This is a genomic window from Mesorhizobium sp. CA7 (assembly GCF_020165015.1).
Lineage (GTDB): Bacteria > Pseudomonadota > Alphaproteobacteria > Rhizobiales > Rhizobiaceae > Mesorhizobium.
On the sequence record NZ_JAIUHH010000020.1, the window covers coordinates 56,842 to 101,422 of the forward strand.

Genomic DNA, 44,581 nt, shown 5'->3' on the forward strand with positions numbered 1-44,581 from the left:
CGCGTCTGGCGGCGCGCGGCCGGGTCGCCCCTTTCACCGCTTCATGCTCCATCGGCGTCAACCGCCGACCTTCGATTCTGGATCGAGCAAGCGGTGCAGATGAACAACGAAATAGCGCATATGAGCATTGTCGACACTTGCCTGCGCCTTCGCCTTCCAGGCGGCGTGCGCCGATTGATAGTCGGGATAGATGCCGACAATGTCGAGCGCGTCCAGGTCGCGAAACTCGGTTCCACCCAGCTTTTTCAGCTCGCCACCGAACACCAGGTGCAAAAGCTGCTTCTTTCCGTCTTCCACGGCCATGCCGATCCTTCGCAGATTCATGAGTTTTGTGAAACGTTTAGCCCAAAGCAGCCGATTTTGGAACTGCGGGCCGACTCACCCTTGGTCAATCCCCGCGATCACCCTGGCGAGCACGCCGAGCAACTCGCCGCTGCCTGCGGCGAGCGCACCATGGTTGATCACCTCGCCGGCATAGCGCGGCGGCTTGCCGGTGCGGTCGAGCAATGCTCCGCCCGCCTCGGCAAGGATGAGGTCTGCGGCGGCGATGTCCCAGTCATGCGCGCTCGGCTTGACGAAGGTCGCATCGAGCTTTCCGGCGGCGATCATCGCCAGCCGATAGGCAAGCGAAGGGATGTAGGCCGTCCGCCGCAGCCTGTCCTGCCATGCCGGCGGCATCAAGTCGACCAGCGGCTTGGGTCCGCCGATATCGACGCTTTCGCCCAGCGGGCGCACATAGATACGCTTGTCGTTGAGATAGGCGCCCTCGCCCGGCAGCGCCCAATAGGTCTCGCGTTTGGCCGGGCATTCGAGCACGCCGGCGAGCGAGCGGCCGTTCTCGACCACTGCGACGCTGACACACCAGGAATGCAGGCCGTCGAGAAAGCCGCGCGTGCCGTCGATCGGGTCGACCACGAAGGTGCGGCGGGCCGACAGCCTGGCATGGTCATCGGCGGTCTCCTCCGACAGCCAGCCATAATCCGGACGCAGCCGGAGCAAGGTCTCGCGCAGGTAGGTATCGGCGGCGTGATCGGCCTCGCTCACCGGCGAGGTGCCGCCCTTCATCCACACCTGCGGGTTCTTGCCGAAATAGCCCATGGCGATGGCGCCGGCCTCGCGGGCGGCGTCGCGCAGCAAAGCGAGGTCGTCGCGGGCCTCGCTCGAGGTCAATTGGTCAAGCGCCGGCAAGGGTCATCCCTTCGATCAGGAGCGTCGGCGCCGCGGTGCCGAAATTGCGGTCGAGATCGTTCGCCGGAACCATGTTGAGGAACATGGCCTTCAGGTTCGAGGCGATCGTGACCTCGGCGACCGGATAGGCCAATGCGCCGTTCTCGATCCAGTAGCCGGAAGCGCCGCGGCTGTATTCGCCGGTCACCATGTCGACGCCCTGGCCGAATACCTCGGTGACATAGAAGCCGCTCTTCAACGACGCGATCAGATCTTCCGGCGAGCGCTCGCCGGGCTCGATGGCAAGGTTGGTCGAGGACGGCGAAACCGACGAGCCGCTGCGCGAGCCGCGCCCGTTGGTGACAAGGCCGAGCTCGCGCGCGGCCGAGGTGGACAGGAACCAGTGATTCAAGATGCCCTTCTCGACCATCAGCAGCTTCTCGCCCTCGATGCCCTCGCCATCGAAGGGGCGCGAGGCCTGGCCGCGTCGCCGCAAAGGCTCGTCGGTGACGGTGATCGCGGCCGATGCCACCTGCTTGCCCATCATGTCGCGCAGGAAGCTGGTCTTGCGGGCGACCGCGGCGCCGTTGATGGCGCCGGCGAGATGGCCGGCAATGCCGCGCGCGACGCGCGGATCGAACACCACGTCCACCGGGCCGGTCTTCGCCTTGCGGGCGCCGAGGCGGCGAACGGTACGTTCGCCCGCCTTGCGGCCGATCTCTTCCGGCGTGTCGAGGTCGGCGAAATGCTGGCGTGACGAAAATTCGTAGTCGCGTTCCATCGCCGTTCCCTCACCCGCAATGACGCTGGTCGAGCGCGAGAAACGCGAGGCGACATACTGGCCGACAAAGCCATGCGATGTGGCGAGAACCATACCACCCAGGCCGGCGCCGGCGCTGCTGCCCGAGGAATTGGTGACGCCCCTGACGGCCAACGCGGCCGCTTCGGCGGCAAGTGCAGCTTCCTTCAGCTCGTCTGCCGATACCTCTGTCGGGTCAAAGAGGTCGAGATCGCGCAAATTGCGGGCAAGCAGCGCGGGGTCGGCGAGGCCCTGGAATGGGTCTTCGGGCGAAACCCTGGCCATCGCCACGGCACGCTCGGCGAGCGCCTTCGGGTCGGATGCGGCTGCGGTGGCCGAGACGCTCGCCACACGCTGGCCGACGAAGACGCGTAGCGACACGTCCTCGCTCTCCGATGATTCGGTGCCTTCGACCTTGCCCAACCGAACCGACACGCCGGCCGAACGGCCGCGCACCGCCACCGCGTCGGCCGCATCGGCGCCGGCGCGCCTGGCGGCCTCGACGAGCGCCGCGACGCGATCGGTCAATTTCGCTGCGTCGAGCTTATCGGTCATGCGGTTGTTCCTGTCTGTTCACGCAGTCTGTCAGGTCGGGATCACGCCCGCACCCATCCATTGATGCTCACGCACCGTCTGCGGATGCTCACGCACTATCTGCTGGATGCTCATGCACCATCTATTGTTCCATTGCCGCTTGTGCAATGGGCTCAGGACAATCAGGATACCGCGGCCAAACCGTCCAAAGCGACCGGAAGGGGTTCCGATCGCTGGAACAGTGTCTCGTTCTGACGAAATGGGCTTGGCCGCGCGCGCTTCAGCGCCGGGCTAATGGGGGAAGGATGGATTATTTTGTCGACGGAGAGTTTACCCATGACTGGACCTCCCATCACCTGAAGCTTTGGGAGGAGCTTCTCGGCGACAAGGCCGGCATGGCGACGGCTGTGCTCGAAATCGGCTCGTTCGAGGGGCGTTCCGCGCTGTTTTTCCTGCAATTCCTGCCAAAATCCCGCATTACCTGCGTGGATAGCTTCCAGGGCAGCGAAGAGCATCTCGAGCCTGGCTCGAAGCATGAATCTGATATGGCCGAGGTCGAACGACGCTTCGACCGCAACCTCAAGCCCTTCGCCGGCCGGGTCGAGAAACGCAAAGGCCATTCGTTGACGATCCTGCCAGGCCTTGCCGGCGAAGGACGGCTGTATGACGTGGTCTATGTCGATGGCGACCATTCCGCCACCTCCGTTTACAGCGATGCCCGACTGGCCTGGGGCCTGCTCGACAATGACGGTGTCATGATCCTGGACGATTACCGGTGGAGGCCGGATCTGCCGATGGCCAGGCGTCCGCAGGCAGGGATAGAAGCTTTCCTGAGCCAGGTCGCCGGGCAATACGAGCTGTTGCACCGGGGCCAGCAGATCGTCATTCGCAAGAGCGAGATCGTCGCGGCCAAGTCATTCACGATCGCCAGCCGCGACATTGACGGGCTCGCCGGCGGCGCGCTGTCGCCGCCGCTGGTCAGCTTCGTCGTCATCAACTGGAATTACGGCGGCTATGTCGGCGCGACGATCGATTCCATACGCAGACAGGACTATCCGCATTTCGAGTGCATCGTCATCAACAACGGCTCGACCGACGACAGCGCGCAGGTGATTGCCCGGCATGTCGAAGGCGATCCGCGTTTCCGGGTGGAGACGCTGGCGCAGAACCACGGCCAGCTCGGCGCCGCGCTGTGGGCTCTGGACAAGGTGAACGGTGGATTCGTCACCTTCGTGGACGCGGACGACGTGCTGTTCGACAACTACGCTTCGACGCACATCCAGGTGCATATGGCATTGCAACGCAGCGTCGGCTTCACTTCGGCCAACGTCGCAGAGATGGACTCGACAGGCACAGCCCTGACGGCCTCGTACCAGCAACTCCGGCTGAACAGACCGGGCGCGCAGCGAGGCCTGCGAGGTGAGCGGACCGTGCTGCGACTGCCGACCGTCTCCCCGTCGCAATACCGGCTCCTCGACGCCAGCACGGCGACCTTACCGCGTGCGCACGTCGGCTGGTTCTGGGCGCCGGGCAGCGCCAACATGTTCCGCACCTCGGTCCTGCATCTGCTGCGGTTGGACGATGGCAGCAAACCCTGGATGACGTCGGCCGACGGCTATTTCAATACAATATGCCATGCGGTTGCCGGCAGCGCGCTGATCGACATGCCCTTGTCCGGCTATCGCCTGCATTCAAGCAATTATTTCGCCACCGGCGAAAGCGTGGAGGGCATTCGCACCGGAACCAGAGAATACGCGGCCAAATTGCAGAAATTCACATATGAAAGCGTCAAGTATCTGATCGAAGGAAGCGAAAGGTTCGACTGGCTTTTAGGAGGCGAGTTCTGGCCGGTCGTGGACCGGGTCACGCGAGAAAACCCCGACAGGTTGCGCGATTATTTCAGCGACGAGATCGCGGTCGAGATATTCAAGCGCAACGCGCCGCAATTGAGGTCTGTTTTCGGTGCCAGGAGGTTCGGCAGAGAGGTGCTGGCCCGGTTTTCCGGAGCCCAGGCAAGATCCATCCTCAGAGCCGGTTTCGGAGGCCGAATTCCAATGCGCGTCCTCTCGAAGTCGCTGTTGCGCGATGTCCGCATCTCGCTGAGGATCGGACGGAAGCGATAATGACCGCGCCGAAGATCAGCTTCGTCATCATCAACCACAATTACGGCCAGTATGTCGGCCAGGCGATATCGAGCGTTCTGTCGCAGGATTACGCCGAGCTCGAATGCGTTGTCCTCGACAACGCCTCGACCGACGACAGCCGCGATGTCATCGCGCGATTCGAGAATACCGACCCCAGGCTGGCGTTCGAATATCTGGATGACAACCTGCACCAAATGGGCGCGTTCCTTCACGTTCTGGATCGCCTGGCGGGCGAATTGGTCTGTATCGTTGACGCCGACGATTTCCTGTTCGCGAACTTCGCGGCCTTTCACGCCCAGCTTCATTGCGATTGCCCGATGATCGGCGCCACGTCGGGCGGCGTTCTTGAAACCGATCATGCCGGGCGGCCGCTGTCTTCTGGTTTCGCATGGTTGCTGCACCGCAGAGTGGGCAGCCCCCTTGATCTCCCCCGTTCACACTCAGACCACATGATTCTGGGACGACGGGAGCGCGAGCTGCTGGGACAACAGTCCACGGTGATAGAGCCTCACGAACCCGGCTGGCACTGGTCGCCTGGGACGGCGAACGTGTACAAGCGGCATTATCTCGTCCGATGCAAGCCATCCCTGGCTGTGGTCGGCAATGCCGCGACCGACAATTATTTCATGCCGTTCGTGCATGCCTTGGCTGGTTCGGCCTGCATAGACCTTCCGCTTTCGGCCTACCGAATTCACGGAGGCAACGTGCATGGCGCGCAGCCCTCCTTGCCGAACTTGAGGACATTCAGCAAAGCCGCCCATCAGCGTTCGCGCGTGCGGCGAAGTGCTATGGTGCGCGAACTGGCCTCACGTGCCCGGGATTTTGTGTCGACACACGGACATGCTTTCTGGACCCTGATGGATGCTCCCAGCGTGCCGGACGGGATTCCGTTGAAGGCATATTTCAACGACCCTGCAATTCAGGACATTTTGGCCGATCACTTCGACGAGATCCTGGCGGCATGCGGGGAAGCCGAGACGCGCGAGGCGTTGCGCGCTCGCATGGGGCGCAAAGGCTACAAGCAATTCCTGGCCTTGCAGGGTCAGAGAAAATCCCGACCTGACTCGAGGGCCGACGGCGGCTAAGATCACACAACTGGCGCCCAGATCACGTCGTCGACCCTTGCGGCCCCTGTTGCCAGCATCACCAGCCGGTCGAAGCCGAGCGCCGATCCGCTGGCTTGCGGCATGATGGCCAAAGCGGCGAGGAAATCCTCGTCCAGCGGATAGCGCTCGCCATAGACGCGCTCTTTCTCATCCATCTCGGCGGTGAAGCGGCGGCGCTGCTCGGCTGCGTCGGTGAGCTCGCCGAAGGCGTTGGCAAGCTCGACGCCGCAGCAATAGAGCTCGAAGCGGTCGGCGACGCGCGGATCTTCAGCGCTCGGCCGGGCGAGCGCCGCTTCCGAAATCGGATAGCCGTATAAGATGGTGGCCCGCCCCTGCCCCAGCACCGGCTCGACTTTTTCGACCATCAACCGGCTGAACAGGTCGGCCCAGTTGTCGTCGGGCGCAGTGCGCAGGCCGGCGCGGACCAGTGCCTCGTGAAGGGCGTCGCGGTCGGTGCTGCCGTCGGCCGATACGGTCGCGAGCAGGTCGATGCCGGCGTGGCGCAGGAAAGCCTCCGCCACGCTCAGCCGCTCCGGCTCGGCGAACGGATCGGCCTCGCGGCCGCGAAAACGGAAAATCTTGGCACCGGCCTTTTCCGCGGCGAGCGCCAGGAATTCGGCGCAGTCGGCCATCAGACGCTCAACTGTATCGCCGACGCGGTACCATTCGAGCATGGTGAACTCGGGGTGATGCAGCGGCCCGCGCTCGCGGTTGCGCCAGACCGGGCCGAGGCTGAAGATGCGTTCCTCGCCGGCGGCGAGCAGCTTCTTGCAGGCGAATTCAGGCGAGGTGTGGAGATAGAGCTGCCGGCGCGATGCGTCGGGCCCGATCGCCTCGGTGGCGAAGGCGGCGAGATGCGCCTCGTTGCCCGGCGAAACCTGCAGGACCGAGGTCGTCACCTCGACGAAATCGCGCTGCGCGAACCAGCCGCGCAGGGCGGCGGCGATGGCATTGCGCGCCATCAGCCGGGGCCGGCGGTCGGCGTGGATATGCGGCGTCCACCAGGGCGAAGCGGCGGTCATGGGCAGGAAAATCGCCCGACAGGCTGGCGGTTCGGCGCAAGATGCGCTAGGGCGCACGCGATGGCCGCCGTCGCCGCTTCGCGGAAATCGACGCTTGCAGGCCGAAAAACTCGAACGGGATCGAATATCGTGGTCAAGGTCATCGCCAGTTCCTTACGCAAAGGCAACGTCGTCGATAAGGACGGCAAGCTTTATGTCATCCTCTTTGCCGAAAACATCCACCCTGGCAAGGGCACGCCGGTGACCCAGCTCGACATGCGCCGCATCGGCGACGGGGTGAAGGTCTCGGAGCGCTACCGTACGACCGAAATGGTCGAGCGCGCCTATGTCGAAGAGCGCGAGCACACCTTCCTCTATTCCGACGGCGAAGGTTTTCACTTCATGAACCCGGAAAGCTACGATCAGGTCGTGGCCTCGGAAGCCGTGGTCGGCGACATGGCGCCCTATCTGCAGGAAGGCATGGCCGTGCAGCTCGCGCAGTTCAACGGCGTGCCGATCTCGCTGGTGCTGCCGCAGCGCGCCACCTTCGAGGTGGTCGACACCGAGCCGGTCACCAAGGGCCAGACGGCGTCTTCGTCCTATAAGCCGGCGATACTCTCCAACGGCGTGCGCACGGCCGTGCCGCCACATATCTCGGCCGGCACGCGCGTGGTGGTGATGACCGCCGACGGTTCTTACGTCGAGCGCGCCAAGGACTGAGATTTTAGGGCGATTGAAGTGGCTCGCCTGAGCACAGGCGGGCCTGCAATCATGCGCAGTGGGCTTTTTTGACCCGTATCCGCCAGTTCGCCTGCGGACGATCGCTTTGCGCCTCACTTCAGCGGCGCGAACCACCAATGCCGACACCTGAAAGCTGAAATAGCTCATGGGCATCTGCTGATTGCCCAAATACCCAGCGCACGCTGCGGTTTTATCAAAGGCAGTTACCCCCGAACGTTTAGCGAAAGGCGAGGCACGCTTGTATCGCCGCATCATTCCTTTGATGGATTTCAGAGGCCAAAAAGCAAGATAGCGTGCGGCGCGCGGAACGGGCGCGGTCGCCGTCATGCAAATAAGCAACAAACAGGCTCCTGCTTTGCAGGCAGTGATGAAAGAGGCCAAACGCGCCATAACGCCGCTTATCTGGTTCAGCGGCGGCATCAATATACTGATGCTCACCGGCTCGTTCTACATGCTTCAAGTCTACCACCGGGTTCTGTCCAGCCACAGCGTGGAAACTTTAGCAGCGTTGTCGTTGATCGCCTGCGCGGCGATCCTGACAATGGCAGGGCTCGAAATGGTACGCGCCCGCCTGCTGTCAACCGTAGGCGCCTGGATGAACTCGAGGCTGGCCCCAGTCCTGTTGACCGCGTCAGTAGAGCAGTCGGCCGCCGCGCCGGGTCAAGGCAGCACGCGGTCTCTGCGCGATCTCGACCAAGTGCGGAATTTCTTCACCAGTCCGAGCATCTACCCAATTCTCGACGCACCGTGGGCGCCAATCTTCTTCATCGCCATCTTCTTCATGCATCCGTGGCTCGGCTGGTTGGCGCTGGCCGGCGGGTGCGTGTTGTTTGCGCTGGCATTGCTCAACGAACTCACCACCCGCAAACCGCTGACAGAGGCCGGCAATGCGCAGGCACGGGCTTTCACCCAAGCCGAGTCGGCAGTCCGCAACGCCGAGGTCGTCCAGGCCATGGGCATGCTGCGGCCGTTGCTCGACATTTGGCAAGAGCAGCAGGATGAAGCGAGCGCCGGACAAGTCGCCGCCGGTAACCGCGCCAGCGCCATCGCGTCTGTCGCACGTTTCTGGCGGATGGCCTTGCAAATGGCGGTGCTCGGCCTCGGCTCTTACCTGGTGCTGCAAAACGAGGCCTCTCCCGGCATCATGATCTCATCCTCAATCTTGATGGGTCGCGCGCTGGCCCCCGTGGAGCAAGCGATCAGCACCTGGAAGGCGACGCTCGGGGCACGCGCCGCTTACAACCGTCTTACCGCGTTTGTCGGCCAACGCCCTGAGGCCAAAGCAGTGTGGTCTTTGCCACGCCCACAAGGAAAGGTCGAGGCAGAGAGTATTGTCCTCGCCCGGCAGGGTGGCGGCGAGCCTGTCTTGAAAGGCGTGAGTTTCCAACTCAAGCCCGGTGAAGTGATGGCGCTCATCGGCCCGAGCGCATCCGGCAAGACAAGCCTGGCCCGCGTTCTCGCCGGCGCTTGGCGCCCATCGGCCGGTCGCGCTTTGCTCGACGGCATGGACGTCGCCGAGTGGCCCGCCGAAGACCGTGGTCGGCACGTCGGGTATTTGCCGCAGGACATCGAGTTGTTCGCCGGCACGATCACCGAGAACATCGCCCGCTTCGCGAAGCTCAGTCCCGCGGTCTTCAACAGCGTGATCAAGGCCGCGCAACTGGCGGGCGTTCACGAATTGATCAAGGGCTTGCCGAAAGGCTACGAAACTCAAGTAGGGGATTCAGGCGCATCGCTGTCAGGCGGACAGCGCCAACGAATCGGGCTGGCGCGGGCACTCTACGGCGATCCGACACTCATCATCCTGGACGAGCCGAATTCCAACCTCGATCGCGAGGGCGAAGACGCCCTGATGGCCGTGATCGGCGCGGTCAAGGCGACGGGCACTACGATGATCCTAATCGCGCACCGCCCAAGCATCATGGAGAAAGTCGACAAGGTGCTGGTGCTCAATCAGGGCAGACAAGAATTATTCGGGACGCGTGACACGGTCTTCAACGAACTCGCCGCCCGCGCCAGGAGAGTGGCCCAGCTGCCCAACACCAATCACGTCACGGCGGTCACGTCATGACCCGCGCAAACCCAGCAGACGACGATATGAACATAGTCGCTCTCCCCCAGCCACTGCCACCCCCGCCGACGTTGAAACCGCTCCGTCTCAGAGCCGTCACGAACGCCGGTTTCTCAATCATGTTCCTGTTCTTCGGCGTGGCCGGCGGCTGGGCGGCCCTGGCACCGCTCGACAGCGCGGCGGTGACGACCGGAGTGGTCAAGGTCGACGGCGACCGCAAACTCATCCAGCACCTCGAGGGCGGCATTATCGCCGAACTGGACGCCGTCAACGGCGATGTCGTCAAGAAAGGCAAAGTCCTCGTCCGCCTCGACCACACGCAAGCCAAGGCTCAACTGGACTCGATTCAAAACAAGATCGCCACACGAGAGGCGCTCGTCGCCCGTCTCCGGGCCGAACGCGACGGCAAGGACAGGATCGCGTTCGACCAGGCATTGCTCGACAACCCGGACCCTGCCGTCAAGGACGCGGTGGCCACCCAACGTGACGTCTTCAACGCGAAGCACCGCAACCTAAAGGACGAGAAGGCAATCCTCGACGAACGCCGCCAGCAGACCGCCGAGCAAATTACCGGACTGCAACAGCTTATCGCGACCGAGGACAAGCGGATCGCGGCATTCGCGAATGAGAACAAAGACCTCGAGACTTTGCTCAGCAAGGGGCTCACCACCCGCGAACGCAACCTGACGCTCACCCAGCAACAACGCCAGACCGAGGGAGAACGCGCCACGAATGTCGCATCGATCGCCCGCGCCCGCAGCTCTATCGCCGAGATCGACATGCAAATCCTCAACCTTACAACTCAACAACTGAACGAATCAGTTGACGAATTGAGCAAGGTCGAAGCGGAGCTGTTCGACTTCCGGCAGCAAGCGCGCGCGGCCGAGGATGTCCTCAAGCGCACCGACATCACCGCGCCCGTCGACGGAATCGTAATGGACGTGAAAGTCCACACGGCGGGCGGAGTGGTGAAACCCGGCGACACGCTGATGACGGTCGTGCCGCTCGGCGAGAAGCTGGTCATCGAGACCATGGTCAAGCCCGAGGACGTCGAGACGATCGCCCCTGGCCAGACGGCCTATGTCAGCTTCCCGGCCTTCGCCAAATACAACCTGCCGCAGCTCAGCGGAGTTGTGGAAACGGTGTCGGCCGATCGATTGGTGGATGAGCGCACGAACGCTGCTTACTTCTCCGCGACGGTGATCATCAACAAGAGCGAACTGGCCAAGCTTGACGGTCGCCGGCTTCTGCCGGGCATGACGAGCGAGGCCATGATCAAGACCGGTACCCGCACGGTCCTGGCTTATCTCGCCGAACCGCTCACGCAAAACATCCGTCGCTCTTTGCGCGAGAAATGATGTAAACTGCGTAATCTCTGTGAATAACGTGCGTATCATTCTCACTATGCCACACTATAGAGTTTATCGCACACAATTGTGTGCGCGATAGGGAGGTAAATACCATGACTAAGAAGCCAGACTTAGTATCAATTGGCCCGGATTTCTCGTCGTCGAGCGCCAGTGTCGACTTGAATCTGCACGCCCAAACAGTCCAACTCGAAGAGAACATCCCGCCGAGCGCGACAGTCACCAACGAGGCCGCTTATTTCGCCGGCGGGACCGCATACACCACCGACTTCACCAACCCCACCGGGGATTATCTCCGTGTTTACACCGGCTCGGAATTCTCAGACCGAATGATCGGCGACGATCTCCTCAACCATCTTCTCGGCGGCGGCGGCAACGATTTCATGTACGGCGGCGGCGGTAACGATTGGATTGAAGGCGGTGACGGTAGCGATTCTATTGCCGGTGACGCCGGCGACGATTCCCTCTACGGCAACGCCGGCGACGACACCATCAAAGGTGGTGACGGTAACGACTTTATCAGAGCCGGTGACGGTAACGATATCATCAACGGCGGGGCCGGTGATGACGCCATCTATACCAGTGACGACAGCCAAGCCCACTACTCCCCCGGTGTCGACATAGTCAATGGCGGTGGCGGCAACGATTTTATCAGGGCCGGCCGTGACGGCGGCATATTCAATGGCGACGCTGGCAACGACACCATCACCGGCAGCGAGGGCCAGGACACTATCAACGGCGGGGCCGGCAACGACACCCTCTACGGCGACAACGGCGCTATGAATCACAACAGCACCGACACCATCCACGGCGGTGCCGGTGATGATTATATCGAAGGTGACGTCATGTTTCTCCCGTCCGGCAGAGCTAACTTCCTGTACGGTGACGGGGGCAACGACACCATCGTCGGGTTTATCGGTGACGACACCATCAACGGTGGGGCCGGCAACGACACCATCGAAGGGGGTAGGGCAAATTTCTCGATCAATTCCGGCAGCGACACCCTGACGGGCGGCGGGGGTAACGACACCTTCGTCTTCCACAGCCACACCTTCGTCGCCGGCCAACATGACGTCATCACCGACTTCAAACACGGTGACGATAAGTTCGACCTGAGGGACACTCACGACACCGCGTTCCTGCAAGGCCCCAACTTTAACTCGGCACAGTCGGCTATCGATTATCTCCACGCGCACAATCTCTCTGTCGAGAGTACAGTAGTAAAGGTCATCGACGGTTCTGCCGTCGACCTCGTCAGTTTTAGCGACGACGCCGGCACTCTCGACCTCAACGTGTCGGTAAGCGCGTCGGCGGCGGCGCATATCACACAGGCGGACTTCCTCTTCGGCGCTCTGGTGTAACCTACAGTGAGGGGCGGCGCACAAGTCGCCCCCCAACACCTGATAGTGAGACACACGTATGCGGACAGAGGTAGGGAGTGCGCGGTTTAGAGGGTGCCCGAAGCGGTATCAGAGCCGACCTGGCCGCCTCCATACACCTCGGCCTCGGGCGGCGATAATACAGACCGCTTCCAAATCTCCGACGGGCTCGGCGGCATGGACAAAGTCTGCTGCCGGGTATGTCGAGCGAGGCCATGATCAAGACCGGCACCCGCACCGTGCTGGCATATCTTGCCGAACCGCTCACGCAAAACACCCGCCGCTCATTGCGCGAGAAATGAAATCTTCGACAGCTCCATACGCATCCTTTTCACAACAAAGGAGAACCCAGACCAAAGACACATATTTCATATCCGCAGTGTAGCGCCACAACGCGCACAATTTTGTGCGCAACAGGGAGATGAATACCATGACTAAAAAGCCAGTCTTAGTATCAGTCGGCCCGGATTTCTCGCAGTCGACGGCGAGTGTCGATCTGAACCTGCACACCCACACAGTCCAACTCGAAGAGAACATCCCGCCGAGCGCGACAGTCACCAACGAGGCCGCTTATTTCGCCGGCGGGACCGCATACACTACCGACTTCACATACACCGGCACCTGGTTCGGTTCGGCTTTCTCCGACCGAATGATCGGTGACGATCTCACCAACCTATTTTCCGGTGGCCCCGGCAACGATTTCCTCCACGGCGGCGCCAGTGCCGACGCTCTCAACGGCGATGACGGCAACGACTTTATCACCGGCGGGGCCGGGGATGATCTTCTCGACGGCGGTGCCGGCAACGATACGATCAATGGCGGCGCTGACAACGACACACTCCGAGGCGGGATCGACAGCGACGTGATTTACGGCGGCACCGGGGACGACACTATCTACGGCGGCAGCGGGATTCGCCCGAGCGACGGTCAGGATCACACTCCCGGCGACACGAACGACACACTCTACGGCGGTGCCGGCAACGACACGATCTTTGGCAACGCCGGGGACGATTATATCGAGGGCGGTGCCGGCAACGATACCCTCTACGGCGACGACACCGCCACCTCCCCCACCAGCGGTAACGACACCATCCACGGCGGTGCCGGCGATGACGTGGTCGAAGATAGTCGCGGTACCAACACCCTATACGGCGATGCCGGGAATGACTTGATATTGGGTGGAGACCAGAACGACACCATCTATGGCGGCAAAGGCGCCGACATCATCCTCGGCGGCGCAGGCGCGGACTGGATGTCGGCGAACAATGGCATCACCACCGGGGACGGCGCCCGGGACACCTTTGTCTTCTTCTCGGGCGAATCATCGGCGACCGTTCAGGACACCATCCAGGGATTCAAGCATGGCGAGGATAAAATTGATCTGCATGAGTCGCGGCACGTCGCTTTGATCCTTAACGACGCTCCCGGTACTAGCGGAACTTTCGCCTCGTCTCAGGCAGCTCTCGACTATCTTCACGCACACAACATATCCGCCGAAGGAGCAGTGGTGAAAGTCGACACCGGAAGCAGCGGGCTCATTGTCGGTTTCAGCGACGACGCCGGTACAATCGACCTAAACGTGGCGGTGGGCGAGACGGCGGCAGCTCACATCACCGAATCAGACTTCCTCTTCGCGTAGAAAAGTTGCGCCTGTAAAACTTGCAGTGGAGTACGAGCGCCAATTCTCGGTTACTGAGGTCAGCCCATTTGGAACGCGGCGCTCTGGGGAGGCGGCTGCATAATGCCGATAACAGAGACCCTCCCGACGCCGATCGAGAAGGCTGGCTGGCTGGCTGCGCGACTATCCCGCCCTTGAACCGAACCCAAAGGCGGGCATCGGCAGCGCCCGGCGCCATGAGCAGAGTTGCGCCATAGCAAATTGATGACGCACTTTCCCGGAAAGTTCGCCGTTAGATTTGCGCGGCGCCGGAACTGTTCCGAAATTTCCGAAACGTCTACTATGCCTGCATGCACGGGACTCGCATCGCTTTTGGTCCGTTCGTACTCGACCCCGACATGGGGACGCTCCTTAGAGAGGAGATCCCGGTCGCTGTTGGGCATCGTGGACTGACGCTGCTTGCTGCGCTTGCGGCACGGCCTGGCGAGATCCTGACCAAGGCCGAACTGCTGGATGCTGCCTGGCCGGGAACCGCCGTCGAGGAAGGCAACCTTACCGTTCAAATCGCGACACTAAGAAAGGCTCTCGGTCCGGCTGATAATGGCGGTGAGTGGATCGCCACGGTGCCTCGCGTCGGCTACCGCTTCACCGGGACTGTCAAGCCGGTGGCGAGCGCATCCTGCAAACCGATACCGCCGTCCGGCAAGCCTTCGATCGCGGTGCTGCCTTTTGCCAATCTGGGCGGCGATCAGGACCAGCAGTATCTCAGCGACGGCATAACCGAGGACATAATCACGGAGCTGGCCAGGTTTCGCTCCCTCCTCGTCATCGCGCGCAATTCGTCTTTTCAATTTCGCCATCCGGCAATGGACATTGCCGAAGTACATCGCAAACTCGGAGTTCGCTATCTCGTCGAAGGCAGCATAAGAAAACTCGGTGATCGCATTCGGATCACCACACAGCTGATCGACGCCGCCACCGGCACCCATCTATGGGCCCAACGCTACGATCGGGCCCTTAACGACATCTTCGCGTTGCAAGACGAGGTTGCAGCGCTTATCGCCTCGATGGTCGAAGGGCAAGCGGAGGCGGAATCGGCGACCCGTACCAGACGCAAGCCACCCGCCGATTGGGATGCATACGACTACTACCTGCAGGGGCGCGCGCACTTTTACCGATATGAACTGGAAAAGTCCGAGCCCCTCTTCGTTCGGTCCGTGGATCTCGATTCGTCGTTCGCTCAAGCCCACGCCTTCCTCGCGCAGGCCCTCGTCGGCAGATTTTGGTACGACAATGATCCGCGGACGCTACAGAAGGCCTGGGACTCGGCACGGACGGCGCTCTCTCTCGACAGAAGCGATGGCGTCTGTCACCAGAGCATGGGGCTGGTGCTTACACACATGCGCCAGCATAGCGATGCAGGAGTGCATTTTGAGCTCGCGCGCTCGTTGAACCCGCTAGACGTGAATATAGCGGGGGATTACGCAAGCTGGCTCAACTACGGCGGACGGGCCGAGACGGCACTCAACGTGCTCGAAACCGCGCTCCTGCGCGAGCCGTTACCTCCGGTGTGGTTCTGGGAGGTGAAGGGCAGCTCTCTGTTCCTGCTTGGAAGGTACTCGGAAGCTGTCGCTTCGTATCGGAAGGCCGGTGACCAATTCTTCATCCATGCCTTCCTCGCAGCGTCATACGCACATTTGGGCGAGATGGAGAAGGCGCGCGCTGAGGTTGAGGAAGCACTGACAAGGAAACACGAGCTGACCATCCGGCTGATTTCAGGTCTCCCGTTCACCGATCAAGTCGCCCTTGAGCTTTTCACGTCAGGCTTCAGAAAGGCCGGTTTTCCCGTGTGAACGTATCTACGATCCCAGCCTATCTCGATTTTTGGTAAATACGCGGACGATCCTGATGCACCGCAGGACAGCAGGTCCGCCTGCAACCAAGCGAGCCACGGTCAGCACGGTTGCCCGCCGTCTGGATGTTAGGCTCTCACCCGAAGCGATAAGGAGATCCTGCCCGCGATGACAGATACAAAGTGGGTGACCTTGGCTCCAAAGCCCGGCTTGGCTAGACTTCGAAAGATGCTGGACGCCATTCACCACGTCGCGCTTATCTGCACCGACTACGATCGATCGCGACGGTTCTATGTCGAGCTTCTCGGCCTGGACCTGATCCGCGAGGTCTATCGGGAGGAGCGGCAGTCCTGGAAGGCCGACCTGCGGATCGGATCCGCCCAGCTGGAATTGTTTTCCTTCCCTGCCCCAGCGCCGCGGCCTTCTTATCCAGAGGCGACAGGACTGCGGCACTTGGCGTTTGCTGTGGGGAACCTTGACCTCGTAGTTGCGCGCCTGGAAGCCGCCGGCGTTGCCGTAGAGCCAATCCGGATCGACCCATATACGGATCGGCGCTTCACCTTCTTTAGCGACCCGGATGGATTGCCGTTGGAACTCTACGAAGCGCAATAAAGTGCGTTTATACGACAGTCTGGGTATCGCACGACGGAACCATTCGGCACTTCGGGGGGCGGAGCTAGGTTTCGAGTCAGCCGATCCAGGCAAGACCCGACAACCGAGCCGGACCTGATGATGCTGTGGAACGTCCTGGACTGGGCGCCGGAAGGTCGCGGGACCGACTGGTACCCGAAGATCACCTACTAAGCGGTCGAGATGGTTGGCCAGGAGTCTGGCGTTGCGGAAAAGGGTGGAGACCTGCCAATCCGCTCACGGCTCCGCTTAAGGCATTCGCGATGTTGTCATCAAGCGTCTGCAACTGGCGCTCAGTGGCATTCGGCGCGCGAGCATTCGGCGCTGTCCAATTGGCCAGGATCAGGCAACCACTGCCACCGGCAGGCCGGCCGCCTTCCATTCCGGCATGCCGTCCTCCAGCCGGCGCGCCGCATGCCCGAGCGCGCGCAGCGCCGCGACAGCCTCGAAGGACATCACGCACCACGGGCCGCGGCAATAGGCGACGATTTCGCGGCCGATAGCGGCGTCGGCTGACCAGGCCCTGACTTTTCCCAGCGGGACATTGATGGCGCCGGGCACATGGCCGAGCGCGAACTCGTCCGCCGGGCGCACATCGATCAGCATCACCAGTCCGTCGCGCATCAGCCTCTGAAGCTCGTCGCGCGTGACCGGTCGCATGTCGTCGCGCGCGTCGAAATAGCCGCGCACGATGCGGTCGACCTCGGCGAGCTGCCGCTCGGCAACGCCGCGCACCGCGGCGAAGGCGGAAAGCACGCTGTCATCGGCGAGCGAATAGCGCACGAATTTGCCATCGCGCTCGGCCGAGACGATGCCGGCGCGGCGAAGCGCCTGCAGATGCTGAGAGATGTTGGCGACGGGCAGGCCGAGCTTCGCCGCGAGCGCCTCGACGCTGCGCGCGCCTTGCGCCAGATGCTCGATCATTTCCAGGCGCAGCGGATGCCCGAGCGCCTTGGCGACGATCGCGAACTGCTCGTACAGCGCCTGTTTCGGATTGCGGATTGACATCGACCTTTCTGCCGTCATTCAATGGAATAATTGAATGACGGTTTCGACCATTGCTGTCAAGCAGAGCGGCTCCCCGGGGCGCAGCCGCTCGTTCGGAGGAAAAGCGATGATTCTCAGGCAGTTCCTGCACAACGATCCGGTTGCCGCCTCCTATCTGTTCGGCTGCGGCGGCAAGGCTTCCGCGGCCGTGGTCGACCCGGTCGGCGACATCGCGCCCTATGTCGATGCGGCGCGCGCGACCGGCATGCGCATCCTCTATGTCGTCGACACGCATATCCATGCCGACCACATCTCGGCCGGACGCTCGCTGGCCGAGGCGACGGGCGCGGAATACGTGCTGTTCGAGGGGGCCGAAGCAGGCTTCCCGTTCCGGCGTGTCAAGGATGGCGAGGTGCTCGAGCTCGGCAATGTCACGGCGACGGTCTTGCATACACCGGGCCATACGCCGGAGCATCTGAGCCTGTTGGTCACCGACCGGACGCGGTCGGCCGAACCTTGGTTCGTGCTCACCGGGCACACGCTGATGGTCGGCGATCTCGGCCGCACGGAGCTTGCTTCAAGCGCCGAGGACGGGGCGCGTGCGCTTTATGCCAGCGTGCGGCGGCTGAAGGAGCTGCCGGACCATATCGAGGTGCTGCCCGGCGCCTATTCGGGCTCGGTCTGCGGCCGCTCGCTGAGCGGTAAGCCGACATCGACCATCGGCTTCGAGCGACGCTTCAACAAGGCGTTCCGCATCGAGGATGAGGGTGAGTTCGTCGCAGCCATGACCGCCGACATCCCTCCCCCGCCGCCGCAGGCCGCCCGGACCCGGGCCGTCAACGCCGGAGCGAAATCTTGAACATAGCGGCGTCTGCCGTCGCGCTCGGCCTCAAGGCCAACTGGAAGCAGTTTTCGCTCCTGGTGCTGATCAATGCCTTTGTCGGCGGCATGGTCGGCATCGAGCGGACCGTGGTGCCGCTGATCGGCGCGGAGGAGTTCGGCGTGGCGTCGACCACGCTGGTCGTCTCCTTCATCGTCAGCTTCGGCGTGGTCAAGGCCTGCGCCAACCTTGTCTCGGGCCAGCTTGCCGACAGATGGGGCCGCAAGCGGGTGCTGATCCTCGGCTGGCTGTTCGGCCTGCCGGTGCCCTTCATCATCATCTGGGCACCGAGCTGGGGATGGATCGTCGCCGCCAACGCGCTCCTCGGCATCAACCAGGGCTTCGCCTGGTCGATGACGGTGATCATGAAGGTCGACCTGGTCGGACCGAAGTCGCGCGGGCTCGCCGTCGGCCTCAACGAATTCGCCGGCTACCTCGCCGTCGGCGCCACTGCTTTCCTGACCGGCTATCTGGCGAGCCGCTACGGCTTTCGTCCCGTGCCGATCTATCTCGGCGTCGGCTACGCGATCCTGGGTGCGGCGCTGTCGATCCTGCTCGTGCGCGACACGCGCGAGCATCTGCGGCTGGAGCTGGCCAACCATCCAAGACAAGCTTCCCCGCTCAGCTTCCGCGAGATCTTCATGCTGACCTCGTTCGGGGATCGCAATTTGTTCGCAGCCTCGCAGGCCGGCCTGGTGAACAACCTCAATGACGGCATGAGTTGGGGGCTGTTTCCGCTCTTCTTCGTTGCCAATGGGCTCGGCATCGAGCGCATCGGCATTCTCAAGGCGGTCTATCCGGCGGTGTGGGGCATCCTCCAGGTCGCGACCGGGCCGTTGAGCGACCGCTGGGGCCGCAAGGGGCTGATCGTCGCCGGCATGTGGGTGCAGGCGGCGGGGCTTCTCACCACCGCCATGACGCGCGAATTCGGCTGGTGGCTGCTGGCCAGCCTTTTGCTCGGCCTCGGCACGGCAATGGTCTATCCGTGCCTGATCGCGGCGGTGTCGGACGCATCGCACCCTTCCTGGCGGGCGCGCTCGCTCAGCGTCTATCGCTTCTGGCGCGACCTCGGCTATGCGATCGGGGCGTTCTCCGCCGGCCTGATCGCCGACTTCTTCGGCTTCGTTGCGGCGATCGCGGCCATTGCCGCATTGACCTTCCTGTCGGGCGCGATCGTCGCGGTGACGATGCGTGAGCCGCGTTCCGCCACCGTGGTTCCGACATCGGGCGATCGTTGAGACCGCCTCGGAAACGAAGGCCGTGTTTACGTTAATGGAAGCTTGATGCTGCGCGGGACGTGCCTGTCCGCTACAATCTGGACAGGTACATTTCCTCGAGACCGTTCATGAGCAATCCGAACCGCATGCCGTGGGTCGACACGGCAAAAGGCCTTTCCATCATCCTGGTGGTGATGATGTATTCGGCCTACAACACCGGCGAATATACCGGCGGCGTCGGTTTCCTGCATTATGTCATCGGCTTTGCGACGCCGTTCCGCATGCCGGAATTCTTCCTGATCTCGGGCCTGTTCCTGTCGCAGGTGATCGACCGGCCATGGCGGCGCTATGTCGACCGCCGCGTCGTCCATTACCTCTATTTCTACGTGCTTTGGGCGGTCATCTCGATAGGGCTGAAGATCGGCATCTTCAGCCGCGATCCTGCCGGCATGCTGCACGACCTCGCAATGGCTGTCGTCCAGCCCTATGGCGTCTTGTGGTTCATCTACATGCTTGCGGTCTTCGGGATCGCCATCCGCGTGCTGCGCGAGCTTCGCGTGCCGCACTGGATCGTCATCTTGGCTGCGGCCGCGCTGCAGATGTGGGCGCCGAAGCCGGACAGCTACGCGCTTGAGCAGTTCGCGGCCTATTTCGTGTTCTTCTACGTCGGCTTCGTGCTCGCGCCGCTGATATTCCGGCTGGTGGAGTGGACGCAGGCACGGCCGGCGATCGCCGTTCTCGGCCTGCTCGCCTGGGCGATCGTCAACGGCCTGCTCGTCTATTCGCCGGGCTATGCGATGCAGCCGGTCGGCATGCAGATGGGACTGGCGGCATGGCCGCCGCTGCATCTGTCGCTTGCCGTCGCCGGCGCCGTGGCGCTCTGCGTTGCCGGCGGTTTCCTGTCGAAATTCGCTTCCATGGAATGGCTGCGCTGGCTCGGCGAGCATTCGCTGGTCGTCTATGTCGCCTTCACCATCCCGATGTCGATCTTCCGGGGCGTCATGCTGGCGAGCGGTCTCCTCACCGATACCGGCATGCTGAGCCTGGCGGTGCTGCTGGTCTCGGTCATAAGCCCGGTGGTGCTCTACTTCATCGTCCAGCGCGTCGGCTTCGGCACCTTCCTGTTCGAGCGGCCGGCCTGGGCGCATTTCGACAGGCCGACAGCCGCCAAGGCCTCCAGCAAGCCCATGACCCGGCCGGCACGCGAGGCGGCCTGACCGGGCCGCCCGTTCCGGCCATCCGTTATTTGCTAGCGTCGTATCCCGGCCGGCGCACGGCCCTGATCTTGCCGCTGCTGCCGCCGCCGCAGAAGAAGCAGCCGTCGCCATCGGATTCCAGTCCCGACACACCGGAGGGCATCGCGACCTCCTGCAGCACGTCACCCGTCTCGGGATCGATGCGCAGCAGATCGCCCTCCTCACCTTCCCAAGTGGCATGCCAGAGTTCGCCGTCGATCCAGGTGACGCCGGTGACGACGCGTTTCGACTCGATGCTACGGATCACCTCGCCCGTTTCAGGATTGATCTGGTGGATCTTATGGGCCCTGTATTCGCCGACCCAGAGCGAACCTTCGGCCCAGGCCATGCCTGAATCGCCGCCATTGCCCGGTGCGGGAATGGTGGCGACGACCTCGCCGGTCTCGGGGTCGACCTTGTGAATGCGGTCCTCGGCGATCTGGTAGAGGTGCTCGCCGTCGAAAGCGGTTCCGGCATGCGAGGCGACGTCGATCGATTGCACGATGGTGCCACTCTCCGGGTCGAGGGCCTTCAATTTGTCGCCGGTGGCAAACCAGACATTCTTGCCATCGTAGGTGACGCCATTGACGCGCTCGGCGTCCGGAAAGGGTCCATATTCGCGCAGGATCTCGGCAGCGGCTCTTTTCATCTTCCAATCCTCATCGGTCTCTTGTGTCAGCTTCGACTTTAGCCGCTCTGCTGCAAACCCGGGAGCAACAACACAGTCGGGAATTTATGAACCGCCTCAAAGCTCGACGCAGATCTTGCCGAAATGCTTCCGGCTTTCATACGCCCGGAAAGCCGAGGCAATCTCGCGCAGCGGAAAGCTACGGCCGATAACAGGCCTCAGGCCGTTGGCCGTTATCGCCCGGATCATATCTTCCTGGTCAGCTCTGCTGCCGATGGAAATTCCATTGATGCGGATCTGATTGGAAAACAGCGCCGGGATCGACACTTCTGCGGCAAAGCCGGTCAACACGCCGATCAGCGCGATATGGCCGCCCATCCTGCAGGCCGTTATCGACTGCGCCAGCGTGCCGGGGCCGCCGACCTCGACCACGTGATCGACACCGCGTCCATCGGTCAGGTCCCTGGCCTTCCGGCCCCAGTCCGGCACGGCCTTGTAATTGATAAGATGATCGGCGCCGAGCCGCCTGAGCTTTTCGAGCTTGTCATCGGAGGAAGATGTCGCGATGACACGGGCACCCGCCATCTTGGCGAACTGCAGCGCGAACAACGACACGCTGCCCGCGCCGAGGACCAGCACCGTATCGCCGGGCCTCACCTGACCGCACACCACCAGGCCCCTCCAGGCGGTTACCCCGGCGCAACTGAGTGTAGCCGCCTCCACATGGGTGTAACCCGCCGGCGCTTTCGTGAAAGCATGCCACGGCATCGAGGCATATTCCCTTGCATAGCCATCGACATCATCGCCCAGTTCACCCTGCTTGGTGGCGGGCGTAGCCTCGCCACCCAGCCAATTGGGCCAATAGCAGCTGACAACGGCATCGCCGGTCTCGAATGCGTCGACGCCCTCCCCGACGGCAATCACCTCGCCAGCACCATCGGACAGCGGAATGCGGCCGTCGGCGCAGGGCTTCTTGCCCGTTGCAACCATGCTGTCGTGGAAGTTCAGCGAGCATGCCCGGATTCGGACCAGCAACTCGCCCGGTCCGGGCTCGGGCCGGTCCTCCTCGACCAGCGTGAGTTGTTCCAGGCCGCCGGGCGCTCTTAATCTGATCAGTTTCATGACGTCTCTCCCTCGATGCCGAGTACCGGCAAACTAGTCGCTCGGCAGCGGACCGGGGAGTAACAAGACAGTCGGGAATCCGGTGACCGGCGGCATCATCCAGCGGCGCGCCCGGCCGCGGCCCACCGCCTGCACCTTGTGCTCGGCCGACAACTGCTCCAGCGCCCGCTGCACGGTGCGCGCGCTGGCGCCAAGCGCGATCGCCAGCGCCGAGCTCGACCAGGCCTCGCCGTCGGTCAGGAAGGCAAGCACCGCGCCATGCTCATCCTCGACAGGCGGCGCCAGCACGACGATCTCGGCGGCGTTCCGCGGCGTCAACGCAAAGCCGCCGGCGGTCGCATTGATCTCGGCCATCCCGGCGAGCTCGGCGCGCAGCCGTCCCATCTCGACCCTCAGCCGTGCGCGATGCGATTCATCGACATGCCTCGCGCGGAAGGCGCGCCTCAGCAATGTCTCGCGCGAGGCATCCGCCGGCCAGGTTTCGGCGAGCGTGCGCGCCAGCGCAAACAGCACCTGCCGGGTCGCCAGCGAGACCACGGCGCCGCCTTCGCGCACGACGTTGCGGCAAGCATCGATGACCAGCGCGCCGGACCCCAGCAGCGCCTCGACCTCGTCGAGCAGCAACTCTTTCTCCGCGCCGCGCGCGATCAGCCGGCCCACCGGCGTGTTCAGCACCAGGGACGCTGCTTCGACTTCGGCCTTCAATGCCGGGATGTTGGCTTGATAGGCGGCAAGCGATGCCCGGCCGAATGCCGAGCGCGCCGCCTTTGTCCTCAGGCGCCGGACGGCGATGCCGGCCGCGGCCAGTTCATGCGCGACGCGCGCCACCGGCGGCAGCGGCGTCGGATCGAAGTCCGCAAGCAGGCGCTCGGCCTCGTCGAGGCGGCCGACCAGGATGAGGCGGCGCGCCTCGAGGCTGCCGGCATAGGCGGCGTTCAGCCGGTCGCCATGCGCGGCGAGCGTCGCGCGGGCGGACCGCAGCGCCTTCTCCGGCCAGCCGAGGTCGCGCGAGACCAGCGCGATCTCGGCCTCGGCGACGACGCAGCGGGCGCGCGCCACCGCTTCCCTCGGACTGAAGGCGCGGGCGGCGTCCTTCAGCAGCGCCTTGGCCTTGGCGAAATCGCCGAGCTGCGCCATCGCGATGCCGCGCAGGGCCAGCGCCGGCGCGTCGTCGCGCAGCGCGACGCGCTTCAAGGCGCCGAGCGGATCGCCCGCGGCGAGCGCGCGGCCGGCGGCATTGATCAGCGAATCCATGCCACCGTCTCAGCGCCCGCCGCAGCAAATCGCGTCACACTTGTAACTCTCACCATCGCAGCGTGCCGTCCTATGTCTGTCCTCGTCACCCCAACCAAACCCAAGAACGGGACAAGAGCAATGACCCAACATATGAAGACACCGCCGGTCGTTTCGCAGGAAGCGTGGGAAGGCGCCTATGAAGATATGCTGGTGAAGGAAAAGGCGCTCACCCGCGCCCGCGACGCTTTGGCCGCCGAACGCCGCCGCATGCCGTGGATGGAAGTCAAGAAGGACTATGTGTTCGAAGGCCCGAACGGCAAGATGAGCCTGCTCGACCTCTTCGAAGGCCGCCGCCAGCTCGTCGTCTACCGCGCCTTCTTCGAGCCCGGCGTCTATGGCTGGCCAGAACATGCGTGCCGCGGCTGCTCGCTCGGGGCCGACATGGTCGGCAACCTTGCGCATCTCAACGCCCGCGACACCACGCTTGCCTATGCCTCGCGCGCGCCACAGGCCGACATCCAGCGGCTGAAGCAGCGGATGGACTGGAAGATGCCCTGGTACACCATCACCGACAGCTGGGATAAGGATTTCGGCGTCGACGAATGGCATGGCCACAACGTCTTCATCCATGACGGCAAGCGCATCTTCCGCACTTATTTCGTCAACAACCGCGGCGACGAAGCCTTTGGCACCGTCTGGAGCTATCTCGACGTCACCCCGCTCGGCCGCCAGGAGGTGTGGGAGGATTCGCCCGAGGGCTATCCGCAGACCCAGACCTACAAATGGTGGAACTGGCACGACAATTACGAGGAAGGCGCCGCCCCCGACCAGAGATGGGTCGAGGTCTCGGATGCCGGCGAAGCGGCGTTCCGCAACAAGAACGCCTGAGCGTGAAGCGGTTCCGGCGGCGCAAACCGCGCGCCGCCGGAGCCAATCGCCTCGCGCTTGTTCCAACGGGCTCGAACCCTGCCCCGCATCAGAAGGTGGATATCATGAGCATCGACAATCCTGCCCCTCGCCCAAACGGCCTGATCGGCTTCGGCCTCGCTGACTGGCTTTGCCTCGCCGCGACTCCTACCTTCGCCACGATGGCGCTGCTCACGGCGGCCTATGGCGGCCAGGACATGATGTGCATGTCGGGCGCCTCGGCGCTCGGCGGCATGGTGCCGATGTATCTGTTGATGGCAGCGTTCCACCTGGCGCCGTGGCTGCGGCTGGCGGCGCGGCGGGGGTGAGACGCGCGGAATGCGCTGGCCAGAAGCTGCAATTCCGTTGGCAATCTCCATTTGGCCAGCAACGTCGTTGCCGGCCAAGTGGATGGCAGGACGGAGGCACCGTTCAGCGGCCTGCCAATTGAAAGAAAGGTGCCGACAGTCACCCCACCTAGCTTGGCTGGAATTCGTTGGTAATCACACGCTCGTTGGGATCGATCGGACCCAAGTTTCTCACGACCCGGAATTGACCGCCCTGCGCCTGCGCGATGTACATATTCATGCGAACGTGATGCTGACCGGAAACCATCTCGGCCGCACCTCCTGGGCCTTCGGCGATACGAGCATGGTCGAGTGCCCGTATGACCGCGTCGCGCTCGACACTGCCCGCCTCGTTGACGGCAGCTTCCCACATCTTGATCGCCCGATAGTGCCCAGTGCACCCGCTGCCCGCAGTCAAGGTAGCGCTGCCGGGGAACCGTTCGCTATAGCGGCGCAACAGCGCGCGACCGAACGGTTCGTCGAGCTCCTGGTAATAGTCGAGGCAGCTGTAGAGGCCCTCGATCTGCTCGGACGGCACCAGGTTGAAGAAGTTCTCATCGAAGTAGGTGCAGACGATCCGGCCGCCGCGTTTGCCGAAGCCGGCCTTGTGCAGTTCTTCGAGGAACGGTGTCAGTCCCGGCGGGACGATGGTGTTGAAAACCACGTCGGTGCCGCTGGCCATGATCTGCTGCACGGTCCGCCGGAAATCGACGGTGTCCAGCGGAAAATACTCCTCGCCGACGATCTCGCCGCCATTGGCGAGCACCGCCCGGCTCGCGGTCTTGTTCAGCAAATGCGGCCAGATGTAATCGGCCGATGGAAAATAGAACCGCTTCGCCCCGGTGTTGTTCATGAGCCACGGTATCAGCGGCTCGACCTGCTGAGCGGGAACGGGTCCGGTGCAGAAAATCAGCGGATCGTTTTCCTGCCCCTCATACTGCTCGGTATAGATGTAAAGCGTCCTGCCCCGGGTGACCGCCTCGCTCTTGATGGCCAGGCGGGTCGAGCTGTAGATGCCGCCGACGACCACATCGACCTTGTCGACGTCGACTAGTTTCGCGGCCTTTGCCTTGGCGACGCTTTCGACGGTCTCGCCGTCCTCGACGACCAGCTCGACCGGCCGGCCGAGAAGGCCGCCTTTGGTATTGATGTCGTCGACAAGCATGGTGGTGAGGTTGGCGTTGGCGATGCCCATGAAGGACAATGGGCCGGTGAGCTCGGCGATAAGGCCGATCTTGATGGGTTTCGGATCCATCTGATTCTCCGTTTCTGGGGGATTCGTCGGGCGCGCCGCCGCCAAAGGCGGGCGGCGCGCAGGGTGGACCCTCAGGCCTCGTAGTGGCCCAGCAGCAGCGCCGCCTGCGGTTTGCCGACATGGCCGGCTTCCTGCAGGATCGCGGGAACCTCCGGATCCGACACGAAATTCTTCCAACCCTCGGCGTCCCAGTCGAAGATCGCCCAGACGCGGTCAGGTTCGCTCGGGTCGCGGAAGACGGTTGCGCCGTTCGAGCCATGCAGCCGGCGCTTGTCGGCGCCCTTGGTCGAGAAGATACGGATGAAGTGGTCGACGTCCGCCACCTTGGTCGTTGCGAGAAGCATCTGATTTCCTCCTGTCGGTCGCGGCCACCATTGGTCCATCGACAGGATCACGATGCGCGCGCCGGAGCGGGCGCACATGGGGTGGATTCCCTATGCCGGCATTTCACCCGGTCGGACAAGGCCGTGCTCGACCGCATAGAGCGCCGCACCGGCGCGGGTGGTCACGCCGATCTTGGAGTAAACGCTCTGGATGTGGTGGTCGGCGGTCTTGGGCGAGATATCGAGCTTGCGAGCCGTCTCCTTCGCCGTAAGGCCGGCGGCGATCAGGCGCAGCACCTCGATTTCGCGCCGCGTCATGCCGGCCAGCGCCTGCGGCAAAGCCCGGCGCGACTGCTGTCCGGCGAAGGACAACACGGCCTCGGCAGCCTCGGGGCAGATACAGCCGTCACGAACAGCCGCACGCAACTGCGTTGCCGCCGCCTCGCTGGACAGCGCCTTGCGGTGCGGACGTTCCTCCCGCGACGTCTGAAAGGCCTCGGCGGCGGCCAGGATCCTGGCCGCCGGAGACAGATCGGAGCCGCTGACCTTGCGGTGATATCCCGAACCATCCAGGCGCTCGTGATGGCGCAGCACGAGCGCGCCCATCGCATCGCCGTCGTGGCCGAAGGAAGCCAGCGCCCGCTCACCGTAATAAGCGTGCAGCTGCGCCGCGTCGCGCTCTCGCACCGACAGAGGGCCGTTGCGCATCCAGGTCGCCACCGGCACGACGAGCTCGCCGATATCATGGATGCAGCCCGACCAGCGCAGCACGCGCACGTCAGTCCCGGGCAGCCCGATCCGTTTCCCCGCACCCGCGGCCAGCTCCGACACCATCCGCGAATGGCCTTGCGTGAACGGCATGCGCATGTCGATCATGTCGGCAATAGCGAGGAACGCCTCATCGCAAGCCTCCTCGTCCAGCGTTACCGGCGGATCGGGCTCCAGCGCCAAAATCGTCTCGCGGTCGACCGTCGCGCCGATGCCCTCCATCAGCGCGGCAGCGTTGGCTGAGACGAGTCGGGCCAGAGCCGCTTCGTATGGACCATCGCCGCGATTGGCAACGGTTTCGGCCATTGCGTCGATACCGACGGCATCGCTGAGCGCAATCACATCCTGCGCCAATGTGATCAGGCGCACGGCCGGCAGAACATCCTCGCCGCTCAACCCGCGCGGCAGACCCTTGCCGTCCCAGCGTTCGTAGATTTGTCCGAGATTGCGCCGGATCTCCTCGGACAGGCCGAGCCGCTCGCCGATCCGCTGCGCGACCTCGCAATGCGCGGTCAGCACCGGGCGGGCCACTGCCAGCGCCTGGGACATCGCGGCCTCGACCGCCTTGGCCTGTGCGTCAGGCTCAAGATCGTAGTAGAACCGTTTGAAGGCCTGCACGAAGACCCTGCCCAATTCCGCGCGGTTGCCCATGTCGAGACCGACGAGATCCCGGCGGAGCGCGATCTCGTCGCCGAAGGCGGCCGAGAGCAGGTCGGTGTCGGCATTGCAGCCGACATAGCGCAGCATCGACTGGTGATAGGCGTTACGCCGAACCTCGTCCGAAAGGCCCGCAAGCGTGGCGATCCGCATTGCAAGCACGCAGGATTTCAGCGCGAAATCGCGCGAATGGCCGGTGGCAAGGTCCGAAGCATAGGCAAGGACCATCATGAAGTCTGCCCGGCGTATCGAGACGTCTGTCATCTCCCGCATCCCCGGTGTGCCTCATGCTACCCCCACGAGCCAGCAATACCTAGGGGAAAGTCCCAAGCCTGCTGTCATTTGCGGCGAAGGCCGCATTGTCCCTGCCCACCAGGTCTTGACGAAAATAGGCGCGCCTGAGACACGGGAGCAGACATTTGCTCCATGGGAGACGGGCAGGCGGTGGGCAGGCTGTGAAGCGCGTTTTTCGATTGCTTGCCGCGGGGATCCTGGCGTCCGGCGTGACTGGATGCACCAGCATTTCCTACTACGCGCAGTCGTTGGAGGGCCATGTCGAGATCATGGCCGCGCGCAAGAATGTTGGAAGACTGATCCGCGATCCGTCGACGCCACAGGCGTTGCGCGCCAAATTGACCTCCGCCAGCGCCATACGCCGCTTTGCCACGGAAGAGCTGGCGCTGCCCGATAACAACAGCTACCGTAGTTACGTTGACGTCGGTCGCAACAATGTGACCTTGGCCGTGTTTGCTGCGCCGCAATTCTCGCTTGCGCCGATAACTTGGTGCTTTCCAGTCTTCGGCTGCGTTCCCTACAAGGGATATTTTTCGCGCAAAGACGCGCTCGAAAGTGCCGCTGAACTGCAGCGGCAGGGGCTGGACGTCTATGTGTCGGGCGTCACCGCATATTCAACGCTGGGCTGGTTCAGCGATCCGCTGCTCAGCACCATGCTGCGTCAGGACGACACCTACCTCGCAAGCCTTATTTTCCATGAGCTGGCGCATCAGAAAGTCTATGTGAACGGCGACTCCGCATTCAACGAGGCTTTCGCGGTTTCCGTCGAAACCACCGGTACGAGGAAATGGCTCCGCGCCACCGGCAATCGCGCCGGATTGCGCAGCTACGAAATCGATCGCAAGCGCAAGGCCGATTTTCTCGGACTGATATCGAAAACCCGGGATGAGCTGAGGCAGGTCTATGGAAGTCCCCGCAGCCCGCAGCAGATGGCGGCCGCCAAAGCAGCCGCCATCGACAGGCTGCGGATGCGCTACCGGCAAATGCGCGACAGGCGATGGGCTGGATACCGGGGATATGATGCCTGGTTCGATAGCCCTATCAACAACGCAAAGCTCGCCGCGACCGCTGTCTACGGCGAACAGGTCCCGGCGTTTCTTCGCTTGTTCGACTTGTGCTCCGGCGACTACCCGAGGTTCTACGCTTCTGTTCGACGGATCGGAAAGTTGCCCGCACCTTCCCGAGCCGAAGCGCTTAGAACCGTGGCTGCGTGCAATTGACCTTATAAGGAATTCGGCACCCGGAGGCCGCGCGGACAATGTTGGACAATTATGAGGTGGACAGGTTCGGCGTGATCCACCAGATCGACTTCACACCGATCAAATACGACAAGAAATACATCTCCTATTATGAAGACCTGAGCGACCGGACCATCAAGCTCGGTTATCAGCGGCTTGGCTGGGTGCTTGGCATCACCGGCGAGATTCCTCGTTCCGTGCTGGAAATCGGATATGGCACGGGCACGTTCATCGAAGCCGCGAAGATAACCGGCGTCGCCGATTGTGCCGGCTGCGATATCGCTGAATTCCCACTGCCCAAGGGTGTCCGCTTCGTCGATTGGGATGAGGCGCTCGCCGGCGCCTGGGACCTCGTCGCCATGTTCGACGTGCTGGAGCACATCCCCGATCTCGGCTTCCTTTCCCGGCTTCAGGCCCGCCACCTGGCTGTCGCCGTCCCCTATTGCCGCTGGCGCGAGCTCGGCGCCGACGGCGACGCGTGGTTCGCCAAATGGCGCATGCGTCTGCCCAACGAGCACCTGCATCACTTCGACCGCAACTCGCTGGTGGCGCTCCTCGCGGCCAACGGTTTCGAATGCGTGACGCTGAACTGCTTCGAGGCCGGGATCAGGCTGCGGCCAGGAGAAGCGGGTCCGAACATTCTGTCGGGCTTCTTCAGGAAGCTTTAGGCCGGCGGCCTTGCCGACCGGCTCTAGCGCGCCGCGACACTATGCCGACCCGTGACCGCTGAGCGGCAATAGCGGACTACTCTTCCGAGGCGAGCTCGCCCAGATGGCGACGGATCCAGCTCATCTCCTCAGAAGCCGTGCGTCCAAAATGCCGCTTGAAGTCGCGGCTGAACTGAGCTGCGCTCGCGTAGCCGACCGAAGCCGCGACTTGCGCGATCGTTGTCTTGCGTGCGATCATCAATCTTGCCTCGTGCAGCCGCATGGCTTTCACATACTGCATCGGGCTGCTTCCGGTCATTTCCTTGAAATGAACGTGGTAAGAAGGCACGCTCATGCCTGCTTGTCCCGCGAGCTCGGCGACCGAGATTTCAGCGCTGTAGTTTTCCCGCAGCCATGCGAGGCTGCGCACGATCCTTCCCGACCTGCCTCTTTGCTGCAAGGCAGCGATCATCGCCCCGCCTTGCGGGCCGATCAGGACGCGGTAATGCAGCTCGCGCAGAAGGCTCGATCCAAGAATGGCGGTCTCGGCAGGATTGCGAAGCGCCGTCAGCAGGCGCAGCAGGACATCCTCGATGTCGGACCCCATCCTGCTCGATACGAGACTTCGCGGCCGGTCGCTTCCCACAGCCGAATGCATCTCCAGCTGCGCGGCAATCTCGGCCGCAATCCGCAAGTCGAACTCGACATAGACCGCAAGCAGAGGACGATCGGGGCTGGCCGTCGATTCCATCCGAAACGGAACAGGGACCGACACCGCCAGATAATGGTCTTCATCGTACAGGTAGACCTCTCGTTCGAGGATGCCTCGCTTGCTTCCCTGCAGGACAAACACCGCGCCCGGTTCATAAAGTACCGGAACGTCGTGAAGCACCGCCTCGGTACGGAGCACGCGCACACCCTCGAGCGCGGTCGCATTATATCCAACGCGCTCGGCGATAGCTCCGGCCAACTCGACCAGCTTTCGTCTTAGCCCGACGTCCGCTCTGATAGGATTTGGCAATCTATTCATAGAAACCGCAATCGTGGACGCTGTCGCACCATACTATTTGTCAAGCTGCACTCCATCAATGAAGGACCGCAGGCCATGGCAACAAAGACATTCTTCATCACCGGCGCCAATTCGGGCTTCGGCCTCGCCATCGCTTCCGCCGCTGTCCAGATGGGCCATACGGTCATTGGCACCATCCGCTCCGAGACGTCACGCGCGGCGCTTGCCGGATCCCTCCCGGCGATCCGCACCGTCATCTGCGATGTCACGGAGTTCGACCGCGTGCCGGACGTCGTCGCGCAGGCGGAGGAAGAGCACGGGCCTGTCGACGTCCTGATCAACAATGCCGGCTACGGCCATGAGGGCGTGCTTGAAGAGTCGTCACTGGAAGAGATGCGGCGTCAGTTCGATGTGAACGTCTTCGGCGCCGTGGCGGTCGCCAAGGCGTTTCTTCCCAGGTTCCGCGAGCGACGCCGCGGCTTCATCGTCAACGTCACGTCGATGGGCGGCATGATCACAATGCCGGGCATCGCTTACTATTGTGGCAGCAAGTTCGCGCTCCAGGGCATATCGGAAGTGATGCGTTCCGAAATGGCCCCATTCGGCGTTCGCGTTGCCGCCGTCTGCCCAGGCTCCTTCCGGACGGACTGGGCCGGACGTTCCATGGTCCGGACCGGGAGGTCCATCAGCGATTACGATGCGCTGTTCGATCCGATCCGGGAGGCCCGACAGGCGAAAAGCGGCAAGCAAATTGGCGATCCGGACAAGCTTGCGACGGCCGTATTGGCCCTGGTCGAAACCGAAGCCCCGCCGCCGCAGCTTCTGCTTGGCAGCGACGCCCTCAAGCTCGTGTCCGAGCGAATCCAGCGGCTGCAGCAAGAGATCGATGCCTGGAAAGCCGTAACTATCTCGACCGACAGCTGACCGCATAGCGACAAAGGCAAACGCGGTCAGGGGCATTCGGCAAGCCTGACCTTGCCGAGTGTTCGGCGGGGGGCCATCGACGGGGCGAGTTTCGGACCAGCCTCACCGTCCGCATTGCCTTCCGCGCCGGCTCGCACAATAGTCGGGCCGATGTTCGAGGCGATTGCGAGTCACTGGTCGACGCTTATCCTGATCCTGTCGCTGGCGATGGCGGCGGTGGGCATCGTCCACGCCATCATGACGAAGGAAGACGTGCGCGCGGCCACCGGCTGGGTGGGCGTGATGCTTCTGTCGCCTTTCCTCGGCGCGATCATCTACGCCATTGCCGGCATCAACCGCATCCGCCGCGCGACGATCAGCGCCATGCGGCCGGTCTCGCCCGAAGCCGCTGCCGCCAGGCATGACCGGGACGTCGCGCTGGAAGCCTTGATCAACGCCGAATTCGGCCAGCGTTTCACCGGGCTGAAGACGCTTGGCGACAGGGTGGCGCGGCGCCCGCTCACCTCGGGAAACACCATCGCGGTGCTCAAGACCGGCGACGAAGCCTACACGGCGATGTGCCGGGCGATCGATGCGGCGCAACGAAGCGTGCTTCTGGAAACCTATATTTTCGACAACGACGCGGTCGGGGCGCTTTTCGTTCAGTCGCTCGGCAACGCCGTCAAGCGCGGCGTCACCGTGCGCGTGCTGATCGACGCCGTCGGCGTGCGCTACTCGGTGCCCAGCATCCTGAAGCAGCTCAGGGAGGCCGACGTCACCGTCGACCTCTTCAACGGCAACATCGTCATGGGCTTGAGACTTCCTTATGCGAACCTCCGGACCCATAGGAAGATATTGATCGTCGACGGCACGGTGGCGTTCACGGGAGGCATGAACATCCGCAAGGGATTCTCAGCCGAATTCGCCGGTTCCGACAGTTCGCGCGACACCCATTTCGAGGTCACCGGGCCGGTGGTGGCCGATCTGTTCTCGGTTGCCGCCGAGGACTGGCGCTTCGCCGGCAACGAGGCGTTGAAAGACGGACCCTGGCAGGTCGAGCGCGCCGTGCCGCCGCCAGGGCAGCCGATGCTGGTGCGCGCGGTGGCGACCGGGCCGGACGCCTCCAACGAAACCAACCTGAAACTGCTGATGGGCGCGTTTTCGGTTGCCCGCAAGTCGATCCGCATCATGTCGCCCTATTTCCTGCCGGATCGGGAGTTCATCAGCGCGCTGACCACGGCCGGCCGGCGCGGCGTCGAAATCGACATCGTCGTGCCGGCGGTGAACAATCTCTTCCTTGTCGACCATGCGATGATGGCGCAGTTCGACCAGGTTTTGAAGCACTATTGCCGCGTCTGGCGCCATGAAGGCTCGTTCGACCATTCGAAGCTGATGGCAATCGACGGCGCGTGGGCCTATGTGGGCTCTTCCAATCTGGACGCCCGCTCGCTGAGGCTGAATTTCGAGATCGACTTGGAAGTGCTGGATAAAAACTTCGCCGCCGAGATCGACGCCCGCATCGCGGCCGCCATCTCCACCGCCCAGCCGGTGACGCTGCAGACGCTGAAGGCAAGGCCGTTCGCAATCCGCGTCTTCGACCGTTTGCTGTGGCTGGGATCGCCCTATCTTTAGAGCAGGAAATCGAGCATCGGGATCATGGAGATAGACGACATCAAAGGACGCAGCCTGCCTGAGACCGTGCTGCTCTCGATCCGCAGCAGAAGCGCGCGCAAGGCGAAGGCGACGCCGCGCAAGCGCGTCAACGACACGGAAATCGTCGTTGCCTCCTACAACGTCCACAAATGCATCGGCACCGACCGCAGATTCGACCCCGAACGGACGGCGCGCGTCATCCGCGAAATGAGCCCCGACGTGATCGCGCTGCAGGAGGCCGACAACCGCTTCGGCGACAGGGCCGGGCTGCTCGACCTGGCCCGCCTGGAGCTGGAAACGGGGCTGGTGCCAGTGCCGGTCAGCGGCAACGGCAAGGGGCATGGCTGGCGCGGCAATGTGCTGTTGTTCAAGCGCGGCACCGTGCGCGACGTCCACCAGCTCAAGCTGCCCGGACTGGAGCCGCGCGGCGCGCTGGTCGCCGAGATCGATCTCGACGAGAAACGGTCGCTGCGCGTCATTGCCGCCCATCTCGGCCTGCTGCGCCGCTCGCGCTCGGAACAGGCCCGCGTCGTGCTCGACATCATGAGCAGCGCCGACGAGAGGCCGACGCTGCTTCTGGGCGACCTCAACGAATGGCGGCTCGGCAACCGCTCGGCACTGAACACGCTGCACACGACCTTCGGCCCGACGCCGGCGGTGCCGACTTTCCCATCCGGCCTGCCGGTGCTGGCACTCGACCGCATCATGGGCAACCGGCACGACCTGGTTTCAGGCGTCGAGGCGCATGACACGCCGCTGTCGCGCGTCGCCTCCGACCACCTGCCGCTGACGGCCTTCGTGCATCTTTGAGATAGGCCGCCTTCACCCTTCCCTCAGCCAGACCAGCATCTCGCCGGGATCGCGATTGTCCCAGGCAAAATACGGGACCGCCTTGAGCTTCGTTTCCTGCGTCACCGGCGGTTCGGAGCGGTAGAGATCGGCACCCCAGTTCTCGGTCTCGGCCCGGCAGCCGATGGCCGAGAGGGTGACGACGCCGCCGAGCAGGTTCGGTTCTTTGTGCGCCTCGAGCCTTGCCTCGCGCGGCAAGGCGATGCGATGCAGCCCGCCGCCATTGTCGGTTTCCTCGACGCAGTAGATCAGCGGGCCGCGGGTGAGCGCCACGCGGCCGATGTCCTGGTGCACCTGCGGATTGGCGAAGAGGCGCGCCATCGACATTTCGAGATCGAGCTCGACCTTGTCGCCCTTTTGCCATTCGCGGCGGAGCGCTGCATAGCCGTCGACCGTCGCGGCTTCCAGATCGACGAGCTTGCCGTTGACGCGCAACGCCGCCTTGCGGCACCAGGCGGGTATGCGCAGGTGAAGCGTGAACTCTACGGGCGCCTCCGGCCCGATCTCGATCGCAATCGCGCCGTCCCAGGGATAGCTGCTGGTCTGGACGAGCGTCACCTGCCGGCCGGTGATCTCGAAGCGGGCGCTCGAATCGCCATAGAGATGCACCGCCAGCGCATCGTCGGCTAGGCCGTAGAAATAGCTGCCGATGGAGGCCACCATGCGGCCGATATTGGGCGGGCAGCACGGGCAGCGGTGCCATTTCCAGCGGTGATGGCCGCCACGGCTCTCCAGCGGATTCTCGTAGAAGAATAGCGAGCCGTCGAGCGACAGGCCCGATATCGAGCCGTTGTAGAGGGCGCGTTCCATCATGTCGGCGTAGCGGGCGTTCGGACCCATGCCGAGCATGCGGCTTGCCCAGAACACCAGGCCGACCGAAGCGCAGGTCTCGGCATAGGCGGTCTCGTTGGGCAGGTCGTAGTCGTTGGTGAAGCCCTCATTGTCGGCCGACGGGCCGAGGCCGCCGGTGACGTAGAGGCTTTTGGTGGTGAGATCGTCCCAGAGCCGCTCGAGTGCCACCTTGAGCGTATCGTCGCCATATTCGGTGGCGATATCGGCCATGCCGGAATAGAGATACATCGCCCTCACCGCATGGCCGACGACCTTGTCCTGCTCGCGCACCGGCTTGTGTGACTGGTTGTATTCATAGGTCTTGAAGTGGAAATCCTTGGGGTCGGCGCCGCGCGCCAGCGCCTCCTCGTCGAAATAATGCGGCTGCTGGCCGCGCTGGTCGATGAAATACTTAGCCAGCTTCATATATTTGTCGTTGCCGGTCGCGCGCGCGAGCCTGACCAGCGCCAGCTCGATCTCCTCATGGCCGCAATAGCCCTTCCGCTTGCCGGGCTCGGGACCGAAGGTGTCGGCGATGTGGTCGGCATAGCGGCTCATGACGTCGAGCAGCTTGCGCTTGCCCGTCGCCTGAAAGTATGCGACGGCGCCCTCGATCAGATGCCCGGCGCAGTAGAGCTCGTGGCAGTCGCGCAGGTTGGTCCAGCGCAGGCCGGGCTGGATGCGCTGATACCAGCTGGAGAGATAGCCGTCCTCCTGCTGCAGCTTGCCGTACATGTCGATGACGGCGTCGATCTTCTTTTCCAGATCGGGGTTGCGGCGCCGGTAGAGCGAATAGGCCGCGGTCTCGATGGTCTTGCCCCAATCAGAATCCCAGAACATCTGCGTCGTCACGGTGCGCGCGGTAAAACCGTCGCTGACATGGAAGGGGATGACGACGCCTGGCGACGGCACGTCCGGATCGATCTGCTCCAGCATGCGCGCCTCGACGCAACGGTCGTAGAGGATGCCGGCGGTCTTGGCGGCGACCGCGTCGACACGGTCGCCCCAGAAACCGCGGACATCGACCTGCGGCACTGGCAACGGCCGGAAGGCGAGCTTCGGCCTGGCGGAGGGCTGCGCGGCGGGCTGCGATGCGGTCATGATTTCACTCCATTCGAATTACTTGACGGCCCCGGCCATCAGGCCGCGGATGTAGAAGCGCTGCAGCGCCAGGAACAGGATCAGGCAAGGCACCATCATCACCGTGACGCCGGCCTGCACCGCGCCCCAGTCGATGGCGCCGAAGCGGCCGGACTGAAGAGCGGTCATCATCACCGGCAGGGTGAATTTGGACTGGTCGGTCATCAGCACCAGCGCCGCCAGGAACTCGTTCCAGGCGCCGAGGAAGGCGAACAGCGCAATGGTGACGACACCCGGCCAGACCAGCGGCAGCATCACCTTGACGAGCATGGTGACATTGTTGGCGCCGTCCATGCGCGCGGCCTCCTCGATCTCGCGCGGCACGGCGTCGAAGGCGTTGCGCATCATGAAGATCGAGAACGGCAGCTGCAGTGTGACATAGACGCAGACCAGGCCCGTCAGCGTGTTGTGCAGGCCGAGCTTCGTCAGCACCAGGAAGATCGGCGTCAAGATCGACTGGAACGGGATCATGATCGTGGACAGGATGAGGATGAAGAAGAAATCCCGGAAGGGGAACCGGAAGCGCGAGAAGCCGTAGCCGGCGAGCACGCTGACCAGCACCGAGAGCAGCACCGTCATCACCGAGACATAGATGCTGTTCTGCGCCGAGACCCAGAGCCCGTCGCCGAAGGAGTTCAACGTCTGATAATTCTCGATCGAGAAACCGGTGGTCGGCCAGGGCGGCAGCGGCGGCTGGCGCGCTTCCTGCGCCGGCTTGAAGGTCGACAGCACCGTCCAGACGATCGGCGCCAGGAACAGCACCGAGGCTATGATGCCGGTGGAGTGCCTGGCCAGGCTGAAGCCGACTTTGCGGTTTTGCGACATCGCCTCGGCCATCAGTCGAGCCCCTCGGGCTTGCGCAGCAGCCAGAGCTGGATGAGGCTGAGCGCCACCAGGATGGCAAGCAGCACCATGGAGAGCGCGGCGCCGTAGCCGAGCTTGAACGAGACGAAGGACTGGTTGAAGATCCAGTAGACCGCCGTCAGCGTCTGGTTGCGCGGGCCGCCGCGCAGGATGATGTAGAACTGGTCGAAGGCGAGGATCGAACCCGCGACCGAGAGGATCAGCGCCAGCGCCAGCGTGCGGCGCATCAGCGGCAAGGTGATGGCCCGGAACCTTGCGAACGGCCCTGCCCCGTCGATGACCGCCGCCTCCTGCAGATCCTGCGGGATCGACTGCAGCCCGGTCATCAGGATGATCATGGTAAAGCCGGCGACCTTCCACACCACCATGGCGATGATCGACCAGAAGGCCGGCTGGAACGTGGCGAGAAGATTGACCTTCTTCGCGGTCAGGCCGAGATCGAAGGCGGCCGGGCTGAACAGGCCGGAATCGACGTTGAGCAGCCAGGACCAGAGCAGGCTCGCCGAGGCGAAGCCGACCACCGCCGGCATGAAGAAGGCGGTGCGGTAGAGGTTGGTGAGCGGACGCGGTTTTTCGATGAAGATCGCCAGCGGGAAGGCGACGGCGAAGATCGCGATGGTGACGATCACCGTGTAGTAGAAGGTGAATTTCAGCGCATTCCAGAAGCGCGTGTCGCGCAGGATCGCGAAATAATTGTCGAGGCCGATGAAGGCATGCTCACCCATCAGCGGCCAATTGTGCAGCGACATCCAGGCGGTCATGCCGAGCGGGATGACGAAAAAGACGGTGACCAGGGCGACGGCCGGCAGGACATAGAGCAGGCCCACCCATTGCCGGCGGCTGACGCCGATGCGTGAGCGGGCGGGAGCGGAGGTTGCGGTGATGGCGGTCATGGCCGGGCTCCCCCTTCTCCCCTTGTGGGAGAAGGTGGATCGGCGCGTAGCGCCGAGACGGATGAGGGGTGTTCCAGGGAACGCCAACGCCTCACTCCGCTGGAACACCCCTCATCCGTCGCCTTCGGCGACACCTTCTCCCACAAGGGGAGAAGGGGGAGCGAACCTCGCGGCGCCTCAGATTGGATGCTGGTGAAAGTGAGCTTTCTCAACGCGTCAGTCCCAGTCTATTCAGCGATGCAGTCCCCGGCCGCCCGGCCAGGGAGACGGGGCGGGCGGCCGGTCAGAGCCTTGGCGGCGCGGCGTTGCGCTATCCTCGCCGCCGGCTGGCCCTGGTGTCTACTTGTTCGGCGCCTGGTCGATAATCGACTGCATCGTCTCCTGCGCGTTCTTGATGGCGCCGTCGACATCGTCACCGAAGAACACCTCGTTGATCATCTGCGTCCACGGCCCGTTGGCGGAGTTGATCAGGTCGTTGAACACCACCGAATAAGGCGTCCTGCCCTTCGCCATCGCCTCGGCCGCCACCTGGTAGCGGGGGTCGAGATCCTTCAGCGCGTCCTTGGCGATGTCGTTTCGCACCGGCAGGCTGCCATATTTGGCGAGGATGGTCTGGCCTTCCAACGAATAGGCGAAGTCCAAAAACTCCTTCACCACGGCGATCTTCTTAGTGCCCTTGGTGACGACGAAATTGTCGCCGCCGGCGAAGGACGACCAGCCGCCATCCTTGCCCGGCAGGAAGGTGATGCCGTAGTCGACGTCCGGATATTGCGTGTTGAGCGCGCCGATGGCGAAAGCGCCGGACGGCGAGATGCCGATCTTGCCGCCGGCAAAAGCGGCGAAGAAATTGGCGCCGGTGTCGGTCTGCGCGCCCTCGGGCACCAGGCCCTTCTTGACCATCGAGCGATAGAGGTCGATCGCGCCGCGCAACTGCGGGCTGTCCAGCGTCGCCTTCGAGCCGTCCTCGGACAGGATGTCGCCGCCCGAGGCCCAGATCAGCGGCGTGAAGGTGAAGATGTTGCAGCCGCCGCAATTGCCGGAGAAATAAAAGCCCTTGATGTCGCCGCCGAGCGCGTTGACCTTTTCGGCATCGGCCTCGATCTCGGCCCAGTTGGTCGGGCCCTTCTCAGGATCGAGCCCAGCCTGCTTGAACAGCTTCTTGTTCCAGATCAGCACCGAGGCGTCGGCCGAGAACGGCAGGCCGTAGATGCGGTCTTTGTAGGTGCCGGTCTTCACATGCGCGGGCGACAGGCTGGCGAAATAGGGCAAGGATTTCGCCCAATCTGTGATGTCCTCCAACTGGCCGGCGGCGGCGAAGGACGGCGTGTAGATGAGGTCGAGCGAGAGCGCGTCGGGCGCGGTGCCGCCGGCGGCGGCGGCGCCATATTTCGGGATGATCTCGGCATTGGGAATGATGTCGAGCTTGATCTGGTCCTTATGCGCCTTGTTGAAAGCATCGACGATGCGCGGCATGAAGTTCGAGCCGTCGGCGCGCACCCAGATGTTTGCGGTCTCGGCGGACGCCGCCTGAAGGCCGCCGCCGATGACGGCCGCGGCTAAAACCAGCTTGGCAAACATGGTCTTCATTTTACTCCTCCTCATGGTTCTCCTCCCTGTTTTGGCCACGCCGCCGGGCTTAACCGGGCGCGTAGCCTTGTTGCTTCATTACGGCGGACTGCCACATGACTGACGCACCACCAGCCGGCACGGCAGTTTCCTGATGCCCGGCGCGGCCGGGTGGCCGTCGACGAGCGAAAGCAGGGCAAGCCCGGCCTCGCGCCCGAGGCTCGCCAGGTTCATGTCGATCGAAGTCAGCGGCGGGCGCGTCGCCTCGGCCACGATCTCCCAATTGTCGAAGCCGATGACGCCGACATCCTCGGGCACGCGGATACCGCGCTCGCGCAGCGCATCAATGACGCCGCGGGCAATCTGGTCGTTGCCGCAGAAGACGGCGTCCGGCCATCCTTCCCTGCCCGCCTTGCCGAACAGACTTGCCACGGCATCGCGGCCCCAGGCTTCCGACCAGGCGCCGAGCAGCGGCTCGGCTGTGGGCAAGCCGTTCTCCCTCAGGACGTCGCGATAAGCCTCGGCCCGCGTATGCACCACGGCGAAGCTCGCCGGGCCGCTGACATGGGCGATGCGGCGGCGCCCGAGCCGCAAGAACTGCTCGACCGCCAGCCGCGCGCCCCCGGCATCGTCGGAAACGAGGCCGACCGCGCCGGGATCCGGCTGGGTGAAGGCGTAGACGACCGGGATGCGCAGATTGGATAGATCGACCGGCAGATGGCGGTCGATGCGTTTTCCGGTGGCGACGATGCCGTCGACGCGCTTATCGAGCATGGCCTCGACATGCAGCTGGCCGAGCCGCGGGTCGTCCTCGACATTGCACAGGAACACCGACACGCCCTTGTCGACCAGCGCATCCGAAACGCCGGCCATCAGCGGCAGCGAGAAGCGGCCGTAGGTATCGTTGGTCAGCAGGCCGACGGTGAAGGAGCGTTTACGCAAGAGACTCTGCGCCAGGCTGTTCGGCCGGAAGCCGAGCAGCCGCGCCGTCTCGCGGATGCGCTCGCGCGTCTCCGCCGTCATGCGCCCCTGCCCGTTCAGCGCCTTCGACGCCGTCGCAACGCTGACGCCGGCGGCGGCCGCGACCTCGCGCAGCGTGACCGGCGGCTTGGCGGAAACTGGCGCTGGCTCGGCGTCTGAAGGCATGGGCGCGGCGGATTCCCTTAGCTGGGAAAAGGTTTTCTCTTACTGCCCTGCGCGGTGATGACGGGTGAGGTCAGCGGGCGCGGAGCGAGTTGGGAAAAGGTTTTCTCAGAGGGAGATTAAGGGAAGGTGGGGAGGTTGGCAAGGGGTAAGAGTGGTCGATACGGCCTGCTTGTTTCGCCAGTGGCCGACCAATTCACGGATCACCATCATTGGGCGATCAGAATCGTCTCGAACGGTCTGTCTGCTGTCGGTTCCCGTTGAACTCAGATGCCCGCTGCCTGGCCGTCGCATGCGCCCACGCATTAACCGGGCGACGGGACTTGGCGGCGGTGGTCGGCGCGGAACCTCGTTAACAGAAGGCTGTGTATTATTTCTTGAATACTTGATATGTCGAGCCAATCATGGCTACTTTATTTCACGACTTGGGAGGGCATTGATGGGTAGCAGTGGATCGGGAACTCTTAGCGACTATTCCGGCCAACCGAAGACAGGATCAGGCAGCGGATCGTCCGGTGGCTCCAGCGGGTCAGATAAATGCGGTGAGGCCTTTACAGCGAGCCTCGAAGACGTCGCTAGCCACGACTATTATATGAATCATGGTTCTGTGCCCGCGGCTGGCACTCAGCTGACGATTGAACTGAGGAGCCGGTTGGTAGCTGTTGCAGGTACAGAAGCAGTTGGGTCGCTACCTACGCGGCTCAACTACCTTGCACGCTGCTTGCAGAATGGTTTCACATGTACGGGTGTCGTGACCGCATCTTCAAACGGGGCCAATCCCCAAATCCAAGCTGACTTTGTGGCTGGCTAGATGCCAGAGAAAATCCCAATATTGATTGGTGAAGTCGCGATAGACTTCACCATGCCGACGCGTGTCACCGAAGCAAAAGTGCGGCTTGGCGGCGTCGTACACGCAGCTCGTGGTTTGTGGGCTAGTGGGCGAGGCTACGCCGTGGGAGCATTCTGCCCTACGTACCTGATTGAACAAGCACACGATTACTTGACTCGGCATGGGTGTCAGGAATTTGTCCTCCTTGGAGAGATAGTCGGCGCACCCAACGTCATCGCAATTCGTGACGTAAAAGAGGTGGGGCACCAAGGTTACGAAGACATCCTGCGCGATCAAAGAAAGGTTGTTCTTAGTCGCGACCATGTCGATTTGAGTCGGTTTGACTCTGTCGTTATCTTCCCGGGAAGCTATGATTTGGGAGGTGTGATCAATCAAATCAAGCGAACTGCCCGTATCACCATTGACGCGGCCTACGACGTTGACAGTGAAGACTTCATCAGATCACTTACAGGTCGGGTTGAATCAGTAGCGATTTCAACCTCCTCAAATCTATTCACAAAGCTTGCATCGAGCGATGTCGCTCCGCTGCTAGATTTGGCTAAGAGCGTTGGAGCGAAGCAGCTACTTCTGAAAGAAAACCGGGGCGGTAGTAGGCTATTCGACCTTGGCACTGGGGACATTGAGTATATTACAGCGACGCTCGACGTCACAACGAACTCAGTGGGTGTCGGAGACGCCTTTACGGCCGTCTTTGGCAGTTTCGATGGTAGCGCCAAGGATGCTGCATGGCGGGGCATGCAAGTTGCGACGGTCTATTCTCAGACTACGTGGCCGGACGATCTTCAACGTGACATTGAACGAGAACTGCGGATACCCATCGAGGTCGTCCGGGGGTTGGGCGGCGTCACACTGCCATGGCACGTGCGCCGGGATTTGCAGATTTACCTAGCCGCACCAGATTTCTCCTACAAAGATCACCCAGAGATTAGCGCTGCCGTAGCGGCACTGGAATATCATAACTTCCGAGTTAGAAGACCGGTCAAGGAAAATGGCGAGGCCAGCCGCAACGCACCCATTGAATCCCTCTCGTCCTATTACTTTAGTGACGTGCAGTTGCTCCGAGAATGTGCGGCAATTTTCGCAATACCGATTGAACGAGATCCGGGGACATTGGTCGAGATTGGCCTTGCAATCGAGATGGGAAAACCAGTCGTTACCTTCGACCCTCGCGACGAGAACCGGAACACCATGGTGGTGAGGGGAAGTACCTCTTACTCGTCCGATCTAGACGTTTGTTTGAACGGCATCTTTGATGCCTTATCGAAGCTCCAAAGAGACCCTCGTAGATGACCAAGAAAGTGATGCTCCTCGCATCTGGCGGCTTGGACTCGACGACCGTGGCTTTCGGGCTGCATGCTGAAGGAACAGATGTGAGCCCTCTATTTTTTGACTACGGGCAACACTGCGTCGAAACTGAGTGGACTCGGGTGAATGAAGTCCTACCCACCGGCATGAAGCGCCCTGAGCGTGTCGACCTCTCTGACCTTTTTCGCGGATCAAAGTCGCGGCTCATCGTTGAGGCGGACCTCTGGAAGGACGATGTTCGCGATGATGATCTCTATGTCCCTTATCGTACCCTCCTGTTCTATGCTGCCGCTGCTGCAAGAGGGCAAACGCTCGGCATCCTTGAGGTCTATACGGGCTTCATCAATAGCAATCATGCCAAAGAGATCGACTGCACTGCCGCGTTCATGAACAAGCTTGACGGGCTCACCGATACGATCGGACCGGTGAGATTCACGTCGCCCTTTCGGTATTCATCAAAGAAAGAAGTCGTCCAAGAGGCCATTCGCCTTGGAGTTCCTGTCGGTAGGACATTCTCCTGCCAAGCGGCCAGCAAACTTCCTTGCGGAGCTTGCCCAAACTGCGTGGAGCGCCTAGGAGCGCTTCGGCAAACGGGACTACTGTAGTGACTCGATCTCCACCGGACCGGCTTGAACTTTTGAAGGCGGCACGCCGAGTAGCGGATTTGGCTTCAACGCAGGGCGTCCCGTCTACATATAATGTGAGGCGTTTAACTTATGAACACGCCGGAGCACTTCTCGCGGACGCGGTACTGCAGGCAGGGCTTAGCTATCGTTCGGTAGTAATGCCGCGAGTGGGGCGCATCCTGAAGGAGTTTCCGGACGCGGACCGCGTAAGTGCCCTAATCTGTCTCGTTAAGAAGGGCGCTGCTGCGCATCTTCTCGACTGGCAGCACTCAACTAAAGTGGAGCGTTTCGAGCATCTGGTTGTGTTTCTGCATAGGGCAAAAGTGGATACCACAGAGGACATTCGCACGGCGCTCAAGTCTGCCGTGTTCTGCACAGACCTCCAATCGTTGGAAGGAGTGGGTCCTAAGACGATCGACTACATGGCTTGCCTGGTCGGAATCGAGTCGATCGCAGTCGATCGCCACATCAGAAATTTTGCTGTGCGGGCCGGAGTCAATAATCGCGACTACGACTTCCTAAAGAACGCTTTTTGCTTCGCAGCCGACTTACTTTCGATTTCCCGGCGAGAATTCGATGCCTGGGTGTGGTCTCGCGAAGCTCGCCAACAGCCCCAGCTGACTTTCACCTTTTAAAGCCTACACGGCATCAGATTTTAAGGCCAGCGTGAATGTCGAACCTCGGCTTTAAGCCGGTGCAGGCCACCGCAGTTTTCCTGGAATAGAAGGTAAAGTGATCAGCATTCCCTCTCCCGCCTTACATCGCTTTCTGTTTGAGTACCCCCTGAATACCCCGAACC

General features: G+C 62.7%; 40 protein-coding genes (1 of these 40 cut by a window edge). 22 read left to right on the plus strand and 18 right to left on the minus strand.

The window, feature by feature from the left end; all coding sequences use genetic code 11:
* From LB552_RS25715 to LB552_RS25730, 4 genes are all read right to left on the minus strand, one after another.
* Positions 1-52, minus strand: partial view of a lysophospholipid acyltransferase family protein gene (locus LB552_RS25715; protein WP_095767821.1) — the start only. 728 nt of this gene lie to the left of the window's left edge; 52 of the gene's 780 nt are visible here — the first part of the coding sequence; it begins with the start codon at positions 50-52; the stop codon falls past the left edge of the window.
* A gap of 5 nt (positions 53-57) precedes the next feature.
* Positions 58-303, minus strand: a complete 246-nt coding sequence (locus tag LB552_RS25720) for a DUF4170 domain-containing protein (RefSeq protein WP_041002569.1) — start codon at positions 301-303, stop codon at positions 58-60.
* A gap of 75 nt (positions 304-378) precedes the next feature.
* Positions 379-1,188 (minus strand): 3'(2'),5'-bisphosphate nucleotidase CysQ, encoded by an 810-nt coding sequence (locus LB552_RS25725; RefSeq protein ID WP_140840939.1) that lies wholly within the window; start codon positions 1,186-1,188, stop codon positions 379-381.
* Positions 1,175-2,521 (minus strand): TldD/PmbA family protein, encoded by a 1,347-nt coding sequence (locus LB552_RS25730; protein WP_224610951.1) that lies wholly within the window; start codon positions 2,519-2,521, stop codon positions 1,175-1,177. Before LB552_RS25730 ends, LB552_RS25725 begins: the two co-directional genes overlap by 14 nt.
* A gap of 284 nt (positions 2,522-2,805) precedes the next feature.
* Between LB552_RS25730 and LB552_RS25735 the strand changes: the two genes are divergently transcribed.
* Complete coding sequence (locus LB552_RS25735) at positions 2,806-4,623, plus strand: glycosyltransferase (RefSeq protein WP_224610952.1); 1,818 nt, start codon at positions 2,806-2,808, stop codon at positions 4,621-4,623.
* Positions 4,623-5,729: a glycosyltransferase family 2 protein gene (locus LB552_RS25740; RefSeq protein ID WP_224610953.1), complete on the plus strand. Its 1,107-nt coding sequence runs from the start codon at positions 4,623-4,625 to the stop codon at positions 5,727-5,729. The genes LB552_RS25735 and LB552_RS25740 overlap by 1 nt, the downstream gene beginning before the upstream one ends.
* Positions 5,730-5,731: 2 nt before the next feature.
* Here the strand turns inward: LB552_RS25740 and epmA are convergent, their stop codons facing one another.
* Complete coding sequence (epmA, locus tag LB552_RS25745; RefSeq protein WP_224610954.1) at positions 5,732-6,772, minus strand: EF-P lysine aminoacylase EpmA; 1,041 nt, start codon at positions 6,770-6,772, stop codon at positions 5,732-5,734.
* A gap of 129 nt (positions 6,773-6,901) precedes the next feature.
* Here epmA and efp point away from each other — a divergent pair, with 129 nt between their 5' ends.
* From efp to LB552_RS25780, 7 genes are all read left to right on the plus strand, one after another.
* Positions 6,902-7,471, plus strand: a complete 570-nt coding sequence (efp, locus tag LB552_RS25750; protein WP_095767917.1) for an elongation factor P — start codon at positions 6,902-6,904, stop codon at positions 7,469-7,471.
* A gap of 346 nt (positions 7,472-7,817) precedes the next feature.
* Entirely contained in the window at positions 7,818-9,563 is a 1,746-nt protein-coding gene (locus tag LB552_RS25755) for a type I secretion system permease/ATPase (RefSeq protein ID WP_224610955.1), read from the plus strand.
* A 26-nt stretch (positions 9,564-9,589) separates the two neighbouring features.
* Positions 9,590-10,921 carry an HlyD family type I secretion periplasmic adaptor subunit gene (locus tag LB552_RS25760; RefSeq protein ID WP_224610995.1) on the plus strand — a complete coding sequence of 444 codons (1,332 nt, stop codon included), beginning with the start codon at positions 9,590-9,592 and terminating at the stop codon, positions 10,919-10,921.
* Positions 10,922-11,025: 104 nt separating this feature from the next.
* Entirely contained in the window at positions 11,026-12,291 is a 1,266-nt protein-coding gene (locus LB552_RS25765) for a calcium-binding protein (RefSeq protein WP_224610956.1), read from the plus strand.
* Between the two features lie 439 nt (positions 12,292-12,730).
* A complete protein-coding gene (locus LB552_RS25770) occupies positions 12,731-13,948 on the plus strand; it encodes a calcium-binding protein (RefSeq protein ID WP_224610957.1) in 1,218 nt (405 codons plus the stop codon).
* A 377-nt stretch (positions 13,949-14,325) separates the two neighbouring features.
* Positions 14,326-15,780 carry a winged helix-turn-helix domain-containing protein gene (locus LB552_RS25775; protein ID WP_224610958.1) on the plus strand — a complete coding sequence of 485 codons (1,455 nt, stop codon included), beginning with the start codon at positions 14,326-14,328 and terminating at the stop codon, positions 15,778-15,780.
* A gap of 228 nt (positions 15,781-16,008) precedes the next feature.
* A complete protein-coding gene (locus tag LB552_RS25780) occupies positions 16,009-16,392 on the plus strand; it encodes a VOC family protein (RefSeq protein ID WP_224529348.1) in 384 nt (127 codons plus the stop codon).
* Between the two features lie 360 nt (positions 16,393-16,752).
* Here LB552_RS25780 and LB552_RS25785 read toward each other — a convergent pair whose 3' ends face one another.
* Positions 16,753-17,418, minus strand: a complete 666-nt coding sequence (locus LB552_RS25785) for an ArsR/SmtB family transcription factor (RefSeq protein WP_224610959.1) — start codon at positions 17,416-17,418, stop codon at positions 16,753-16,755.
* A 106-nt stretch (positions 17,419-17,524) separates the two neighbouring features.
* Here LB552_RS25785 and LB552_RS25790 point away from each other — a divergent pair, with 106 nt between their 5' ends.
* From LB552_RS25790 to LB552_RS25800, 3 genes are all read left to right on the plus strand, one after another.
* On the plus strand, positions 17,525-18,256 hold the full coding sequence (locus tag LB552_RS25790; RefSeq protein WP_140840913.1) for an MBL fold metallo-hydrolase: 732 nt from the start codon (positions 17,525-17,527) through the stop codon (positions 18,254-18,256).
* The gene (locus LB552_RS25795) at positions 18,253-19,515 is read left to right on the plus strand and encodes an MFS transporter (RefSeq protein ID WP_224610962.1); all 1,263 of its coding nucleotides are present in this window, start codon (positions 18,253-18,255) and stop codon (positions 19,513-19,515) included. The genes LB552_RS25790 and LB552_RS25795 overlap by 4 nt, the downstream gene beginning before the upstream one ends.
* A 107-nt stretch (positions 19,516-19,622) precedes the next feature.
* Positions 19,623-20,711: an acyltransferase family protein gene (locus LB552_RS25800; protein WP_224610963.1), complete on the plus strand. Its 1,089-nt coding sequence runs from the start codon at positions 19,623-19,625 to the stop codon at positions 20,709-20,711.
* Positions 20,712-20,736: 25 nt separating this feature from the next.
* Here LB552_RS25800 and LB552_RS25805 read toward each other — a convergent pair whose 3' ends face one another.
* The 3 genes from LB552_RS25805 to LB552_RS25815 all read right to left on the minus strand — a co-directional run bounded on the left by LB552_RS25805 (position 20,737) and on the right by LB552_RS25815 (position 23,733).
* A complete protein-coding gene (locus LB552_RS25805; protein WP_224610964.1) occupies positions 20,737-21,378 on the minus strand; it encodes a DUF5074 domain-containing protein in 642 nt (213 codons plus the stop codon).
* Between the two features lie 96 nt (positions 21,379-21,474).
* Entirely contained in the window at positions 21,475-22,479 is a 1,005-nt protein-coding gene (locus LB552_RS25810) for a zinc-dependent alcohol dehydrogenase family protein (RefSeq protein WP_224610965.1), read from the minus strand.
* 33 nt (positions 22,480-22,512) lie between these two features.
* Entirely contained in the window at positions 22,513-23,733 is a 1,221-nt protein-coding gene (locus LB552_RS25815) for a helix-turn-helix domain-containing protein (RefSeq protein WP_224610966.1), read from the minus strand.
* Positions 23,734-23,853: 120 nt separating this feature from the next.
* Here LB552_RS25815 and LB552_RS25820 point away from each other — a divergent pair, with 120 nt between their 5' ends.
* Positions 23,854-24,603, plus strand: a complete 750-nt coding sequence (locus LB552_RS25820) for a DUF899 domain-containing protein (RefSeq protein ID WP_224610967.1) — start codon at positions 23,854-23,856, stop codon at positions 24,601-24,603.
* A 104-nt stretch (positions 24,604-24,707) separates the two neighbouring features.
* Positions 24,708-24,950, plus strand: a complete 243-nt coding sequence (locus LB552_RS25825; RefSeq protein ID WP_411966404.1) for a hypothetical protein — start codon at positions 24,708-24,710, stop codon at positions 24,948-24,950.
* Positions 24,951-25,098: 148 nt separating this feature from the next.
* Here the strand turns inward: LB552_RS25825 and LB552_RS25830 are convergent, their stop codons facing one another.
* The 3 genes from LB552_RS25830 to LB552_RS25840 all read right to left on the minus strand — a co-directional run bounded on the left by LB552_RS25830 (position 25,099) and on the right by LB552_RS25840 (position 28,235).
* Entirely contained in the window at positions 25,099-26,268 is a 1,170-nt protein-coding gene (locus tag LB552_RS25830) for a substrate-binding protein (protein ID WP_224610968.1), read from the minus strand.
* Positions 26,269-26,294: 26 nt separating this feature from the next.
* Positions 26,295-26,567 (minus strand): hypothetical protein, encoded by a 273-nt coding sequence (locus LB552_RS25835; RefSeq protein ID WP_027024197.1) that lies wholly within the window; start codon positions 26,565-26,567, stop codon positions 26,295-26,297.
* Between the two features lie 90 nt (positions 26,568-26,657).
* Positions 26,658-28,235 (minus strand): HD domain-containing phosphohydrolase, encoded by a 1,578-nt coding sequence (locus LB552_RS25840; RefSeq protein WP_224610969.1) that lies wholly within the window; start codon positions 28,233-28,235, stop codon positions 26,658-26,660.
* A 191-nt stretch (positions 28,236-28,426) separates the two neighbouring features.
* On the opposite strand from LB552_RS25840, the gene LB552_RS25845 reads away from it, so the two are divergent.
* Together LB552_RS25845 and LB552_RS25850 are read left to right on the plus strand one after the other, a co-directional pair.
* On the plus strand, positions 28,427-29,485 hold the full coding sequence (locus LB552_RS25845) for an aminopeptidase (RefSeq protein ID WP_224610971.1): 1,059 nt from the start codon (positions 28,427-28,429) through the stop codon (positions 29,483-29,485).
* 38 nt (positions 29,486-29,523) lie between these two features.
* Positions 29,524-30,171: a class I SAM-dependent methyltransferase gene (locus LB552_RS25850; protein WP_224610973.1), complete on the plus strand. Its 648-nt coding sequence runs from the start codon at positions 29,524-29,526 to the stop codon at positions 30,169-30,171.
* A 76-nt stretch (positions 30,172-30,247) separates the two neighbouring features.
* Here LB552_RS25850 and LB552_RS25855 read toward each other — a convergent pair whose 3' ends face one another.
* Positions 30,248-31,180: an AraC family transcriptional regulator gene (locus LB552_RS25855; protein ID WP_224610975.1), complete on the minus strand. Its 933-nt coding sequence runs from the start codon at positions 31,178-31,180 to the stop codon at positions 30,248-30,250.
* A gap of 75 nt (positions 31,181-31,255) precedes the next feature.
* On the opposite strand from LB552_RS25855, the gene LB552_RS25860 reads away from it, so the two are divergent.
* The 3 genes from LB552_RS25860 (at position 31,256) to LB552_RS25870 (ending at position 34,525) form a co-directional block, all read left to right on the plus strand.
* On the plus strand, positions 31,256-32,083 hold the full coding sequence (locus tag LB552_RS25860; protein ID WP_224610977.1) for an oxidoreductase: 828 nt from the start codon (positions 31,256-31,258) through the stop codon (positions 32,081-32,083).
* Positions 32,084-32,233: 150 nt separating this feature from the next.
* Complete coding sequence (locus LB552_RS25865; protein ID WP_224610979.1) at positions 32,234-33,694, plus strand: phospholipase D-like domain-containing protein; 1,461 nt, start codon at positions 32,234-32,236, stop codon at positions 33,692-33,694.
* A gap of 24 nt (positions 33,695-33,718) precedes the next feature.
* Positions 33,719-34,525, plus strand: coding sequence for an endonuclease/exonuclease/phosphatase family protein (locus LB552_RS25870; RefSeq protein ID WP_181170758.1), 807 nt, complete (start codon positions 33,719-33,721; stop codon positions 34,523-34,525).
* Positions 34,526-34,537: 12 nt separating this feature from the next.
* On the opposite strand, the gene LB552_RS25875 is transcribed toward LB552_RS25870, so the two are convergent.
* The 5 genes from LB552_RS25875 to LB552_RS25895 form a co-directional block, all read right to left on the minus strand.
* The gene (locus LB552_RS25875; RefSeq protein WP_224610981.1) at positions 34,538-36,496 is read right to left on the minus strand and encodes a glycoside hydrolase family 127 protein; all 1,959 of its coding nucleotides are present in this window, start codon (positions 36,494-36,496) and stop codon (positions 34,538-34,540) included.
* Positions 36,497-36,514: 18 nt separating this feature from the next.
* Positions 36,515-37,372 (minus strand): carbohydrate ABC transporter permease, encoded by an 858-nt coding sequence (locus tag LB552_RS25880; RefSeq protein ID WP_224610983.1) that lies wholly within the window; start codon positions 37,370-37,372, stop codon positions 36,515-36,517.
* Positions 37,372-38,292, minus strand: a complete 921-nt coding sequence (locus tag LB552_RS25885) for a carbohydrate ABC transporter permease (RefSeq protein WP_224610985.1) — start codon at positions 38,290-38,292, stop codon at positions 37,372-37,374. The genes LB552_RS25880 and LB552_RS25885 overlap by 1 nt, the downstream gene beginning before the upstream one ends.
* A gap of 339 nt (positions 38,293-38,631) precedes the next feature.
* Positions 38,632-39,879 (minus strand): ABC transporter substrate-binding protein, encoded by a 1,248-nt coding sequence (locus tag LB552_RS25890; protein ID WP_224610987.1) that lies wholly within the window; start codon positions 39,877-39,879, stop codon positions 38,632-38,634.
* 78 nt (positions 39,880-39,957) lie between these two features.
* Positions 39,958-41,004: a LacI family DNA-binding transcriptional regulator gene (locus LB552_RS25895; RefSeq protein WP_224610989.1), complete on the minus strand. Its 1,047-nt coding sequence runs from the start codon at positions 41,002-41,004 to the stop codon at positions 39,958-39,960.
* Between the two features lie 808 nt (positions 41,005-41,812).
* Here LB552_RS25895 and LB552_RS25900 point away from each other — a divergent pair.
* The 3 genes from LB552_RS25900 (at position 41,813) to LB552_RS25910 (ending at position 44,417) form a co-directional block, all read left to right on the plus strand.
* Positions 41,813-43,141 (plus strand): nucleoside 2-deoxyribosyltransferase, encoded by a 1,329-nt coding sequence (locus LB552_RS25900; protein WP_224610991.1) that lies wholly within the window; start codon positions 41,813-41,815, stop codon positions 43,139-43,141.
* On the plus strand, positions 43,138-43,761 hold the full coding sequence (locus LB552_RS25905; RefSeq protein ID WP_224610992.1) for a 7-cyano-7-deazaguanine synthase: 624 nt from the start codon (positions 43,138-43,140) through the stop codon (positions 43,759-43,761). Before LB552_RS25900 ends, LB552_RS25905 begins: the two co-directional genes overlap by 4 nt.
* Positions 43,762-43,949: 188 nt before the next feature.
* Positions 43,950-44,417: a hypothetical protein gene (locus LB552_RS25910; protein WP_224610993.1), complete on the plus strand. Its 468-nt coding sequence runs from the start codon at positions 43,950-43,952 to the stop codon at positions 44,415-44,417.
* The last annotated feature ends 164 nt before the right edge of the window (positions 44,418-44,581 follow it).

Coding starts and splice junctions, on each gene's coding strand:
- LB552_RS25785 (WP_224610959.1), bottom strand. CDS start 17,418: ATGTCAATCCGCAATCCGAAACAGGCGCTGTACGAGCAGTTCGCGATC.
- LB552_RS25755 (WP_224610955.1), top strand. CDS start 7,818: ATGCAAATAAGCAACAAACAGGCTCCTGCTTTGCAGGCAGTGATGAAA.
- LB552_RS25720 (WP_041002569.1), bottom strand. CDS start 303: ATGGCCGTGGAAGACGGAAAGAAGCAGCTTTTGCACCTGGTGTTCGGT.
- LB552_RS25875 (WP_224610981.1), bottom strand. CDS start 36,496: ATGACCGCATCGCAGCCCGCCGCGCAGCCCTCCGCCAGGCCGAAGCTC.
- LB552_RS25835 (WP_027024197.1), bottom strand. CDS start 26,567: ATGCTTCTCGCAACGACCAAGGTGGCGGACGTCGACCACTTCATCCGT.
- LB552_RS25770 (WP_224610957.1), top strand. CDS start 12,731: ATGAATACCATGACTAAAAAGCCAGTCTTAGTATCAGTCGGCCCGGAT.
- LB552_RS25840 (WP_224610969.1), bottom strand. CDS start 28,235: ATGACAGACGTCTCGATACGCCGGGCAGACTTCATGATGGTCCTTGCC.
- LB552_RS25895 (WP_224610989.1), bottom strand. CDS start 41,004: ATGCCTTCAGACGCCGAGCCAGCGCCAGTTTCCGCCAAGCCGCCGGTC.
- LB552_RS25820 (WP_224610967.1), top strand. CDS start 23,854: ATGACCCAACATATGAAGACACCGCCGGTCGTTTCGCAGGAAGCGTGG.
- LB552_RS25790 (WP_140840913.1), top strand. CDS start 17,525: ATGATTCTCAGGCAGTTCCTGCACAACGATCCGGTTGCCGCCTCCTAT.
- LB552_RS25735 (WP_224610952.1), top strand. CDS start 2,806: ATGGATTATTTTGTCGACGGAGAGTTTACCCATGACTGGACCTCCCAT.
- LB552_RS25870 (WP_181170758.1), top strand. CDS start 33,719: ATGGAGATAGACGACATCAAAGGACGCAGCCTGCCTGAGACCGTGCTG.
- LB552_RS25850 (WP_224610973.1), top strand. CDS start 29,524: ATGTTGGACAATTATGAGGTGGACAGGTTCGGCGTGATCCACCAGATC.
- epmA (WP_224610954.1), bottom strand. CDS start 6,772: ATGACCGCCGCTTCGCCCTGGTGGACGCCGCATATCCACGCCGACCGC.
- LB552_RS25775 (WP_224610958.1), top strand. CDS start 14,326: ATGGGGACGCTCCTTAGAGAGGAGATCCCGGTCGCTGTTGGGCATCGT.
- LB552_RS25890 (WP_224610987.1), bottom strand. CDS start 39,879: ATGAAGACCATGTTTGCCAAGCTGGTTTTAGCCGCGGCCGTCATCGGC.
- LB552_RS25805 (WP_224610964.1), bottom strand. CDS start 21,378: ATGAAAAGAGCCGCTGCCGAGATCCTGCGCGAATATGGACCCTTTCCG.
- LB552_RS25780 (WP_224529348.1), top strand. CDS start 16,009: ATGCTGGACGCCATTCACCACGTCGCGCTTATCTGCACCGACTACGAT.
- LB552_RS25800 (WP_224610963.1), top strand. CDS start 19,623: ATGAGCAATCCGAACCGCATGCCGTGGGTCGACACGGCAAAAGGCCTT.
- LB552_RS25900 (WP_224610991.1), top strand. CDS start 41,813: ATGCCAGAGAAAATCCCAATATTGATTGGTGAAGTCGCGATAGACTTC.
- LB552_RS25905 (WP_224610992.1), top strand. CDS start 43,138: ATGACCAAGAAAGTGATGCTCCTCGCATCTGGCGGCTTGGACTCGACG.
- LB552_RS25880 (WP_224610983.1), bottom strand. CDS start 37,372: ATGGCCGAGGCGATGTCGCAAAACCGCAAAGTCGGCTTCAGCCTGGCC.
- LB552_RS25860 (WP_224610977.1), top strand. CDS start 31,256: ATGGCAACAAAGACATTCTTCATCACCGGCGCCAATTCGGGCTTCGGC.
- LB552_RS25760 (WP_224610995.1), top strand. CDS start 9,590: ATGAACATAGTCGCTCTCCCCCAGCCACTGCCACCCCCGCCGACGTTG.
- LB552_RS25855 (WP_224610975.1), bottom strand. CDS start 31,180: ATGAATAGATTGCCAAATCCTATCAGAGCGGACGTCGGGCTAAGACGA.
- LB552_RS25865 (WP_224610979.1), top strand. CDS start 32,234: ATGTTCGAGGCGATTGCGAGTCACTGGTCGACGCTTATCCTGATCCTG.
- LB552_RS25885 (WP_224610985.1), bottom strand. CDS start 38,292: ATGACCGCCATCACCGCAACCTCCGCTCCCGCCCGCTCACGCATCGGC.
- LB552_RS25815 (WP_224610966.1), bottom strand. CDS start 23,733: ATGGATTCGCTGATCAATGCCGCCGGCCGCGCGCTCGCCGCGGGCGAT.
- LB552_RS25740 (WP_224610953.1), top strand. CDS start 4,623: ATGACCGCGCCGAAGATCAGCTTCGTCATCATCAACCACAATTACGGC.
- LB552_RS25825 (WP_411966404.1), top strand. CDS start 24,708: ATGAGCATCGACAATCCTGCCCCTCGCCCAAACGGCCTGATCGGCTTC.
- LB552_RS25730 (WP_224610951.1), bottom strand. CDS start 2,521: ATGACCGATAAGCTCGACGCAGCGAAATTGACCGATCGCGTCGCGGCG.
- LB552_RS25765 (WP_224610956.1), top strand. CDS start 11,026: ATGACTAAGAAGCCAGACTTAGTATCAATTGGCCCGGATTTCTCGTCG.
- LB552_RS25810 (WP_224610965.1), bottom strand. CDS start 22,479: ATGAAACTGATCAGATTAAGAGCGCCCGGCGGCCTGGAACAACTCACG.